Source organism: Microcoleus vaginatus FACHB-2002 (genome assembly GCF_040004035.1).
Lineage (GTDB): Bacteria > Cyanobacteriota > Cyanobacteriia > Cyanobacteriales > Microcoleaceae > Microcoleus > Microcoleus vaginatus_C.
On the sequence record NZ_JAMPLN010000025.1, the window covers coordinates 1 to 57,671 of the forward strand.

General features: G+C 46.3%; 51 protein-coding genes and 2 riboswitches (1 of these 53 running past the window's edge). Of the genes, 29 read left to right on the forward strand and 22 right to left on the reverse strand.

The genetic code is table 11. From position 1 onward, the window contains the following. A partial coding sequence (locus NDI35_RS20210; protein WP_445314292.1) for an IS66 family transposase occupies positions 1 to 401 on the forward strand: 401 nt, incomplete at its 5' end. Here NDI35_RS20210 and NDI35_RS20215 read toward each other — a convergent pair. From NDI35_RS20215 to NDI35_RS20230, 4 genes are all read right to left on the reverse strand, one after another. Then, positions 356 to 1,309 (reverse strand): AAA-like domain-containing protein, encoded by a 954-nt coding sequence (locus NDI35_RS20215; protein ID WP_445314293.1) that lies wholly within the window; start codon positions 1,307 to 1,309, stop codon positions 356 to 358. The two genes, NDI35_RS20210 and NDI35_RS20215, sit on opposite strands and share 46 nt — an antisense overlap. A 415-nt stretch (positions 1,310 to 1,724) precedes the next feature. Further along, on the reverse strand, positions 1,725 to 3,086 hold the full coding sequence (locus tag NDI35_RS20220; protein ID WP_445314294.1) for a serine/threonine protein kinase: 1,362 nt from the start codon (positions 3,084 to 3,086) through the stop codon (positions 1,725 to 1,727). Between the two features lie 29 nt (positions 3,087 to 3,115). Beyond that, on the reverse strand, positions 3,116 to 5,641 hold the full coding sequence (locus tag NDI35_RS20225) for an ankyrin repeat domain-containing protein (RefSeq protein ID WP_445314295.1): 2,526 nt from the start codon (positions 5,639 to 5,641) through the stop codon (positions 3,116 to 3,118). A 163-nt stretch (positions 5,642 to 5,804) separates the two neighbouring features. Beyond that, complete coding sequence (locus tag NDI35_RS20230; protein WP_445314296.1) at positions 5,805 to 5,981, reverse strand: DUF4058 family protein; 177 nt, start codon at positions 5,979 to 5,981, stop codon at positions 5,805 to 5,807. A gap of 323 nt (positions 5,982 to 6,304) precedes the next feature. Between NDI35_RS20230 and fbp the strand changes: the two genes are divergently transcribed. The 12 genes from fbp to NDI35_RS20290 all read left to right on the forward strand — a co-directional run bounded on the left by fbp (position 6,305) and on the right by NDI35_RS20290 (position 19,571). Continuing rightward, entirely contained in the window at positions 6,305 to 7,375 is a 1,071-nt protein-coding gene (gene fbp, locus NDI35_RS20235; protein ID WP_445314297.1) for a class 1 fructose-bisphosphatase, read from the forward strand. 191 nt (positions 7,376 to 7,566) lie between these two features. Next, complete coding sequence (gene tal / locus NDI35_RS20240) at positions 7,567 to 8,721, forward strand: transaldolase (RefSeq protein ID WP_445314298.1); 1,155 nt, start codon at positions 7,567 to 7,569, stop codon at positions 8,719 to 8,721. A gap of 261 nt (positions 8,722 to 8,982) precedes the next feature. Beyond that, a complete protein-coding gene (gene zwf / locus NDI35_RS20245; protein ID WP_445314299.1) occupies positions 8,983 to 10,512 on the forward strand; it encodes a glucose-6-phosphate dehydrogenase in 1,530 nt (509 codons plus the stop codon). Positions 10,513 to 10,669: 157 nt separating this feature from the next. Next, positions 10,670 to 12,034 carry a glucose-6-phosphate dehydrogenase assembly protein OpcA gene (gene opcA, locus NDI35_RS20250; RefSeq protein ID WP_445314300.1) on the forward strand — a complete coding sequence of 455 codons (1,365 nt, stop codon included), beginning with the start codon at positions 10,670 to 10,672 and terminating at the stop codon, positions 12,032 to 12,034. 263 nt (positions 12,035 to 12,297) lie between these two features. After that, on the forward strand, positions 12,298 to 13,893 hold the full coding sequence (locus NDI35_RS20255; RefSeq protein WP_445314301.1) for a cobyrinic acid a,c-diamide synthase CobB: 1,596 nt from the start codon (positions 12,298 to 12,300) through the stop codon (positions 13,891 to 13,893). Between the two features lie 203 nt (positions 13,894 to 14,096). Beyond that, complete coding sequence (locus tag NDI35_RS20260; RefSeq protein ID WP_445314302.1) at positions 14,097 to 14,588, forward strand: ureidoglycolate lyase; 492 nt, start codon at positions 14,097 to 14,099, stop codon at positions 14,586 to 14,588. Between the two features lie 211 nt (positions 14,589 to 14,799). Then, on the forward strand, positions 14,800 to 16,062 hold the full coding sequence (gene codA, locus NDI35_RS20265; RefSeq protein ID WP_445314303.1) for a cytosine deaminase: 1,263 nt from the start codon (positions 14,800 to 14,802) through the stop codon (positions 16,060 to 16,062). A 159-nt stretch (positions 16,063 to 16,221) separates the two neighbouring features. After that, positions 16,222 to 16,668: a KGK domain-containing protein gene (locus tag NDI35_RS20270; protein WP_445314304.1), complete on the forward strand. Its 447-nt coding sequence runs from the start codon at positions 16,222 to 16,224 to the stop codon at positions 16,666 to 16,668. A 105-nt stretch (positions 16,669 to 16,773) separates the two neighbouring features. Continuing rightward, entirely contained in the window at positions 16,774 to 17,226 is a 453-nt protein-coding gene (locus NDI35_RS20275) for a hypothetical protein (protein WP_445314305.1), read from the forward strand. Between the two features lie 99 nt (positions 17,227 to 17,325). Continuing rightward, positions 17,326 to 17,787, forward strand: coding sequence for a KGK domain-containing protein (locus NDI35_RS20280; protein WP_445314306.1), 462 nt, complete (start codon positions 17,326 to 17,328; stop codon positions 17,785 to 17,787). Positions 17,788 to 17,906: 119 nt separating this feature from the next. Beyond that, positions 17,907 to 18,083: a DUF4089 domain-containing protein gene (locus NDI35_RS20285; RefSeq protein ID WP_333313419.1), complete on the forward strand. Its 177-nt coding sequence runs from the start codon at positions 17,907 to 17,909 to the stop codon at positions 18,081 to 18,083. A gap of 24 nt (positions 18,084 to 18,107) precedes the next feature. Beyond that, a complete protein-coding gene (locus tag NDI35_RS20290; protein ID WP_445314307.1) occupies positions 18,108 to 19,571 on the forward strand; it encodes an AtzE family amidohydrolase in 1,464 nt (487 codons plus the stop codon). An 11-nt stretch (positions 19,572 to 19,582) separates the two neighbouring features. Here NDI35_RS20290 and rpsU read toward each other — a convergent pair whose 3' ends face one another. Together rpsU and prfB are read right to left on the reverse strand one after the other, a co-directional pair. Then, positions 19,583 to 19,777 (reverse strand): 30S ribosomal protein S21, encoded by a 195-nt coding sequence (gene rpsU, locus NDI35_RS20295; RefSeq protein WP_006632476.1) that lies wholly within the window; start codon positions 19,775 to 19,777, stop codon positions 19,583 to 19,585. Positions 19,778 to 19,950: 173 nt separating this feature from the next. After that, positions 19,951 to 21,085 (reverse strand): peptide chain release factor 2 gene (gene prfB / locus NDI35_RS20300; protein ID WP_445314308.1). Its coding sequence is split into 2 segments (ribosomal slippage): positions 19,951 to 21,012 and positions 21,014 to 21,085, totalling 1,134 coding nucleotides; the frame shifts between segments, so codons are not numbered across the junction. Positions 21,086 to 21,291: 206 nt separating this feature from the next. On the opposite strand from prfB, the gene NDI35_RS20305 reads away from it, so the two are divergent. Next, positions 21,292 to 22,017 (forward strand): Uma2 family endonuclease, encoded by a 726-nt coding sequence (locus tag NDI35_RS20305; protein WP_445314309.1) that lies wholly within the window; start codon positions 21,292 to 21,294, stop codon positions 22,015 to 22,017. 71 nt (positions 22,018 to 22,088) lie between these two features. Here NDI35_RS20305 and NDI35_RS20310 read toward each other — a convergent pair whose 3' ends face one another. Next, positions 22,089 to 23,672: a radical SAM protein gene (locus tag NDI35_RS20310; protein WP_445314310.1), complete on the reverse strand. Its 1,584-nt coding sequence runs from the start codon at positions 23,670 to 23,672 to the stop codon at positions 22,089 to 22,091. 243 nt (positions 23,673 to 23,915) lie between these two features. Beyond that, positions 23,916 to 24,644 (reverse strand): Bax inhibitor-1/YccA family protein, encoded by a 729-nt coding sequence (locus NDI35_RS20315; RefSeq protein WP_445314311.1) that lies wholly within the window; start codon positions 24,642 to 24,644, stop codon positions 23,916 to 23,918. Positions 24,645 to 25,203: 559 nt separating this feature from the next. On the opposite strand from NDI35_RS20315, the gene NDI35_RS20320 reads away from it, so the two are divergent. After that, the gene (locus NDI35_RS20320; protein WP_445314312.1) at positions 25,204 to 25,530 is read left to right on the forward strand and encodes a PEP-CTERM sorting domain-containing protein; all 327 of its coding nucleotides are present in this window, start codon (positions 25,204 to 25,206) and stop codon (positions 25,528 to 25,530) included. Between the two features lie 85 nt (positions 25,531 to 25,615). Here NDI35_RS20320 and bchD read toward each other — a convergent pair whose 3' ends face one another. After that, positions 25,616 to 27,730 carry a magnesium chelatase ATPase subunit D gene (gene bchD / locus NDI35_RS20325; protein WP_445314313.1) on the reverse strand — a complete coding sequence of 705 codons (2,115 nt, stop codon included), beginning with the start codon at positions 27,728 to 27,730 and terminating at the stop codon, positions 25,616 to 25,618. A 34-nt stretch (positions 27,731 to 27,764) separates the two neighbouring features. Then, a complete protein-coding gene (locus NDI35_RS20330) occupies positions 27,765 to 29,048 on the reverse strand; it encodes a sensor histidine kinase (RefSeq protein ID WP_445314314.1) in 1,284 nt (427 codons plus the stop codon). A gap of 207 nt (positions 29,049 to 29,255) precedes the next feature. On the opposite strand from NDI35_RS20330, the gene NDI35_RS20335 reads away from it, so the two are divergent. After that, positions 29,256 to 30,593 carry an ArsB/NhaD family transporter gene (locus NDI35_RS20335; protein WP_445314315.1) on the forward strand — a complete coding sequence of 446 codons (1,338 nt, stop codon included), beginning with the start codon at positions 29,256 to 29,258 and terminating at the stop codon, positions 30,591 to 30,593. Positions 30,594 to 30,730: 137 nt separating this feature from the next. Here the strand turns inward: NDI35_RS20335 and NDI35_RS20340 are convergent, their stop codons facing one another. Then, positions 30,731 to 31,915, reverse strand: a complete 1,185-nt coding sequence (locus NDI35_RS20340) for an ATP-binding protein (protein ID WP_445314316.1) — start codon at positions 31,913 to 31,915, stop codon at positions 30,731 to 30,733. Positions 31,916 to 32,085: 170 nt separating this feature from the next. Continuing rightward, positions 32,086 to 32,298: riboswitch (cyclic di-AMP (ydaO/yuaA leader) on the forward strand. Between the two features lie 99 nt (positions 32,299 to 32,397). Here NDI35_RS20340 and NDI35_RS20345 point away from each other — a divergent pair. Beyond that, positions 32,398 to 32,565 carry a hypothetical protein gene (locus tag NDI35_RS20345; RefSeq protein WP_445314317.1) on the forward strand — a complete coding sequence of 56 codons (168 nt, stop codon included), beginning with the start codon at positions 32,398 to 32,400 and terminating at the stop codon, positions 32,563 to 32,565. A 128-nt stretch (positions 32,566 to 32,693) separates the two neighbouring features. Here NDI35_RS20345 and NDI35_RS20350 read toward each other — a convergent pair whose 3' ends face one another. Next, a complete protein-coding gene (locus NDI35_RS20350) occupies positions 32,694 to 33,887 on the reverse strand; it encodes a sensor histidine kinase (protein ID WP_445314318.1) in 1,194 nt (397 codons plus the stop codon). Between the two features lie 172 nt (positions 33,888 to 34,059). Then, a riboswitch (cyclic di-AMP (ydaO/yuaA leader) is annotated at positions 34,060 to 34,272 on the forward strand. Between the two features lie 99 nt (positions 34,273 to 34,371). Between NDI35_RS20350 and ntrB the strand changes: the two genes are divergently transcribed. The 4 genes from ntrB (at position 34,372) to NDI35_RS20370 (ending at position 38,626) form a co-directional block, all read left to right on the forward strand. After that, positions 34,372 to 35,220: a nitrate ABC transporter permease gene (gene ntrB, locus NDI35_RS20355; protein WP_445314319.1), complete on the forward strand. Its 849-nt coding sequence runs from the start codon at positions 34,372 to 34,374 to the stop codon at positions 35,218 to 35,220. 110 nt (positions 35,221 to 35,330) lie between these two features. After that, the gene (locus tag NDI35_RS20360; protein WP_445314320.1) at positions 35,331 to 36,761 is read left to right on the forward strand and encodes an ABC transporter substrate-binding protein; all 1,431 of its coding nucleotides are present in this window, start codon (positions 35,331 to 35,333) and stop codon (positions 36,759 to 36,761) included. Between the two features lie 193 nt (positions 36,762 to 36,954). Then, positions 36,955 to 37,794: an ABC transporter ATP-binding protein gene (locus NDI35_RS20365; protein WP_445314321.1), complete on the forward strand. Its 840-nt coding sequence runs from the start codon at positions 36,955 to 36,957 to the stop codon at positions 37,792 to 37,794. Positions 37,795 to 37,840: 46 nt separating this feature from the next. After that, on the forward strand, positions 37,841 to 38,626 hold the full coding sequence (locus tag NDI35_RS20370; RefSeq protein WP_445314322.1) for a universal stress protein: 786 nt from the start codon (positions 37,841 to 37,843) through the stop codon (positions 38,624 to 38,626). A gap of 212 nt (positions 38,627 to 38,838) precedes the next feature. Here the strand turns inward: NDI35_RS20370 and NDI35_RS20375 are convergent, their stop codons facing one another. Both NDI35_RS20375 and NDI35_RS20380 read right to left on the reverse strand, forming a co-directional pair. Beyond that, positions 38,839 to 39,057 carry a hypothetical protein gene (locus NDI35_RS20375; protein WP_006632461.1) on the reverse strand — a complete coding sequence of 73 codons (219 nt, stop codon included), beginning with the start codon at positions 39,055 to 39,057 and terminating at the stop codon, positions 38,839 to 38,841. A 213-nt stretch (positions 39,058 to 39,270) separates the two neighbouring features. Continuing rightward, complete coding sequence (locus tag NDI35_RS20380; RefSeq protein ID WP_445314323.1) at positions 39,271 to 41,214, reverse strand: S9 family peptidase; 1,944 nt, start codon at positions 41,212 to 41,214, stop codon at positions 39,271 to 39,273. A 79-nt stretch (positions 41,215 to 41,293) separates the two neighbouring features. Here NDI35_RS20380 and NDI35_RS20385 point away from each other — a divergent pair, with 79 nt between their 5' ends. From NDI35_RS20385 to NDI35_RS20400, 4 genes are all read left to right on the forward strand, one after another. Then, positions 41,294 to 42,217 carry a nucleoside hydrolase gene (locus NDI35_RS20385; protein ID WP_445314324.1) on the forward strand — a complete coding sequence of 308 codons (924 nt, stop codon included), beginning with the start codon at positions 41,294 to 41,296 and terminating at the stop codon, positions 42,215 to 42,217. Positions 42,218 to 42,355: 138 nt separating this feature from the next. Then, positions 42,356 to 43,714, forward strand: a complete 1,359-nt coding sequence (locus NDI35_RS20390; protein WP_445314325.1) for a DUF3370 domain-containing protein — start codon at positions 42,356 to 42,358, stop codon at positions 43,712 to 43,714. Positions 43,715 to 43,903: 189 nt separating this feature from the next. Next, positions 43,904 to 44,221, forward strand: coding sequence for a VanZ family protein (locus tag NDI35_RS20395; RefSeq protein ID WP_445314373.1), 318 nt, complete (start codon positions 43,904 to 43,906; stop codon positions 44,219 to 44,221). Beyond that, positions 44,130 to 44,324 carry a hypothetical protein gene (locus NDI35_RS20400; RefSeq protein WP_445314375.1) on the forward strand — a complete coding sequence of 65 codons (195 nt, stop codon included), beginning with the start codon at positions 44,130 to 44,132 and terminating at the stop codon, positions 44,322 to 44,324. The genes NDI35_RS20395 and NDI35_RS20400 overlap by 92 nt, the downstream gene beginning before the upstream one ends. A gap of 248 nt (positions 44,325 to 44,572) precedes the next feature. Here NDI35_RS20400 and NDI35_RS20405 read toward each other — a convergent pair whose 3' ends face one another. Together NDI35_RS20405 and NDI35_RS20410 are read right to left on the reverse strand one after the other, a co-directional pair. Continuing rightward, positions 44,573 to 46,144, reverse strand: a complete 1,572-nt coding sequence (locus tag NDI35_RS20405; protein ID WP_445314326.1) for a DUF4335 domain-containing protein — start codon at positions 46,142 to 46,144, stop codon at positions 44,573 to 44,575. A gap of 178 nt (positions 46,145 to 46,322) precedes the next feature. After that, positions 46,323 to 46,928, reverse strand: coding sequence for a DUF3038 domain-containing protein (locus tag NDI35_RS20410; protein WP_445314327.1), 606 nt, complete (start codon positions 46,926 to 46,928; stop codon positions 46,323 to 46,325). 384 nt (positions 46,929 to 47,312) lie between these two features. On the opposite strand from NDI35_RS20410, the gene NDI35_RS20415 reads away from it, so the two are divergent. Beyond that, positions 47,313 to 47,525: a helix-turn-helix domain-containing protein gene (locus NDI35_RS20415; RefSeq protein WP_333044298.1), complete on the forward strand. Its 213-nt coding sequence runs from the start codon at positions 47,313 to 47,315 to the stop codon at positions 47,523 to 47,525. Further along, positions 47,518 to 48,066 (forward strand): hypothetical protein, encoded by a 549-nt coding sequence (locus NDI35_RS20420; RefSeq protein ID WP_445314328.1) that lies wholly within the window; start codon positions 47,518 to 47,520, stop codon positions 48,064 to 48,066. The genes NDI35_RS20415 and NDI35_RS20420 overlap by 8 nt, the downstream gene beginning before the upstream one ends. Here the strand turns inward: NDI35_RS20420 and NDI35_RS20425 are convergent. Both NDI35_RS20425 and NDI35_RS20430 read right to left on the reverse strand, forming a co-directional pair. Further along, complete coding sequence (locus tag NDI35_RS20425) at positions 48,029 to 48,970, reverse strand: DNA-methyltransferase (RefSeq protein WP_445314329.1); 942 nt, start codon at positions 48,968 to 48,970, stop codon at positions 48,029 to 48,031. The genes NDI35_RS20420 and NDI35_RS20425 overlap by 38 nt on opposite strands. 159 nt (positions 48,971 to 49,129) lie before the next feature. Continuing rightward, the gene (locus NDI35_RS20430; RefSeq protein ID WP_445314374.1) at positions 49,130 to 51,823 is read right to left on the reverse strand and encodes an endonuclease MutS2; all 2,694 of its coding nucleotides are present in this window, start codon (positions 51,821 to 51,823) and stop codon (positions 49,130 to 49,132) included. A gap of 466 nt (positions 51,824 to 52,289) precedes the next feature. On the opposite strand from NDI35_RS20430, the gene NDI35_RS20435 reads away from it, so the two are divergent. After that, entirely contained in the window at positions 52,290 to 53,561 is a 1,272-nt protein-coding gene (locus tag NDI35_RS20435) for a hybrid sensor histidine kinase/response regulator (protein ID WP_445314330.1), read from the forward strand. A 281-nt stretch (positions 53,562 to 53,842) separates the two neighbouring features. Here NDI35_RS20435 and thrB read toward each other — a convergent pair whose 3' ends face one another. The 4 genes from thrB to NDI35_RS20455 all read right to left on the reverse strand — a co-directional run bounded on the left by thrB (position 53,843) and on the right by NDI35_RS20455 (position 57,421). Beyond that, on the reverse strand, positions 53,843 to 54,808 hold the full coding sequence (thrB, locus tag NDI35_RS20440; RefSeq protein WP_445314331.1) for a homoserine kinase: 966 nt from the start codon (positions 54,806 to 54,808) through the stop codon (positions 53,843 to 53,845). A 90-nt stretch (positions 54,809 to 54,898) separates the two neighbouring features. After that, on the reverse strand, positions 54,899 to 55,393 hold the full coding sequence (locus NDI35_RS20445; protein ID WP_445314332.1) for a tetratricopeptide repeat protein: 495 nt from the start codon (positions 55,391 to 55,393) through the stop codon (positions 54,899 to 54,901). A 3-nt stretch (positions 55,394 to 55,396) separates the two neighbouring features. Continuing rightward, the gene (locus NDI35_RS20450) at positions 55,397 to 55,963 is read right to left on the reverse strand and encodes a Uma2 family endonuclease (protein WP_445314333.1); all 567 of its coding nucleotides are present in this window, start codon (positions 55,961 to 55,963) and stop codon (positions 55,397 to 55,399) included. Between the two features lie 222 nt (positions 55,964 to 56,185). Further along, a complete protein-coding gene (locus NDI35_RS20455) occupies positions 56,186 to 57,421 on the reverse strand; it encodes a vWA domain-containing protein (protein WP_445314334.1) in 1,236 nt (411 codons plus the stop codon). Positions 57,422 to 57,493: 72 nt separating this feature from the next. On the opposite strand from NDI35_RS20455, the gene NDI35_RS20460 reads away from it, so the two are divergent. After that, a protein-coding gene (locus tag NDI35_RS20460) for an ATP-dependent Clp protease proteolytic subunit (protein ID WP_333038231.1) crosses the window boundary here: on the forward strand, positions 57,494 to 57,671 show its 5' portion. It continues 482 nt past the right edge of the window; the window shows 178 of its 660 coding nt (coding positions 1-178); its start codon is at positions 57,494 to 57,496; its stop codon lies off the right edge, out of view.

Here is a 57,671-nt window from a genome sequence, read left to right on the forward strand (position 1 = left end):
TAAGAGCTTTTATCATCCATCGACGACGAGAAAAAAGCGACGATGCCAGACTCAAGCGATACCGAGAAAATTTACAGGAAAGATTAACCGGGATTTTAAATTTAGCGCCACATCATCCGGATGGTATCCGGCTACGAAAACGCTATGGTGGGCTAATTGACAATTTATTTCTATTTCTGGAAGATGCGGGGATTCCACCAACGAATAATAGTAGTGAACAGGCGATTAGGATGAGCGTGGTATTTCGCCGTGTGACTAATGGCTTCCGTTCTTCATGGGGTCGAGATTTGTTTGCTGCCGTTCGTTCAGTTGTCAATACTGGGAAGCGACAGGGTTTAACTGCTTATCAATCCATTCAAGAAGCTCTCTCTATTGATGGCTCCCTTTTTTCCCCTAGTTGAGCAATTACATAAGCCGTTTGATATCCCTCTTTCTTGGCGCGGTCTAAAATTCGCTGCACTAAGGAAGTTTTTCCCATTTGCCGGGGCGCTTTGATTCGGATTAAAGCTCCGGGCTTAACAATAGTTTGGTAGGAGTCCGATTCAATGGGAGGCCGATCGATATATAGGGGTGAATCTAAACTAACAGAACCTTCGGGGTTGTCTAAGTTGAGCAGAGAAAGGGGAGGTGCGGCGATCGATCGCGCATTTTCCACCACAGGCGACGACTCCTCAACGATATCGCTAACAGAAGCATCGCGCGATCGCTCTGCTGCATCCAACTCCGAAAAATCAGACTTTTTCTTTAATATCGGCGTAGGTTCTTCGGAAATTCCTGCCATGCTGATGCTAACGCAACCCAACTTATAGGCACGTTCGATCGACTCCCCCGCCACCAACGTATCGTAAAAACCTACAGCAAATTCTCGTGCGGCATTATCTCCCACCGTTTGCTTCATGCCGATCACATAGGGAATGTGACGTGCGATCGCCTCAGCTTGCACTTCTGAATAGCAAGCGTTGAGTATGACGCACTCCACGTACTCCTTAAACGCCTCAAACAAAGCTGCCAAAGCTTTGGCATTTACCAGCTTAATTTGTCCCGCCTCATCTTCCAAGGCTAAACCGCCTTCTCCTGCACCATGCCCGGAGAAATGCACAATCTCTGGTTTATAATCTAATATGGCTCGCTGCATTTCTCTGGGTGTCACCGCCCACTGTTGCTCAAGTTGGAACTTGTCGGCCTTTTGAGAACGTTGCAACCCCTCTGCAATTTCCTTCGCCTCTTTCTGTAAGTCCACAGGGGTGGTATTTTTGGGGTTGGCTGCTAAAAACAGGATAGTTTTTTTATTTCGAGTAGAAATACTCATCAATGGAACCTTCACGCTTAGGAGATACAGGCGCTTAACGACACTACCTCAGTCAGGGCGAGATATTTCTTGCCTTGACGGTATTTAAGCACAAACATCTTTATTTTTGTTGGTCAGTCAATTGGCAGAAACGATCGCCCTGACTCAAGCATAACCAATCGACAAGGCGATCGCGACTCTCAACTAATCTTTTTAGCTACGTATTCAACAAGTGCGATCGGCTTCCCCTTTTGCAGTCCTATTTCATAAATATCGAGATTCTTTATAGTTTTATTCTCATACCCGATCCAGGATTTTTTGATGATTATTATTGCCTAAATTAGTACATAAAATATTCTATACTTTCGCATTTATTTAATCCACGCACTCCGACAAAAACGGGTTTTTGATAAACTCTGTGGATATCAACAATGATTTATTTTAGTTTACTTAAACAATCATTCAATTCCCCTACCAACCATTCTTTCTCAGCTTGCGGCAAAAATAAGCCAAAACAATAGTTACGCGACTGGGCGCGAATCCGGCAAAAAGTTATCGATTTTTTGAGCAATGGCAGATGAATTCCGCTCAACTTTACCCGCTGGATATCTTGAGGAGTGATTTGAATTGGTCTAGTGAATCGACGAAAATCAGTCCTCCACAAGCACCTACACAACCACATCAAAGCATAAAATAGGGTAAATGTTGTTATAGCCAGGAATGATATAACTAAAAATCGCCCATATAATGTAAGTAGCCAATCGGTTGTAGTGTATTCACAAGACAAGCTAGATAGAATAAATCCCAGAATCAAAGAGAATGGAAGTAAAAATTTATAACTCAGATGAATGAACTGGAAAAACCATTTGAGCTTGCTAGGTGAACGATCGGGGTGTATCTTGATTAATAACCACCGTTTAGTGTCAATTAAAGTAATTCGGGATTGGGGCGATCGCTTAAACATTTTTTCGGGATTAATCCCGCTTGGCTGTTCCCCTCGCAGCGCTGATAAAGCATCTTTTGCTGAGTCAAATCGATCTTCAATTGCGGGTTCAACTATCTTCTCTAACCAGTCGGCAAACTCTGGAGAAATAGAGACGCGATCGCGGAATTTTATCTTCTGCTTTTGTCTGGGTAAATCGGATGGAAATTTCTGGGTTAACAGGAAAAGCAGCGTTGTTCCTAATCCATACAAATCTGTTGATAATACAGCTTTTCCTCTGAATTGTTCTGGTGCCATGTAACCGTAGGTTCCGACAACGGTACTGCCTCCTGTAACGGTATGATGGTAAGTATTTTGAACTGCACCAAAATCAACTAGGAAGACTCGCCCATTTTTTTGCAGAATTATATTTTGAGGTTTGATATCTCGGTGGATAGTAGCAGGTAACAGCGATTGCAGATAAACTATAATTTCTAGCACTTTAGAGGCGATATGACGAACTTGCGCTTCATTGGGTTTCCAGCCATTTTCTATCAATTGTGCGAGAGATTTTCCCGGTGCGAGTTGTTGGGCGATATAAAAACAACGATCTTGGGAAGTATCCACTTGAAAGTAGTCAATGTAGCGAGGAATTCCCGGATGATTCAATCCCGATAAAGTTTTGGCTTCTCGTTCAAATAACTCGACTTTCTTCCATTCAGTTGTCACACGCAGGGATAAAGCTTTGAGTGCAACTTTTTGATTGCTGTTTAAATCTACAGCAGCATAGGTGATTCCAACTCCGCCCTGTCCTAATTTGCCGAGAATGCGATATCTTTCAGCAAGGATTTTTTCCGATTGTTGTAGTGTTTTCATATTTTTGTGCCTGGGTTGATTTTGGATAATTAGTCTGTTGCGCCGCGATCTCTGAGTATTTTGGCTGCTGCTTCTCGGTCGGGGTTCCAGTTGGTTTCTGCTATCTTTAGCGGCGTCTCGCCATAGCAGTTGGTAGTGTTAATTTTTGCACCTTTAGCAAGTAGCAATTTTAAGATTTCTACCGTGCCATAATGTGCTGCTTTATGCAGTGGAGTTGTGTCACATATATCTCTGTTATTGACATCTGCACCGTTTTTAATTAGCAGTGCAGCAATATCATTGTGTCCGATCGCGATCGCTTGATACAATGGAGTTTGACCGTTCTCATTTCTAACGTTAACCCTTGCGCCATTAGCAATTAGCAGTTCAGCGATATCTTGAGATCCTTGAGCAACAGCAAGATGCAGGGGAGTTTGAAGCAAGTTATTTTTGGCATTAACGAATGCACCTTTGGCAATGAGTTGTTTGGCTACATCCTCAAGTTTGAAATCGACAGCGATATGCAGTAAAGTTCTGCCTTCTTTGTCTTCACTATTAACATCTGGGTTTTTACGAATTAGCAGCGCCACTGTATCCTGAAGTTTCAGGTATACGGCGATATCCAGTGGAGTTGTTCTTTGATTATCCTGGATATTAATTTCTGCACCTTTAGCAATCAGCAATTTTAAGATTTTTACAGTGCCATAATGTGCGGCTTTGTGCAGTGGAGTTGTGCCAGATCCATCTATATTATTGACATCTGTACCGTTGTTAATTAGCAGTGCAGCAATATCATTGTGTCCGATCGCGATCGCTCGATACAATGGAGTTTGACCGTACTCATTTCTAGCGTTAACCCTTGCACCATTAGCAATTAGCAGTTCAGCGATATCTTGAGATCCTCGATCGACAGCTAGGTGTAACGGAGTATTTCCAGATTCGTCTATAGCGTTGATATCCAGCATTAGCAAAGCAGCAACTTCTTTGGTGGCTGCATAGTGCAGTGGAGTTCTTTTTCTACCATCTCTGATAACAACATTTGCGCCGTCTTTAATTAGGTGTTGTACCAACTCCTTAAAGCCTATTTTTGCTGCGTTATGTAATAAAGTTGTACCCTTGCCATTTCGGGCATTGTCTTCTTTGATGTTAATTTTTGCGCCTGCGGCGAGTAGTATCTTTGCGATCGCCTTCGATCGCGCCGTATGTAGAGGAGTCAAGCCATTTTTGTTTTTGGCATTGACATCCGCACCTTTAGCAATCAGCAACTTAGCCATTTCAGGCGATCGGGCAAAGAACAGAGGAGTTGTACACATCATATTACACGGCTCAAATTGAGCTTCTCCCCAGGCGTTAATATCTGCACCTTTAGCAATTAGCGTCTGTGCCACTTTTATGCGATCGGACATCGCAGCGATGTGTAATGGGGTCCAGCCATATGCACCCTTAGCGTTGACATCTGCACCTTTGACAATTAACAATTCTGCCACCTCTTTTGAGCCAGCAAAGTGTAGTAAATTCTGATTATTTACCCTGCTATTAGCATTAATGCCAAGATCCAGATAATGCCTAACAGTTTGAGTATCTCCCCGTTCAACAGCCTCGACAACTGCATTGGGTGTAAATCCAATCCGGTTAAGGATCGGATATTTAAAGTGATTGAAAACAGCAACAGTAGCAATAGCAGCAATTCCTATTTTGAGGCGCTTTTTCCATTGCGTCGGATTGGATTTAACGTTAACTGTTCGAGGATTGCGAAGAGATTCAAGCGCTTCTTTTGCCGAGTTAAAGCGGTTTTCTAAATCTGGCGCAATCGCTTTTTTTAACCAATCGGCAAATGCTGAAGAAATCTGAATTTGAGAGCGAAAATCTCCCTCTAGTATATTTGTTGGTAATTCGGCCGGGGAACGGTGGGTTAGTAAATACAACAAGGTCGCTCCTAAACCATATAAATCTGTTGCAGGTACGGCTTGTCCGAGAAATTGTTCGGGAGCCATATAACCATAGGTTCCAACTACGGTACTTCCTCGCATTAAAGTATTGTAATAAGTGTTTTGCACTGCTCCAAAATCTACTAAGCAAACTTCCCAATCTTTTGGTTGGTGGGAATTAATGGGGGATTTAAAAACAATATTTTCTGGTTTAATATCCCGGTGGATAACAGGTGGTGTCTGTGAATGGAGATAAACTAAAATCTCCAAAATTTGTGTGGCAATGCGTTGAATTTCAGGTTCACTAGCGTGCCAGCCATTTTCGACTAAACTGGCTAGAGATTGCCCTTGGGCCAGTTCTTGTACTATATAAAAACAACGGTTATCGGGAGTATCGACATAAAAATAATCCAAATAACGCGGAATTCCCGGATGATTCAATGTTGATAAAACATTGGCTTCTCGTTCAAATAGTTCCAGGACTTTCCAGTCATTCATCTTCTGTAAAGACAAAGCTTTGAGTGCGACTCGCTGGTGTGTTTGGAGGTCAACGGCTTCATAAGTTGTGCTACTACCGCCTTCTCCGAGTAGCTTTTTAATTTGATAGTCTTTGACTAAGTTATGGGGAATTTGTTCAACAATATCCATAGCATTCTCCTGGGTTGATGAGTACCAAGAAACATTTTCTATTTAGGTTTTTACAACCCAAATATTGAGAAATTTATGCAATGTAATTTGAGTGTTTGAGTATGTTTCAAACAAGTCAATAGAAAAGTCAATCACTGACTCTTTATATTTGCTTAAATTTCAATTACCGTATTTCTATGGATAGCTTACCCAGAATTTTTGAGGGGCATATCACCTTTGGCGAAAATTTACGTACGGGATATCGATCGTAATCGAGCCGATAATCATAGCCGGCGCGATCGTAAATGCCTGCAAGCAATTCCGGCAAATTAACAATAGGTTCTACATCTTCTTCGCGCAAAGGAAGTTGTCGGTCTTTTTGAGATGCTAGCCAACGTTCGTAGGCTTCTCTATCGCCACTTTCTCTCTCAGCGGCCTCTGCGTCCTCTGTGGTTAATCAAAAAAATTAGTGATTTTTAATACAATTCCCGACTCAACAGCCGATCGAACTCCTCAATTTTCGATGGGGATCTAAAATTCACCTAAAGTTCGACGCCCTTTGGCAAAACCCTCCCTAAGATAGAAGTTAGGGGACGATCGGTCTTTTAGCCGATTCAGGAGCAAGTGTCAAGCACTCCATCGAACCCAAATCCAGAGCAGCAAGACAGGGAGGACATCAAAATCATGGTAAACGCGCCGACAGGGGAAGCCCGACTGGGCCCGATGGATCAGGTGCAAGCCCTAGACCGCGATTGCACAACCCTATCTCGTCACGTACTCCAGCAACTTCACAGCTTTTCAGCAGATGCTCAGGATCTCAGCGCGCTGATGAATCGCATCGGGCTGGCGGCAAAGCTGATCGCGAGGCGGCTCAGCAGAGCCGGATTAATGGCAGATGCCTTGGGGTTTACAGGGGCTACGAACGTGCAGGGAGAATCCGTCAAAAAGATGGATATCTATGCCAATGAAGTGTTTATCTCGGTATTCCAGCAAAGCGGACTTGTCTGCCGCTTGGCTTCGGAGGAAATGGAAAAACCCTACTACATTCCCGAAAACTGTCCGATCGGACGCTACAGTCTGCTCTACGACCCCATAGACGGTTCTTCCAATCTTGACATCAATCTCAATGTAGGCTCCATATTCAGCATCCGCAAGCAAGAGGGAGACGATGCAGATGGCTCTGCTTCCGACTTGCTGCAACATGGACACAAACAAATTGCCGCTGGTTATGTACTCTACGGCCCCAGTACCATGCTGGTTTATTCGATCGGTCAGGGTGTTCATTCCTTTACCCTCGATCCCAGCTTGGGCGAGTTTATTCTAGCTAACGAAAACATTAAGGTTCCCGATCGCGGCCCGATTTACAGCGTTAATGAAGGCAACTTCTGGCAGTGGGAGGAATCTTTGAGAGACTACATTCGCTACGTACACCGCAGCGAAGGCTACAGCGCCCGGTACGGCGGGGCTTTGGTGGGAGATTTCCACCGGATTTTATTCCAGGGAGGCGTGTTTTTGTACCCGGGAACGGTGAAAAACCCCGAGGGCAAATTGCGCTTGCTCTACGAATCGGCTCCCTTGGCGTTTTTGATGGAGCAAGCCGGCGGGCGGGCAAGTACAGGTATTCAAGACATCTTGGATGTAGTGCCGACTAAGCTGCACGAGCGATCGCCCTTGATTGTCGGCAGTAAAGAAAATGTAGCGATGGTGGAGTCTTTTATTCAAGATCGAGCGCGCAATCCTAGAACAGTCCAATAGTGAAGGAAGAAGGAAGAGGGAAGAAGGAAGAAGGAAGAAGGAAGAGGGAAGAAGGAAGAGGGTTTTAACTTATAACTTTCGACTCCCAATTACCAATTCCCCATTGCCAATTTTCAATTTTCAATTTTCAATTTTCAATTTCCAATTTCCAAGTCCCAATTAACAGCTATCAAATTGTAGGAGTTACAGTAATGACAGCAACACCAACCAATCACCTGTTAGAAATCAAAGAAATTGGCCAAAGTATCTGGATGGACAATTTGACTCGCGATCTCATCAAGTCCGGCGAACTCAAACAGATGATTGAAAGTCGGGGACTGCGCGGGATTACATCTAATCCGGCTATTTTTGAGAAAGCGATCGCGGGTAATGTGATTTACGACGCGGATATCGAAGCGGGCATCCGGGCGGGCAAATCTGTTATGGAGATTTACGAATCTCTGGTATTTGAAGATATCCGCAACGCTTGCGACATCTTCGCCCCAGTTTACGCAGAGTCGAAGGGTTTGGACGGCTACATTAGCATTGAAGTGCCACCGACGATCGCCAACGACACAGAAAGCACGATTAGCGAAGCCATACGCTATTACCAAGCCCTCGGCAAAGAAAACGTGATGATTAAGATTCCGGGAACCGCTCAAGGTTTGCCCGCAGTCGAGCGAGTCATCAGCGAAGGGATTAACGTTAACGTGACTTTACTGTTCTCGGTTGACAGCTACGTCGAAACCTTCTGGGCTTACATTCGCGGTTTGGAAGCGCGGGCGGCTAAAGGTTTGGATATTAGCAATATTGCTTCTGTTGCCAGTTTCTTCTTGAGCCGGATCGACATCAATGTCGATGGCAAGATTGACGAGAAACTCAAAAATGTCACAGATATTTCCACAAAAGCTAAACTGGAAGCAGTGAAGGGGAAAATTGCGATCGCCAATGCGAAGATAGCTTACCAGAAGTATAAAGAGATCGTAGCGAGCGATCGCTGGCAAGCTTTAGCGGCCAAGGGAGCGAAAGTACAGCGCTTGCTGTGGGCTTCCACCAGCACCAAAAACCCCAACTACAGCGATGTCATGTACGTCGATGAACTAATCGGCCCCGACACCGTTAACACTTTGCCGCCGAACACCGTTGAAGCTTGTTTCGACCACTGCGATGTCGCACCCCGGATTGAGAACAATGTCGAAGAAGCTTACACCCTGATCGAAAGTCTCAAAGATCCCGACATCGACATCAACTTGGACCAAGTGATGGCAGACTTGCTCTTGGACGGGATTGACAAATTCGTCACCCCGTTCCAATCCCTGATGGATTCCTTGCAAGAGAAAGTGCAGAAGTTGTCACCCGTCGCCTAGACAGATATCTGTATCCTGAAAGGCAGAAGCATTTAGGAATCGGAATAGATAATTATCTGGGTTCTTAAATGCTGAGTTTTAAATCCTCTCTAGGAATTTTGAGATTAATGCCTCTGAGAGTTCCTAGAGAGCAAAATCATCTGCCTCCTCTAGCAGTAGGAAGAACCGATTAACTCTCTCACCGAGAAACTAGCAGAAATGACCGCAAACTATCATGGTGTCTTGGCAGGGTTAACATCACTAGAACAAGGAAAATAAATAATGGTAACGCTACTTGAAAATCCACTGCGGGTCGGTTTGCGAAAAGAACGGGTGCCGGAACCACAAATTCTGGTAATCTTCGGAGCTTCTGGGGATCTCACCCAGCGCAAACTGGTACCTGCAATTTATCAGATGAAGCGCGATCGACGCTTGCCACCGGAAACTACCGTCGTGGGAGTAGCCCGCCGCCCTTGGAGTCACGATTACTTCCGAGAGCAAATGCGCGAAGGCATTGAAGAATTTGGCGGCGGCATTGGCAATGAAGAATTTTGGCAAGATTTCGCTAAAGGTTTGTACTACTGTCCCGGCGACATTGATAACCCCGAAAGCTATCAAAAACTCAAAGATTTCTTAGCGGAACTCGACGAAGAAAGGAGAACTCGCGGCAATCACATATTTTATCTCTCGGTTTCCCCGAACTTTTTCCCAGAAGCAATTAGGCAACTGGGCGCGGCTCAAATGCTGGTCGATCCAGCAAAACACCGCTTGGTAATTGAAAAACCTTTCGGCCGCGACTTGAGTTCGGCAAAAGCTCTCAACCGAGTCGTGCAGCAGGTTTGCCAAGAACAGCAAGTTTACCGGATCGACCACTATTTGGGTAAAGAAACTGTTCAGAATTTAATGGTATTCCGGTTTGCTAACGCGATTTTTGAACCGCTGTGGAATCGGCAATTTGTCGATCACGTACAAATTACAGTTGCAGAAACAGTAGGCGTAGAAGACCGGGCGGGTTACTACGAATCCTCTGGGGCGTTGCGGGATATGCTGCAAAACCACTTGATGCAGATTTTCTGTCTGACGGCGATGGAACCGCCGAATTCCTTGGACGCTGACAGCATCCGCACCGAAAAGATGAAAGTTCTGCAAGCAACTCGCTTGGCAGATTTGCATAACTTGGACTTCTCAGCGATTCGGGGTCAATATTCCGCAGGTTGGATGAAGGGCAAACCGGTGCCAGGATATCACGATGAACCGGGGGTTGCTCCCAATTCGACAACGCCGACTTTTGTGGCGATGAAGTTTATGATTGACAACTGGCGCTGGCAGGGAGTGCCTTTCTACCTGCGAACCGGCAAGCGGTTGCCGAAAAAAGTTAGCGAAATTGCGATTCAGTTCCGCGAAGTTCCGCTGCTAATCTTTCAGTCCGCGGCCCAACAAACTACTCCTAACGTTTTGACGATGCGGGTGCATCCGAACGAGGGGATTTCGCTGAGGTTTGAGGCGAAAATGCCGGGGCCGGATTTGCGGACGCGGACGGTGGATATGGATTTCAGTTACGGTTCTTCTTTTGGGGTGACATCTTCGGATGCTTACGATCGACTGTTAATTGACTGTATGCTGGGCGACCAAACTTTGTTTACCCGTTCTGATGAAGTGGAAGAAGCTTGGCGGGTGGTAACGCCGGCGCTGATGGAGTGGGAATCGTCCAACGAACAGGAGTTGGTTCCTAAATACGAAGCGGGTACTTGGGAACCGGCGGAAGCAGAACTGCTAATTAACAGAGACGGCCGCAAGTGGCGCAGACTTTAAGAGCCATTAGTCAGCAGTCATTAGTCATTAGTTATTGGTCAGCATTAGTAATTAGCTAAGAGCTGCTAACTCATAAGTACTAACTAATAACTTAATGACTAAGAACCAAGGACTAATGACTAATAACTAAGGACTAATAACAAAGGAGAAAAGATTTATGACGATGACACCGATGAAAGCTCCGCCTCTGGTTTCGCTGCAAAATCCTAAAGATGTGTCGATCGACCAGATAGAGGCCGAATTGAGTCAAATTTGGGAAAGTTACAGAGAATCGGGGTCAAAGGGCGATGTTCCGATCGCTAGTAGGGCAACAACTTTTACTTTTGTAGTCTACGAACCCGAAGAAACTCAGCGGTTATTAGCGGATCTGGGGTTTTACGACGGGCCGGTGGACGGTATTACTGGGCCGATGACGGCATCTAGCATCAGGGCGGCTCAAAAAGCTTACGGGCTGCCGAGAACGGGCAAAGCTAACGATGAATTGCTCGCCACTTTGCGGGAAGAAGTGGCTCGCAAAAATTCAAATGGCGAGGAGATGGGATCGAGTGGTTTGGGTTCCGGGGGTTCGGGGGTGGCTGACGCGATCGTGGCTGCCAATCCCTGTCGGATTATTGCTCTGTGCCCGACGGCGGGGGAAGATACGGGCGTACAGGCTCAAGTGGCTGCTTATTGTCCGGTTCACAAGCGCACCACTGGCAATCTGATCTGTTGCGAGTACATTACCCTCCGGGGTACGGAAGCTGCTTTGGAACGGGTGAGCGGCATCGTGACGGCGTTGACTATCGCTGATTTGCCGACGCTGCTGTGGTGGAAGGCGAATCCTGATGCCGATCGAGGTTTGTTCCAGCGGCTGGCGACAATTAGCAGTTCTGTGATTGTTGACTCTAGCAGCTTTGCCGAGTCTGAAGCTGAATTGCTGTTGATGCACAGTCTGATCGAGGAGGGAATTCCGATCGCGGATCTCAATTGGCGCCGGCTGGCCGCGTGGCAAGAGTTGGCTGCTGAGGCTTTTGACGCCCCGGAACGTCGCGCTGCGATTCGGGAAATCGATCGGGTGACGATCGATTACGAACAGGACAATTCTACTCAAGCGCTGATGTATTTGGGCTGGCTGGCGAGTCGGCTTCAGTGGCGTCCGGTTGCTTTCAAACAGGAAGAGGGCGATTACCAAATCAAGCGAATTAAATTCGCGGGGCCGGACGAACGGGTTGTCGAAGCGGAGTTGGCTGCTATTCCTACTGCGGATACGGGTGATGTCCCGGGCGATTTGATTGCTCTGCGTTTGAATTCTACGAACGAGAAGGCTGACTGCGGTACGGTTCTGTGTTCGGAAGTGGGTGGCTGTATGCGGATGGAAACGAAGGGTGGCGCTCAAACCGATCGGTTTAACCAGGTGAGTCCTCTGTTCGATCAGGTGACGGAACACTTGCTGGGCCAGCACTTGCAGAGTTGGGGCCGAGATGTGCTTTACGAAGAAAGCTTGGCAGTGACGGCTCAAATGCTGAAGTTAGCTAAGCGGTAAAAAGAGGGAAGAAGGAAGAAGGAAGAAGGAAGAAGGAAGAAGGATTGAGTTAATATTCAGTGGGGCAGGCAATGTCTGCCCTACTTTTTTAGGAGTTATGAATTTTAAGTTAGGAGTTTTGATTTAATCCTGTTATTTAACTCAAAACTCTAAATTACTTCCCAAAAGCCACTAAATTACCTCTCTTCTTCTCATTCTTCCTTCGCGCCCTTCGCGTCTTCGCGGTTCGTTAAATATGTATTTTTTGTAACTAATCTAGAACTATGGCCTTAGTAATTGCTGGCGAACGCAGCGGGGCGGGAAAGACTACTGTGACGATCGCCCTTTTAGCTTTTTTAATCCGTCGCGGCTTGAATGTTCAATCTTTTAAGGTTGGTCCGGATTACATCGATCCGATGTTTCATGCTTTTGTTACTGGTCGCCCCTGTCGGAATTTAGACCCGGTATTAACGTCTGAATCTTATGTAAAAAAGTGTTTTTCTCGTCATATTCAAGATGTCGATTATGCCTTAGTTGAAGGGGTAATGGGGCTATTTGATGGTGTTTCTCGGAAGAAAGAAGAAGAAAGTTCGGCAACGGATTTCGTAACGGATGTAACGGATAGAAGTTCGGCAACGGTTGTACGAGATGTAAAGGATTTAACGGATTTAACGGATTTAAGGAAGCCAGAAGGAAAACAACACTATTCTATTTCCTTTGCTTCTACGGCTCATGTTGCTCATTTGCTGAATTGGCCGGTATTGTTTGTGATAGATTGCAGCAGGCTCTCTGGTTCTGTTGCTGCGATCGCCCACGGTTTTCGTTCTTTTAACCCTGACCTTAAATTCGCTGGTTTGGTGCTGAATCGAGTGGCGAGCGATCGACATTTGGAACTGCTTCAAGATGCTCTCAAACCGCTCAATTTACCTATTTTGGGGGTTTTGCGTAGGGATGAGGCTGTTACTATTCCCGATCGACATTTGGGGCTGATTCCTGCTGAGGAGTTGCCGAATCTTCATGCTGCGATCGATAAACTGGCTGATTTGGCTGCTGTTAGTTTTGACTGGGAGCAACTTTTGCCTTTGTTGGCTGCAACTCGAAATGAGGGGTCTGAGCAACTTTCTGGTAGACACAATCTCCCTTCGGGAATTATAGTTAAAAAAGAGGTTGTTGTCAACAGTTTGGGAAAACAATTTGGAGTGAGGATTGCAGTTGCGCGCGATCGGGCTTTTAATTTTTACTATCAGGACAATCTTGATTTGTTAGAACAGTTGGGTGCGGAGTTGGTATTTTGGAGCCCGCTTGATGACTCGGTTTTTCCTGACAATGTGCAAGGGTTATATTTTGGCGGCGGTTTTCCCGAAGTGTTTGCTCAAAAATTGAGCGGTAATGTTTTAATTCGGGATGCGGTAAGAAGTGCTATTTTTTCGGGAATGCCGACTTATGCGGAGTGCGGCGGTTTGATGTATTTGTGCGATTCTATTGTAGACTTCGATGGCAATTCTTGGCCAGGGGTGGGGGTGTTGGAAACTGCTGCTGCGATGGGAAAGCGTTTGACGCTGGGATACCGAGAAGCTGTGGCGGTGAGGGATAGTTCGGTGTTAACTGCTCTCGATGAGGTTTGGGGACATGAGTTTCATCGATCGCATTTAACTGTGGAACCGAGTAATCCAGTTTATCACAGTTGGAGGTATGGCAAGCGAGGGGAAGTTGAGGGGGTTGCTGAAGGTTGGGGAGTTTGTCAGGTGCACGCTTCTTACTTGCATTTGCATTGGGGTGCTCGGCCTGATATTCCGGCTCGTTTTTTGCAGCAGTGTGCTGATTTTGATTGTAATGGTGTTTTGGGCGATCGAGAAAGCGAACTAGATTTTTTTATTTAATTAACCGCAGAGCACACAGATGGCACAGAGAAGAGAGCAGTGTGCTGAGTTTGATTGTAAAGGTAATTTGGGCGATCGAGAAAGCGAACTAGATTTTTTTATTTAATTAACCGCAGAGGAGACAGAGGGCACAGAGAAGAGAAGAGAGAGGATTTACTGTATTAGAATGTTCATGACGCATCAAGCTAGGGATGTTGGGATTTATGAGCGAATCAATTTCGACTAAGCAGTTGTCCGCACAATGGGTGACACCTGAGGATTTTCGGAGTTACGGTCAAGTTATCTTTGCGGCTGTTGATGGCAAGTCTTTCGATGCTGAGGATGCTCAGTTAAGTTTGCAAAATGGTATTCCTAGATTTTACATTATGCGGCTGCACAATAAAGGTCGCAAGTTTGGCAAAATTACACGGCACGTTCAATGTACTCAGTGTTTGGGTTCTTTGGAGGGGAAGGATTGGTTGATGGCGGTTGCGCCTCCTGGGGATAGCTATAAACCGAGTTTAGAGGGTATGGCTGCTTTTCGGATTCCGGGCAATTGTTTTATTAAGTTAGATGTGGGGACTTGGCACGCTGGGCCGTATTTTGATGCGGATTTTGTTGATTTTTACAATCTGGAATTGAGCAATACTAATGTGGTTGACCATTTTACCTTTGATTTGGTGAAAAATCACAATCTGGAGTTTGAGATTGTCTGATGTTGGCGATTTGTAGTTGCGCTTTCTTGGGGTTGATTATGGTTATAGGTGGGTTTTTTGAGTAAGATTTTTTAACCGCAGAGGGCGCAGAGGACGCAGAGGAGGAGAAGGAGGGGTTCGCAAGTGATTGGGGAATTATTTTGGTCTCACTAGGCTGAATCGCCACGCTTGAAGGATAAAGTTTACAAGTGTTAAATTAAGTGCAATTGTCATGTCTGAGCAAAAGTATAGCATTGTTCTGCGCGAATGTCGTTTGTTAGGTGCGGGCGACGCTCGCCCAACGGTAGATATTGCTATCGAGGATGACCAAATAGTCGCCGTTTCGCCTCGGATATCAGAACTTGGCGAACGCGAAATCGACATTCAAGGCAAATTAGTTAGTCCTCCTTTTGTGGAGTCGCACATTCATCTCGATTCGGCTTTGACTGCGGGGGAACCGCGATGGAATCAAAGCGGCACTTTGTTCGAGGGAATTCAAATCTGGGGGGAACGCAAGCAAAGTTTAACTCTGGATGATGTCAAAAAACGGGCTGTTGAAACTTTAAGGCTGCAAGCGTCTCAAGGGATTTTGTTTGTCAGGAGTCACGCTGATGTTAGCGAACCGACGCTGACAGCTTTGCAAGGACTTTTGGAAGTTCGAGAACAAGTCAAAGATTGGATGACTCTGCAAGTTGTGGCTTTTCCCCAAGACGGGATTTACGGAAGTCCAGAAAATGACAAACTTTTAGAGAAATCTCTGGATATGGGTGCGGATGCTGTGGGCGGGATTCCGCATTATGAGTTGACGCGAGAAGATGGGGTGAAGTCGGTTGAGCGCATTTTTGAACTTGCTGAAAAATACAATAAATTAATAGATGTTCACTGCGATGAAATCGATGATGAACAGTCGAGATTTTTGGAAGTTGTAGCAGCTTGTGCGATTAGAAGCGGGGCTGGTTCGCGGGTGACGGCTAGCCACACGACGGCCTTCGGTTCTTACAACAATGCTTATGCTTTTAAGCTGATGGGAAGTTTGACCAAATCGGGAATTAATTTCATCGCCAATCCTTTAATTAATATCACTCTGCAAGGCCGCGCTGATACTTATCCCAAACGCCGTGGGGTGACGCGAGTTAAGGAGTTGTGGCGGCAGGGATTGAATGTGAGTTTTGGTCACGACTGCGTGCAAGATCCTTGGTATAGTTTAGGTACGGGAAATATGTTGGATGTCGCTCATATGGCGGTTCATGTTTGTCAGATGACGGGAATGGCTGAGATTGCAGCTTGTTTTAATATGGTGACTGTCAACGGTGCTAAAACTCTCAATCTGGGAGATGATAATTATGGGATAGATGCGGGGAAACCTGCAAATTTGATTGTGTTGGACGCTGAGGATTGTTATGATGCAATTAGGAGGCGCGCTGCGGTTCGGTATGTGATTTCGCGGGGTAAGTTGCTGGCGGAAACTTCACCGGCAAAAACAAGTTTTTTCTGACTCTCAAGTCGCAGCAATTTTTCAACATGAGGTCGTACAGACAAACAAACTCATTTCCTATGTAAAATTCAAAAATACATCTCGCTTTGAAAGCGGTATTGACTACTACAAGGAATTATGATATTTTCTCAATAAAGTGTGTCCAATCAACGAACGACTATGAACGCTAAGTTTAAAGAATTAGACTGCAACACAGATATTTTACTGATTCAAAAAGATACTTTTACACTTAATAGATTTAAAGAATTAATGAGTAAGAAACTTGCTGAAAACCTTAACAAAAGACCCGAGGGAACAACGGGTAGGATTAATCCAATATTTTTTAGTTTGTTTTCGGATTTTTCAATTGGAGAAGTAAATATTAGAGCTTTTGAGAGTAAATGGATTTTTCCTTCTCAAGGAATAGATTGTCACCTTCTAAAGATTGGTTCTCAAGGCTGGCAAAAAGGCAAACTAAGAATAGAAGCATCTCTAAGTTTTACAACAAGCGATGGCTACTACAGAATCGAGGTAATTAAATTAGAATTTTGTCCTGATGAACCTGCCGAACCGGAATCTATTTTAGATGACATCCGCCAATCTGAGGAGTACAAAAAACCTCACTAATAACACCTGATAGCCCGACAAAGATACAGAGGCAGGCGATAAAATCACATAAATTATTGCTGAAAAGTAACCATAAATATCCAATAACAATAAATTGGAAAAATCATGAAAATTCGTTGTATTGCTAATACGGGTGAATCTCTCCCTGAAAAATATATAGATCCGCCACGCGGTTATACTAGAAAAGTTGAGTTACCACTAACTATAGGCAAGGAATATGTTGTTTATGCTATCCGAGAATGGCAAGGGACTATTTGGTACTACATCTCCAATGACAATTACAGCTATTATCCTATCCATGACCCGGCACCGCTGTTTGAAGTGGTTGACAGTAGGGTTTCTAAGTATTGGCGGTTTGAAATTTCGCCCAATGGCTTGTTAATGATAGCGTTTGAGCAGTGGTTTACTGACCCTTATTTTTATGATAAGCTAACGGATCAGGAAGAGGCGGAGATTGAGATTTTTGAGAAGGTTAAGGAATTGATGGATGCTGAGGATTTTACTTTGCCTCCGCTGGATGTGGCTGTTGAGAAGTTGCGGGAAACTGTCAGTGTTTGAGTGGCAAAAGTGCGATACTCAATTGATTTTGTTAACCAGCTTGACTCACATACCTCCAAATAGTATAAAATATCAAGTAGCAGAATCTTGTGAAATAAAATGGACGAAAAAGTTGAAATCAATAGAAGCTATGAGACACTAGACGGCGATGATGATGTTTTGTTATTGGGTCAAGCTACTTTTACGGTTCGCCGATTTAAAGAGCTAGCCTCCAGTAAGTTTAACAAGATAATGCTTCAGACTTATGTAGCAGAAACTAACCAACGTGAGAAATCGATAATTCAGTGGATACAATATCTGTCGATTAACGAAGAAACAAAAATTATGGGAGGGGATATAAACTGGAAATCGCCTCCAGAAGGAATTGATTGTCAAATTCTAAAAATTGGTTCCAAGGGTTGGCAAAAAGGAAAGCTTCAAATAGAACTTAATCAAACTTTGCATTCTTGGCAAACGCAGGTCTGTATAAAGTTTTGTCCTGATGAACCACCAGAGCAAAAATCGCCTCTAGATGATATCAGACAATCCGAGGAATACAAAAAGCTGAGCAATAATAACTGACAACCTGATCGCGATTACAATACAATAATCGATCGCACCTATATCTGAACCTTAGATTTTCAACCGCAGATGAGGGCAGATGTAGGCGGATGAACGCTGATGTTGTTTGGGATGGACTAATGATAAACATAGAAGAATATGTCGATCGCACGGCTGAACTGATAAACTTACCGTTAGACCCGGAACATCGTCCAGGCGTTGTGGTAAACTTCGAGAGAATAGCTGCGATCGCCCGACTCGTTACTGAATTCCCTTTACCTCAAGAAGTAGAAGTCGCGCCGGTGTTTGAACCTTAGATTTTTAACCGCAGATGAGGGCAGATGAGGGCAGATGAACGCAGATGTTTTTTAGAGAAGGCTGATGCGGTTGCTACGGCAGCGGCGGTTAAATGTGGTAAGGTTACGGCTACAGAGGCGGTAAGTGCTGCTTTGGAACGGATTGCTGTTAAGGATAAAGCTTTTAATTGCTTTACTGCAATCACTGCATCAAGCGCACTCGCAGCAGCCGAAAACATAGATAATTCGATCGCAAATAACCAAAACCCAGGCCCTTTAGCAGGCGTTCCCTTCGCAGTCAAAAACCTGTACGACATCGACGGAATTACCACCCTAGCAGGGTCAAAAATCAACGCTGACAATCCTCCGGCTACCCAGGACGCGGCGGCGGTCGCGCGACTAAAACAAGCCGGGGCTGTGCTCGTAGGTACTCTCAACATGGATGAGTACGCCTACGGTTTCGTCACGGAAAACAGCCACTACGGGCCGACTCGCAATCCCCACGATACTACGCGCATCGCCGGCGGTTCCAGCGGGGGTTCCGCAGCAGCAGTCGCCGCCGGTTTTGTACCCATCACTCTCGGTTCTGATACTAACGGTTCCATCCGCGTACCGGCTGCTTTGTGTGGTGTGTTTGGGTTTAAGCCTACTTACGGCCGTTTGTCCAGGGCTGGCGCTTATTTATTTTCGGGTAGTTTGGATTGTGTCGGGCCGTTTGGGCGATCGATCAGAGATATGGCGCTGCTGTACGATGTCCTGCAAGGCCCTGATTCTCGTGACCCTGTTTGCACTCAACGCCCGCCAGAACTTTGTTCGCCACAGTTAAATCAAAGCATCGAAGGATTGCGAATTGCTGTTGCTGACGGGTATTTCGCCACAGGCGCCGAACCGGAAGCAATGGATGCTGTAGAAATAGTGGCTAAAGCCTTGACAAATGTCTTGGATTGTGGTACACGCACAGAAAAAACAACAAACCCCCCAAAAATAGGGGGGCTTGCAACTGTCACCATACCGGAATCCGATCGCGCCAGGGCTGCGGCATTTATCATTACCGCTTGCGAGGGGGGAAACTTGCATTTGGACAATTTGCGATCGCGCCCTCAAGACTTCGATCCCGCCACGCGCGATCGCTTTTTAGCGGGAACCCTGATCCCTGCGACTTGGTACTTGCAAGCGCAGAGATTCAGACAGTGGTACCGCGATCGAATTCGCGAAATATTCCAACAAACAGACATCATCCTCGCACCCGCAACCCCGATAGCTGCCCCTGAAATTGGCGTCGAGAAAATGGTAATAGCCGGACAAGAAATCTTAGTGCGTCCCAATCTCGGACTGTTCACCCAACCCCTATCATTTATTGGCTTGCCCGTTCTTTGCGTGCCCGTACAGCGGCCCGGCGCTTTGCCCTTGGGGGTACAAATTATTGGTGCTCCCTACAGCGAAGCGGTGATTCTCCGAGTCGCTGCGGTACTAGAATCGCAAGGCATTATATCTGCCGAATCAATTTAGTGCTAATAATTCTAGGGTTTGTTGTTGCGGTGAAAGCGTCTCTTAGTCCTTCTGGCAATAGCTTTGCGCTTCTGCTTTTCCAGCGGGGTTTCAAAGTGGCGGTGCTTTCTCATGTCGGGGAAAATACCCGCTTTAGAAACTTGTCGCTTAAACCGTCGTAGGGCTGACTCAATCCCTTCATTTTCGCCTATTACAACTTGGGTCATTATTTCTCCTTTTGTTCGTTAGATCAAGTTTTATCATATCAAGGTTTTTGGCCGCGCGACCTGTTGAAGGTCGGGCGATCGGCCAAAACCTCAAAATTATAGCAAATCCGCTGCGATCACCGCTCTTGATTCTTTAAGTCCGCGCAGGCGGACTTTGTATGTGAAGGCGGAAATTATACTCCCGCGGTTCCATCGGTTTGGGCTACCAACTGATTTTCCTGCCGCAGGTAAGCTTGAATAAACGGGTCTAATTCGCCGTTCATCACATCTGCGATGGCGGTTGTTTCCACCCCAGTACGCAAATCCTTGACCATTTGGTATGGGTGAAAAACATAATTGCGAATTTGGTTGCCCCAAGCCGCCTCCACCATATCGCCGCGAATCTCGGCAATTTCCGAAGCCCGTTGTTCCTTGGCAACCACCAACAGCCTAGCCTTGAGTAATGCCAAAGCTTTTTCCTTATTTTGCAACTGACTGCGTTCTTCAGTGCAGCGGACGGCCAAGCCGCTAGGAATGTGAACGATGCGGACTGCGGTTTCTACCTTGTTAACGTTTTGCCCGCCCTTGCCACCAGCGCGCGAAGTCGTGATTTCCAAATCTTTTTCTGGAATGTCCAACTTGACGGATCGATCGAGAATTGGCATCACTTCGACGCCTGCAAAACTGGTTTGACGCTTGTCGTTAGCATTAAAAGGCGAAATTCTCACCAAGCGGTGAGTGCCTTTTTCCGATCGCATATAACCGTAAGCGTAGCGGCCGACAATTTCCAAAGAAGCCGATTTAACACCTGCTTCCTCTCCCTCGGAAATTTCCATTAAATGTACTTTGTAACCTTGACTTTCGCCCCAGCGGGTGTACATCCGCAGCAGCATTTCGGCCCAATCTTGAGCATCTGTGCCGCCGGCCCCGGCGTTAATCGTCAAAACGGCGCCGCCTTCATCGTAGGGCCCCGATAGTAATTGTTGCAGTTCCCACTGGTCGAGTTCGCGGGTTAACTGAGAAAGACTCGATGAGGCTTCTTGGAACAGCGACTCGTCGGCTTCTAACTCCAGCAGTTCTAAAATAGCTTTAGCATCTTCCAAGCTCGTTTGCCAGCCGCGATATTGGTCTAAATGAGATTTTAAGTCATTAAGTTCTTGGAGGGTTTCTTGAGCTCGATCTTGGTCGTCCCAAAATGCTGGTTGGGCGCAGATTTGCTCTAAGTCTTGAATTTTGGCTGTAAGTGCGGGGATGTCAAAGATAGTCCTGGGTTGTACCCAGTCGATCGGACAAAGTTTCGATATTGTGTTTGATGTCTAGAACTTCCACTGTTAGTTCTCCGGCGTTGTGGGGTGTATTTTTAATTTTAGCTGAAATTGGGATCTTTCAACAAAATGTTATTGCTTCTTCCTAATTAGATATAGTGCGAATGCGAACCCGTTGAATTAAAAACTTTACCGCATTCAAAATTCAAAATAAAAAAAAGTTGCTATAATCTAAAATCAGGTTAACGATCTCGATGGAAGTTAACTGCCATGATTTCCCCAGAACTAAAATTAAGCTTGCCGTCCACCGAAGACCTGCCCTGTTCGGACGATACCCCTGTGGATAACGAAGACCAGAATCTGCTACCCAACCTATTGTTGTTTGTCCTGACCAGCATTTGGTCGGCTCGCATGGATTGGTACTTTGGGGTGGATATGGCCGTGTATCACACGACGGGAATCAGTCCCAAAGTGCCTGTCGTCCCCGACGGGTTTCTCAGTTTGGGGGTGGAGCGCCGAAAAGGAGGTAAATCTCGCCGCAGCTATGCTGTCTGGGAAGAAAACGAGGTTGTGCCGATCTTAGCATTGGAAATGGTGTCTCACAAACCCGGTGGGGAGTACGACGATAAAATGTCGATTTATGCCGGGTTAGGGGTTTTGTACTACATTATTTACAACCCCGAATTTTGGCGGCGCGATCGGCATCAACCGTTTGAAGCCTACAAGCTGATTGACGGGCAGTACCGGCAACAGATTGGCGAACCCTATTGGATGCCAGAAGTGGGACTGGGCATGGGGCGATCTCAGCAAGTTATTGGGGGCATCGAGCAAGAAATTCTGGTTTGGTACGACGAGTCAGGAAATGTCTATCCCCTGCCCGATGCAGCGGCGGAGCAGATGCGCGAGGAGTTGAGGGTAGAACGACAGCGAGCCGATCGCCTAGCTGAGTATTTGCGATCGCAAGGGATCGATCCCGATAACCTGCCTGAATCGTGACATGAAATTCGATCGGCTTCACCGCATTCTTCCTTCTTTCTTGTGACAACAGTCAACAGTCAACTGACTTGTTATATATACTGCGAACCTGTTGAATTGAAAGTTTTACCGCATTCGTGAGCACATACGTCCAACCTTTTAGAACAGGAAAAACTTTTTGTGAGGTCTTCGCGAAACCAATCTCTGGCGATCGCCTCTTTCACCGATTGAGTTCTGAGAGAATTAAAACCATTTCCGTACTTTTCAATTAAAGCCAGCATTTGCGGTCTGTAAGTGTGGTTATAAACCGCGTATTTAGTATGGCTTACCCAACAGCAAGGCCAGAGTTCCGCTTCAAAACTGATGAAAATCTCTTGGGTTGCTTGAGTTTGGCAGCTAATTTCTACATTTCGGTAGTAATTGTTTAGGCTACCAAATTTTTCAACAGCTTGGAGAAATTGGTCTCCCTGGGGATTTTTATATTGTTCCAACGATGGGGGTTGAAGTTCTTCGCTTGCTGGCTTTGATGGGACAGAAGGAGTTGGTTCTGGTGCTTGAGACGTTTCGATAGCTATAGCTTGATACCAAGCATAATTTGCTTTTTCTGGTTGCCCCAACTGCGTCAACACTTTAGCTAAATTGCGATAAGCTCCTGCAAAATTGGGTTTAAGCTCGATCGCCTTTTGGTAATAAGCACTAGCGGGCTGCCACTGTTGCTGTTGAGCATAAAGACTGCCAACATTAGCATAAACTTCTGGAAAATTAGGCTGAATTTTGAGGGCTTTTGCGTAACAATCTGCTGCTGCTTGCATCTTCCCCAAACCTTGAACAGCATTGCCTAAAGTTTTCCAGGCTGCTGCAAAATTAGGTTGAATTTTTAGGGCTTGTTGGCTGGCTGCGATCGCCTCTGACAGTTGCCCCTTTTTCAAACATTCCTCAGCTTGTCGGTGGAACTGAAGCGCGGCCTGTTCTTGATGCTGAGGGGCTGACACATTAGCTGTTGCTGGTTGGTTTGGGCGATCGCTCTTAGCCTCTACCTGAGAGTTTTCTGCCTTCTGAGGCTGTTGATTGGCGGACTCTTTGTCATAAATCTCTTTTGCCACAAAACGAGAGGTAGCTTTCGGTACAAACTCGACAAATCCCAATAGTTGGGCTAAATCCCGCGCTGCTTCTACTTGGTGCTGGTTGTGTTCAAATATCAAGTAATGCCATACAGCTTTTCCGCCAGCTTGGATAAAGGCATTAACCGACTGCATTATCCTGTCCCAGTTGGTATTTTGGCGGTAGATGCTGTTAGTATCAGCCAACCCGTCGATACTAAAAATTACGCGATCGTGTTCTCCTGTCATCGCCTGTGCCAGCCTGTGCCACCACTCAGGGTTGCGTCCGCTACCGTTGGTGTACAGGCAGATATGAGGAACTCCCATGCGGTGCAAATACTCGATCGCCGGAATAGTGGTATTGCTAGTCATAGCATCGCCGTAGTTGCCGCACATATACACCAAATCCAACTGAGAGCAAAACTCTTGTGGGAAAATTCTCTCAATATCTTCCATCTTTAATTCTGCCCCCGGCAAAATCGGGTTGCCGGTGCGGGGACACTGCGGGCAAGCTGCATTGCACCTGGAGGTAATTTCTACGCTGACTCTTCTGATATCTTCATATTTTAAGTACATGAGTTTTCCCCAATTAATTTGTGATTGATATTGAAATCGCGATCGATCCAATTAGATAACAAGAGTTTTGATTGAGTTATTAAAAATTATGATTATACCTCATGTCTGCCGGCTGCGAACATGATATAAGTTTTTTGTATGAGGGACAGAGGACGCGATGAGGACTATCTGGGTGGTAAATCTTCATAAAAAACCGCGGCCCGATGTCGATCGAGCCGCGGTTTTTTTAAGCTAAAGTTTGAATTAATCCCGGCCGTTGAGAGCAATCAGCAGGCGCAGAATGAAAATGAACAAGTTGACGTAGGTCAAGTACATCGACAGAGCAGCGGGCAAATACTGATCGTCGCGGTAGCTGCGGGGTAATATGTAAAAATCGACGATCGCAGCGCCGGCAAATATAAACACGCCGATGCCAGAAATGCCAATTTCCAGCCAGGTTGGGGTGTAGACGCCAAATAGAGAGAGCAGAAACTGACCGCCAACGACGACTAACAAAGCAATCACACCTAAACTGAGAGTTTTGGTGAGGGCCATGCCGTCTTGTTCAGAAAGGTTGGAGCCAATTTGGCGGGCGGCGATAAAAGTAATGCCACATCCAAGTGCAGCAAAACCAATACCGGCGATGCCGACGCCTTCGCTTCTGAGGGCTATAGACACCAATCCGCTGAGGGTGTAGCCTGTAAGCAAGCTGTAGGTTGCCAGCAGAGGCAAAGCGGTATTTTTGTTGTTTTGTTCGGCAGCGCCGCGGGCGACAAAGAACAGAATTAATTGTAGGACGATCGCAGCGATGAATGTGGGAAAGAAGAGCCCGGGATAGTTACGAATCACTCCGAGGCCGCCGTAGGTGCCGACAGCAGTTAAGACAAGTCCGCCGCCCACGAAGGGGAGAGCGTTGGAGATGACGTTGGGGCCTACTAGCGCGTGGTTTTTGGCCTCGCGCACGGCTTCGCGGAAATTGCTAGTGTTACTCACGAGGATTTACCTAATTTTGGCTGAGAATTGCTATCTATCATTTTGACAGCTTTACACTGTGTTTGCAAAACTTGAAAGAGTTTAAAGATTTGATAAAGAACGGGGGTGAAATCACTCCAAAGCAGGGATCGATTGTTTATAATCGAGTGCGTACAGGTATGTGCCGTGTCGCTGTATCGCAGGGTTGCGCGTCGCGGCAAAGCTATAATTGAGGTTAAAGGGCCGGCGCTATATGTAGCCAGGGGCCAGCTTAAAGTCCATCAAATCGCAGATATAGCTGAAGTCAATCAATTTTGGAGGGGGGATTTACGATTGGGGATTAAGGAGTATATGCTAGAGGCATGGGCCACAGTTGATTTTAGGTTTTTGATTTGCGACTTAGTTGAAACTAGGGATCAGAAACTTAAATAATATAAAATATAAAATATAAAATCTAAAATCTAAAATCTAAAATCTAAAATCGGTTCCGTTAATTGCTAAGGTAGCTCAGAGAGAGAATACCCAGAAAATTAATGAATAGATCCAGTTCTACGACAAACTGCTAAATAGGTAATTTCCCATGCCCACCTTTTTTGAGCGAAAATTATTGCCCCCTACAGCCGGGATTTTATTGGCTGTCGCAGCCATTATTTCCGGCGGTCAAGCTGCCGTTGCAGCTAATGTCCAAGCCGTTTCTACCGCTGCTTTAGGGCAGGGTTCAGAAAATTTGCTGCTGGCTCAGACCGGTCAACTCCCCCCAAGTACAACTTCTTCAACCCCGAACCGGGGGACGGAAAACCGTGTACCTCTGCCCGTAAGAATTCCTGAGCCTTCGGCGGTGGTAGGGTTGGGTTTAGTTGCGGGTTCGCTGGCGCTGAGTCGCCGGAGAGTGAGAGTTAAAAATTAGACTTTTTGCCAAAAAAAGTCTAATTTTTGGATTTTTAACCGCAGATAAACGCGAATAAACGCAGATAAATGTGGCTATCAGGATTTTAGCCGATCGCGTCGCGCAGAGCATTTTTAGTCATAGCTGCGATCGACTGTTCGGTAGCTTTCGGCAAGTGATAGTATTTCCCTCCAGAAGTCTTGGCCAATTCCTTCGCAAAGCCAGTCGAAATAAACTTGCTCTCGGTATCAATCACCAGCAACTGCATTCCCAACCCGCGAATTTTGGCAGCAATTTCTAACAATTCCTTTTTAATATCAGGCTTTTCTCCATCTACAATCGGTTCGCCCAAAGAACGAGCCAAAGGAATATTACCGCGTCCGTCGGTAATGGCGACAATCGCAACTTGACCGATATCTCCAGACTGCCGCGCGTTGACTCCCACCCGCACGGCTTGAGTCAAACCGTGGGCCAGAGGGGAACCGCCGCCGCAGGGCAAACGTTCCAAACGCTTGCGGGCTAAGGCTATCGAGCGAGTCGGCGGTAGCAGCACTTCTGCTTGTTCTCCGCGAAAGGGAATCAGAGCAACTTGGTCGCGGCTTTGATAAGCTTCTGTGAGTAGCTGCATGACTGCACCTTTGGCCGACTGCATGCGGTTGAGCGCCATCGAACCGGAGGCATCGACGACAAATACGACTAAAGCTCCAGCTTTTCTGGCCAAGCGCTTCGCCCGAATGTCTCCCTGTTCCACAAATACACGGCGCTCAACCCCCTCTTGCCCCCCCTTGCTAAGGGGGGGTTGGGGGGCGTTAGAATTCCTGTCGCGGCGGGCTTTTTGGTAGGGTGCGGCGGCTCTGAGGGTGGCGTCAACGGCGATGCGGCGGACGGGGCCTTTGGGTAAGACTGGCTTGACGTAACGGCCTCTGTCTTCAGAGAAAATGGTGCTGCGACTGCCCGATTTGCCTTGGCGGTTGGCGGCTTGGGCGAAGAAAAGCACGCTGGGGTCGAGAATTACGCCTTCGGGGTCGAAGAGAAATTCTTCGGGAATGGTATCTTTTTCGGGTTCTTCTTCTGGTTCCGGGTTGTCTTCATCCTCTTGGTCTTCTTCGTCTTCTTGCTCGTTTTCTGGTTCGTCTTGTTCTTGTTCTGACTGCTTTTGGGGAGGCGGTGGGGGGGGAGGAGGAGGAGAGTTTTCGTCTGGGGGAGTTTGGATGATGGTGGCGCGGGGTACGATGACTAACTCTACGGCGCGGCGCAGGTCTTCGGCGTTAACTTCTGTGCGTCCTTCGATGGCGGCGGCGGCTTTGGCGACGCGGACTGCGAATATTTCGGCGCGGTGTCCTTGAACGCCACCCCGGATGGCTTCTTCTACTAGGTAGGCAATTTGTTCGCGTTTAATGCTGACATCTTTGAGCCATTCTCTGGCTAGGATGATTTGGGTTTTGAGGTTGTCGGTGTCTTCGGCGTATTGATTGAGAAAGTCTTGGGGGGAGGTGGAGTAGGATAAAGCTTGTTCTACTGCATAGACTCTTTCTTCTATTTCGAGTGCTGCGTCGGCTGAAAGTACGATCGCGATGCGATCGAGCAAATGTTCTCTGAGCGGCCCTTCTTCGGGGTTGTAGGTGGCGATAAATAGAGGTTTGCAGGGGTGTTGAAAGCTAATGCCTTCGCGCTCTATTTGGTTGCGCCCTTCGGTTAATACTGTTAGCAATTGGTTGGAAATATTGTCATCGAGGAGGTTAATTTCGTCTACATAAAGTACGCCTCGATTTGCTTGGGCCAAGAGTCCTGGTTGAAATACGGTTTCGCCGAATTTTACTGATTGTTCGACATCGACTGAACCTAAGAGTCTGTCTTCGGTGACACCCAAAGGAATTTGAATGAATGGTGCGGGAATTATTTCAGTAGTTAAGGAATTAGTATCGGTGGTGTGGGCATCTTGCCCGCCCTTTTCTGGTAACAAGCCTGATGCCTGTTCGGCAATAATTTCATTAGGTTCGGCGTTGCAAAAAGAATCTTTAACAATTTCAATGGGTGGCAGTAAGGAGTGCAAGGCGCGGGCCATTACTGATTTTGCTGTACCGCGGCGGCCTGCGATCGCAACTCCTCCCAATCCGGGATCGACTGCTGCTAACAGCAGGGCTAATTTGATTGCTTCTTGCCCGACTACGGCGGTGAGGGGAAAGGCTGTGGTGGAAGGGCTAAGGTTGGCGGCAGGCATAGGATTTTCGGATGTAAAAATTTGAACTTAATGTTTAGCTTACTTCTTGGAGGACTTTAACTTCTTGCGGCAGAATTACGGTAAAAGTTGAGCCGACTCCTATTTGTGATACTAACTCGATTTTGCCTTGCAGCAGCGAGACGAGCCGCGATACTATTGCTAGTCCCAGGCCCGTGCTTTCTGCAGGAAAGAGCTGTTTGCCGACTTCTCCTGCTTGAAAGAAGGGGTCAAAGATGCGGTTTGTATCTTCGGGGGCGATGCCAATGCCGGTATCTGTAATTGCGATCGCCCAATGTGCTTCTCCAGCACAGCGGCAACTTAATTCGATGCTACCAGATTCTGTATAGCGAATGGCATTGCTCAGCAGGTTGATCAGAATTTGTTGCAGCCGCCCAGAGTCGGAGATTACTTGTGTTGGGCCGCAGTCGCTGGTAACAGCGAGCTTTAGTCCTTTAGCATCAGCAATTGGCTGCATCATTTCTACTACGGTGTTAATTACCGATCGTACATTAGTTCGCTGCAGGTTAAGTTTAATTTTTCCGGCATCGGCGCGAGAAAGTTCTAGCGTGTCATTAATCATGCGGAGCAACTGTCTGCCGTTACGCAATACTCGCTCGATGTGTTCGATGCCGGGGAGGGTATCTTTGACTTCAGAGTGCCATTTTTCTTTTCGCAGGAATAGTTCGGAATAACCAATAATTGAGTTAAGAGGAGTTTTGAGTTCGTGAGCCAAATGGTAGACGTTTTCTTGATTGACGCTGACAAGGCGAGAGAGTTCTTGATTGGTGAGTTGTAACTGAGTTTGGATTTGTTGAAGTTCCCGCAGCCTCTGAGCGACGTAGCTGTTGAAACACTGGGCAATTGCTTCGTCTACTACGGCATCTATCAGCCTAAAAGCTCTGAATACGTCGGCGGTGGTTCCTGCTAGCAATTCTGATTCTAACTGCGAGAATATTACTTGACGCAATAAGTGGTATTCCCGCGCTACTTCTGCAGGATCGTAGCCTTGTTCGGCTCTGAGAAATCCGTGATCTAAACTGGCTTCAATTATTAGTTTTATTTCGCTGTTTTGATATTGGGAAAGCACTGTAGCCATCGCCTCCAGCAGATGAGGTATGTGATTTTCGATTGCTGAGTGCGGTAAGGCGTCAGCGGTTTCAATTTTCCGATCCTGACGAACTGCTTCAATCCAGTTCTTGACGATAATATCGGTTTTGTCGGCGAGCACTTGGCTGTAGTCCATGATGTCTGCGTGGGGGTTGAGTTTGGCAGAGATTGCCCATGCTTCATTGTAGTTGAGCGATCGCCAGATCGCCATATCAAACTTTGGGCGATCGCGACCCTGCCGAAAGAAGTAGTTTTGAGGTGATTTCTTCCCTGTGCCGGAGAGCTCTTGAGGAGTCGTTCCCAGCTTGTTGGTGCCAAAATCAGCACTTAAATTTATTGACAGAAGAGCCAGAAAGTAGTATAGTCACTCGAACCGAGACTTTTTAATTTTTAAGTTCTATTATTTTCAGGGGACTAAATGGAAAACGTGCAAGCTGTGATTGCTGCAACAACATTTATATGTGTAGTTTTCTTAATAATTACAGAATGGATACACCTCACAGTTGCAGCATTTCTGGGAGCGGTGATTTTAGTTTTTACCCACGTGATGACGTTAAACAACGCGATCGAATATATCGGTCGGAGTCACGCCACGCTGGGCTTATTTTTCGGAGTCATGGTAATGGTGAGAGCCTTTGAGCCTACCAAAGTATTTGAATATTTGGCAACTCAAATAGTTATTTTGGCTAAAGGTAAAGGCAAAAATCTCTTGCTGGGTATTGTCGCGATTACTACCCCAATTTGTGCTGTTTTGCCCAATGCCACGACAGTCATGCTGCTAGCACCATTAATTCCGCCAATGGCAGAAGAAGTCGGTGTAGATTTTGTGCCGTTACTGATTTTAATGGTATTTGTAGCTAACAGTTCGGGACTGCTGACAATCGTGGGCGATCCCGCGACATTCATTGTCGGCGATGCTATTAACATGAGCTTTGCAGATTACCTGGTAAAGTTAAGTTTGGGCGGGGCAATTGCCGTAGGAGTGATAGTAGTTATGTTGCCTTGGCTGTTCCGAGACATTTGGAACAAAAAATTAGACGATTTGGAACATTTGCCGCACCCAAAAATCAATCACCCACGAGTTTTAGCAGTGGGCGGCTTAATTATAGCTTTTGTGCTGACATTTTTTGTAATAGGAGAGTCTCTGCCCGTCCCTATTTCACCGGCAGCGGTTGCTTTGTTGGGGGCTGCTTTGGCAATGCTTTTAGCTCACCATTCCCAAATTGATTCTGTTAATAATATTTTGCGGGATTTAGATTGGAGTACACTGCTATTTTTTATGTCTATCTTTGTGCTGATTGGCGGTTTGGAAAAAACTGGAGTTATCGCCAATATATCTGGAATATTAGCAGTGATTTTAGGTAAGAATATTTTTCTGGGTTCTTTAGTTTTGTTATTTTTTGTGGGTTTGATGTCGAGCGTGGTGCCAAATATTCCGTTGGTAGTGGCTATGGTGCCACTGCTAAAACAGTATGTTGTCAATATCGGGCTCGCACCGCCAGAGGTGCTGGCTCCCGATTTTGCAGGGCAGTTTCCACCTGCTGTGCTGCCACTGTTTTATGCGATGATGTACGGAGCAACTTTAGGCGGAAATGGCACTTTGGTAGGAGCTTCTTCTAATATAGTGGCCGCGGGAATTTCTGAACTGCACGGGCGCCGGATTTCTTTTCAAACTTTTCTGCGTTACGGACTTCCTGTGATGGCGTTGCAATTGGTGGCTGCGGCTGTTTATGTAACTATTCGGTTTCTGATTTGAAGGAAGAAGTCAGAGGGAATTTCGGCAACGAGCACTGTACAAGATGTAACGGATTTCAGGAAGAAGTCAGAGGGAAGAAGTCAGAGGGAAGAGGGAAGAAAAATTGGTTGGTAATACTAAAGCATCTAAAATCCCTCCTATTCTAAGGGAAAAATTACAGTGAAGGAGGAGCCAACTCCTACTTCAGAAACTAATTCGATTTTACCTTGCAAGAGGTTGACTAATCGATCGACAATTGCTAGCCCTAAGCCGGTACTGTCAGGAATGCCAGAGCTCAGGGAGTTGTCGGCTCGAAAATAGGGTTGAAAAATCCGCTCGCAGTCTTCGGGAGCAATGCCAATTCCTGTATCTGAGACAGTTACTGTCCAATATTTATCTGCCAAAAGTTCGCTTTTTATTGTAACAGTACCGGCTGTGGTGTAGCGAATGGCGTTGCTGGTTAAGTTTGTGATAATTTGCTGCAGGCGCAAGCAATCTGTCACCACTTGATCGTCTGAGAGATGGCACTCAACAGCTATCTCTAAACCTTTGGCTTTCGCTAAAGGCTCGATTATTTCAACAACAGTGGCGAGTACATCTGCCAGTCTGATTGGCGCTAGCTGTAACTTTATTTGTCCGGCTTCGTACCGCGAAATTTCCAGAGTATCGTTGATCAATCTCAGCAACAGTCTGCCGCTGTTGAGGACTCTATCAATATGTCCTATATTGGGAACAGAACCTTTAATTTCGGAATAGTTTTGTTGCTGACGCAAAAACAAATCTGAGTAGCCGATAATAGATGTGAGGGGAGTTTTTAATTCGTGTGCTAAGTGAGATAAGTTCTCTTGATTGGCGCGAACTAAGCGAGTCAGTTCTTGATTTGTAAGTTGCAATTGGTTTTGCAAATCCTTTAGTTCTTGGAATCTTTCCTGGGTAAAGGTTTGGAAACATTTAGCAATTACTTCGTCGAGCGCCGTGTCAATTAAGCGGTAAGCTCTGCTGACTTCTGTGCCAGAGGCTTTGAACAATTCTGGCTCTAAAGCCTCGAAAATTACCCAGCGCAGCAAGCGGTATTCCCGCGCAATTTCTTCGGCGTCGTAGCCTTGTTTTGCCCTGAGAGTTCCGTGTTCTAAACTTTTTTCTACGAGTGTGCGAATGTCGCTCTCTTGGGATTGGGAAAGCATCGTTACGATCGCTTGCAGTACCATGGGAACGCTGTCGCGCACGCCGTTGTAGGTGAGTTCCTTAGCGGTTTCGAGTTGGTCGTCGGAGCGTACAGCTTCGATCCAGTTTTGTATAATTATGTCGATTCGATCTTGCAGCGCGAGGCTAAAGTCTCTCATGGCTCAAGTAGAGAAATAAGTGGGCGATCGCATTTTATCTCTCTAAGCTAGTTTAATAATTAACTTTTTGAATTGTTTGTCAACTTTTGGGCTTCGCCGATCGCCAATAGCTACTTCTAAAGACCTATTGACAAAATTAAATGCTGGTGCTACCTTAGGTTAAATTGGCTTAAAAAGTCAAGCCTAATCCAGCACTGCGCGATCAAACCAAGCGTGTGGCTGGAGCGGAGGAACCAATTTTCGGGGCGAATCTCTACAGAATTAAAAATCAAAGTTAAAAATTGCCAAATTTGAGTGTAATTTTTGATTTTGAAATCTAAGGAGAAGGACATCTCTCAGTCCTAGCCCGTCAGCTAACTTCGCAGGCATTGAGAAGAGACTGAAAAGCCAAATTTCTGAAAAAGATAGTTTGCCTTCGTCAGTGTCTCAGGTTGGTATTGTTCAAGATTCTTGTACCTACCCTGACTCTGAAGGAGATTGAAATGTTCATACAGCTTAATTTATCTGCGATCGCACTTGCAGGAGTTGCAACGTGGAAGCGGGTCAAACCCGTTGTCATCCGAGATGCAGTTTTGTTGCAGGCGGCTGGTTTTGACTGCACGGGCGTCGGATTTCTTTTCAAACTTTTCTGCGTTACGGGCGGCCTGTGATGGTGCTGCAATTAATAAGTGCGGCTGTTTATGTAACGATTCGGTTTCTGATTTGAAGAAGTCATTAGTCATTAGTTGGCAGTTGGCAGTTGGCAGTCATTAGTCAACAGTCAACAGTCAACATTAATCTAAACTCCATCCAATTCTAAGGGAAAAATTACAGTGAATGAGGAGCCAACTCCTACTTCAGAAACTAATTCGATTTTACCTTGCAAGAGGTTGACTAATCGAGCGACAATTGCTAGCCCTAAGCCGGTACTGTCCGGCATCCCAGAACTGAGGGAGCTGTCGGCTCGAAAATAGGGTTGAAAAATCCGATCGCAGTCTTCGGAAGCAATGCCAATTCCTGTATCGGTGATGCAGAGACTCCAACGTTTGTCTGACAATAATTCGGTTTTTATGGTAATAGTACCAGCTTGGGTGTAGCGAATGGCGTTGCTAACCAAGTTGGTGATAATTTGCTGCAAGCGCAAGTAATCTGTCCTAACTTGATCGAGAACCGGATCGCACTCAAGGGCGATCTCTAAATTTTTTGCTTTGGCCAAAGGCTCGATTATTTCGACAACAGTGCCGATCGCCGATCGCACATTTGTCACAGTTAGCTGCAATTGTATGCGTCCCGTGTCGTACCGCGAGATTTCGAGAGTATCGTTAATTAATCTAAGTAATAGTCTGCCGTTGTTGAGGACTTTATCAATATGTGCCAAATTGGGAGCCGAATCTTTAACTCTAGGATTGTTTATTTGGCGCAAAAGCAATTGTGAGTAGCCAATAATAGAGGTGAGGGGGGTTTTCAATTCGTGAGCTAAGTGAGATATATTCTCTTGACTGGTGCGAAGTAAGCGAGTCAGCTCTTGATTTGTAAGTTGCAATTGGTTTTGCAACTCCTGTAGTTCTTGGAATCTTGCCTGGGTATAGGTTTGGAAACAGTCAGCAATTGCTTCGTCAAGGGCAGTGTCAATTAAGCGATAAGCTCGGTTCACTTCAGCCGCTGAGCCTTTTAGCAATTCTGGCTCTAAAGCGTCGAAAATTACCCTCCGCAGCAAGCGGTATTCCCGCGCAATTTCTGCGGCATCGTAGCCTTGTTGTGCCCTGACAGTCCCGTGGTCTAAACTTTCTTGTATGACTGTCCGAAAGTCGCTGTCTTCTGATTCGGACAGCATAGTTACGATCGCATGCAGTACGATGGGAAGGCTGTCGCGCACGGAATCGTAGGTGAGTTGCTTGGCGGTGTCGATTTCCTCGTCGCCCCGAACAGCTTCGATCCAGTTTTCTATAATTAGGTCAATTTGATCTTGTAACGCTTGGCTAAAATCTATCATTGCTTTTATATAAATCAAGTAAGTTATGGCATTTTATAATATCTCTAGGTTAGTTTAATAGTTAACTTTTTGAATTTTTTCTCAACTTTTGAGTTTTGCCGAGCGCCAATAGCTACTTCTAAAGACCTATTGACAAAATTAAATGCTGGTGCTACCTTATGTTAAATTGGCTTAAAAAGTCAAGCCTAATCCAGCACTGCGCGATCAAACCAAGCGTGTGGCTGGAGCGGAGGAACCAATTTTCGGGGCGAATCTCTACAGAAATAAAAAGCAAAGTTAAAAATTGCCAAATTTGAGTGTAATTTTTGATTTTGAAATCTAAGGAGAAGGACATCTCTCAGTCCTAGCCCGTCAGCTAACTTCGCAGGCATTGAGAAGAGACTGAAAAGCCAACTTTCTGAAAAAGATAGTTTGGCTTCGTCAGTGTCTCAGGTTGGTATTGTTCAAGATTCTTGTACCTACCCTGACTCTGAAGGAGATTGAAATGTTCATACAGCTTAATTTATCTGCGATCGCACTTGCAGGAGTTGCAACGTGGAAGCGGGTCAAACCCGTTGTCATCCGAGATGCTGTTTTATTACCTGCTGCTGGTTTTTTGGGAATTCTTGGCTTGTGGTGGATTGTTGCCAGCTTCAAAAGCGATTTGATTCCCACTCCCTATCAGGCGTTAATCGCTAATTTAGATTACATATTCCATCCATTTTACCAGCGCGGGCCTGGAGATTTAGGCATTGGCTGGCTGCTGCTAGCGAGTTTGCGGCGGGTATTGGTGGGATTTTTGCTGGGTGCAGCAGTTGCGATTCCCGTGGGATTTCTGATCGGAATGTCAAAACCGGCAATGATGGCGCTCAATCCGCTGATTCAAATCTTCAAACCGGTGTCGCCGCTAGCTTGGCTGCCCATAGCTTTATCGATTTTTAATTTAGCAGAGCCGTCGGCAATTTTTGTCATATTCATCACGTCTTTGTGGCCGACAATTATCAATACAGCTTTGGGAGTTTCTAGCGTTTCCCAGGATTATCTGGATGTGGCGCAAGTGTTGGAAATGCCGCGCTGGAGGCGGATTACCAAGATAATTTGGCCGGCGAGTTTGCCATACATTTTTACAGGTTTGCGGATTAGTTTAGGGATTGCTTGGCTGGTGATTGTGGCGGTGGAAATGCTGACAGGCGGTGTGGGAATTGGCTTTTTTGTGTGGGATGAGTGGAGCCGCTTGAATCTGAGTTCGGTATTTTTAGCGGTGTTGGTAATTGGCATAACTGGATTGTTGCTCGACGCTGCTGTTGACAAAGTTCAGGAATTGGTAACGCATCGATCGGTCATTAATCATTAGTCAGTTTGCAGTTTGGAGTTGTTAGGAAAGCCGTTGTCAGTTGTCAACAGTTAACAGTTAACAGTCAACAGTCAACAGTCAACAGTTAACAGTCATTAGTCAAATTAAATATGAGTGACAAGTTTTCCAATGAATGGAAGCGCCGCGAGTTTTTGCAAGGAATGGGCGCGGCGGCGGCGGGAATGGCTTTATCTGGTTGTGCAATTAGCGCGGATCGATCGGCAAAAGGACTCACTGAAGAAGCCTCAGCCGTAAAGCCGGTTGTCGATTCCCGAACCTTAGAAAAACCCAATTTAACCGTAGGATACGTGCCGGTTAACGATTGTGCACCATTTGCGATCGCCTGGAAAAAAGGTTTTTTCCGCAAATACGGTTTAAACGTTCAACTCAACCGCGAAGCAAGCTGGGCAACCTCCCGCGACGGCCTAATCTTCGGCCGCCTCGACGCCTCCCCAGTCGTATCCGGCGCCGTCACCAACGCCCGAATTGGCGCAGAAGGAGCGCGCCACGCACCCCTGTGTGCAGCAATGACAATTCACCGCCACGGCAACGCCATGACGATGAACAAAGCTATGTGGGATTTCGGTTTACGCCCGTGGCACGAATACAACGGCAATTTAGAAGAATTTGGCAAACAATTTCGAGCTTTTTTTGACAGTCAGCCGTCGGAAAAAAGAGTCTGGGCAGTGGTTCTGAGTTCTGCGATTTACGAATACTTTGTCCGCTATATATCGGCGGCTGCGGGTATCGATCCGTTGAAAGAATTTCGGGTAATTATTGTACCGCCGCCGCAGATGGTAACTAATATCAGGATTGGCGCCATGCAGGCTTACATGGTGGCCGAACCTTGGAATACGCGGGCAATTCAAGGCAATTTGGGAGTGGGTTTTACCTTCGTGCAAGGCAAGGAAGTTTGGCTGGGACATCCCGATCGCCTTTTGGGAGTAATGCAATCTTTCATTGATGAAAATCCGAAGACTTATTACTCGCTGGTTAAGGCAATGGTGGAAGCTTGTCAGTATTCCAGCAAGCCGGAAAATCGCAGTGAAATATCGGCGCTGCTGACTGAGCGATCGTTTACGGGGGCGAGACCGAAAAAAGGGGCGATCGACAAATTTACGCGACCGGCAATAGTTGGCGACTACAACTATGGAGGGTTTGACGAAAAAGAGCGCACCATACAATCGGAAGATGCAACTATTTTCTATGACATTCCTAAGAATTTGCCTCAAATACCGGGAAATCATTCAACATTTATGTGGCAGTCTCAGAGTATTTGGTTGATGACTCAAGCCGCTCGCTGGGGACAGATTAAAGAAGTGCCAAAAAATGCTGAGGAATTAGCTAAAAAAGCTTGGAAAACCGACCTTTACCGCAAGATTGTTGCCGAAATGGCGATCGATTGTCCCCAGGATGATTACCAAGTGGAACCTGCGGAAGTTTTCATTGATAAAAAGGCATTTGATCCTAGCGATCCCGTGGGTTATTTGAATAGTTTTGAAATTCGAGCCAACCGCCCTCAGTCTTTTTTTCAGTCTTAATCTTTGAGATTTTGCGCTTTTCCTTCTACATTCCTCGCGTTCCCCCGTAGCTCCTCGATCCCCCCTAGCCCCCCTTAATAAGGGGGGAACCGGAGCGTTCAAAGTCCCCCTTATTAAGGGGGATTTAGGGGGATCGAGACTCAGCTACAAGCGAGATATACAATAACCAATAAACAATTACCAGGAACGTCAGATGACTCAATATACTGCTGCTTCAATCAACACCAATAGCCAATGTTCCAACTCCTATGAGTTTCTGGAAATAGACAATTTGTTCAAGTCTTACAAAAATGGTGACGGTACAGAATTTAGCGTTTTGGAAAATATCAATTTAAGTATTGGAGAAAACGAATTTATTTCGGTAATTGGTCACTCTGGGTGTGGCAAATCAACGCTGCTAAAAATAGTGGCGGGTTTGGAAAGACAGAGCGGGGGAATGGTGACACTGGAAGGAAAAGAAATTCGCAAACCAGGAGCCGATCGCATGATGGTATTCCAGCACTACGGATTGCTGCCTTGGCTGACGGTGCGGGAAAATATTCGGCTGGCAGTTGATGAAGTTTTGCAAAGTCTTAGCCGTGCCGAGAAGATTAGTCTTGTCAACGAACACCTCGCAATGGTAAACTTAACATCGGCAGCCGATAAATATCCAGACGAAATTTCAGGGGGCATGAAACAGCGGGTTGGGATTGCGCGAGCTTTGGCGATTCGACCGAAAATGTTATTAATGGACGAACCGTTTGGAGCGCTGGATGCTCTGACCCGCGGCAAGTTGCAGAAACAGGTGCTGGATATTTGGGAAAATCACAGACAAGCTGCAATGATGATTACTCACGATGTGGATGAAGCTATATATATGTCCGATCGCATTGTGCTGATGACAAACGGCCCGGCTGCGACGATAGGTGAAATTTTGTCAGTGCCGTTTGCGCGCCCGCGCGATCGCCACGAGTTGCGGGAATCCCAGGAGTATTACGAACTCCGCAACTATGCTTTGAATTTTCTCGATCGCTACTTTACCCAAGACGAATAACGCCCGACGGACAGACCAAACAATTCACTTAAGAGAGGTCAAGCCTGTGAAGCTCAAAACAATGTTAGCGCGTTTTGAAAGTGCCTTGGGATACCAAAATTTAGCAGAAGAAATGGTGTTGCTGCCGGAGCCAAAAGTACCGATTTCTAAGAAATCGAAATCTCCAAAACAGGCAAAAACAATCAATTTTATTGTCGGTTACAACAGTTCTCCCCAAAGTCAAATAGCTCTGGATATTACCCTTTGGATGGCGCATCAAACTCGTTTAGTAACAACTAAGGAAGTCACGGTTCAAGTCGTCTACGTGATCGACGAATCGTCAAAAAGTTACCGCGAAGATACTTGCCAAGTTGCTGTAGCAAATGCCTTGGCTGCACAGCAGAAAGTCTCTGATTTAGAGGAAACATTCGCCCTTAATTGTGCAGCACCTGCGCTCGCTTTACCAACCGAAATCCCATCGGTATCCCAGCAAAAAAATTGGATAGAGCCTCATTATTTACAAGCAATTTATGGTCAAAATAATGAGTACGAGGTAGCAGATAAATTGCTGTGGCAAGCGCGCTGTTTGGCTGAGGAGTGGCGCGGTTTGTTCAAAGCTCATTTACGCATCGGGCGGGTTGCTACAGAACTGAGAAAGGTGGTTGAATTAGAATCAGCAAATTTACTGTTCTTGGGCTGTGGTTCTGGCAACCATCGGCTGGTTAGGGAACTAGGCAATAATTTTCCCTGCTGCGTACTCGGAGTTCCTTCGGCACTCAGCTATCAGATGGATGTTCAGCCTGAAGAAAGTTTGAGCAAGTTACAGTTGGCGACAACTATACCTGCACGTTAAACTTGTTCACTCGTTGGGGCAGAATCTAATTATGTAAGGTGCAGCGCACCCTACGACTATAATTCGCGCGCCCAACCTTTTTTTGCATAAGTTCTATATCGATCAAAAAATAACAATAGTTTCCTCCCTAGAAGTCCCAATTACGATACAATTGGGACTTTTTTTTGATTATTGAGATGTTTAAAATTACTCTTAAGGGAAATAGTCGTCACTTATCTGATCATAGACAGTTCGTTAACTAATTTTATCCTTCCCCGGCACACAGAGCGCAGCAGCCGATCGATCGAGCGTTTGTCTTCCTCAGTCAAATTTTCGTCAAAAATAGCAGCCATCAAACCATACCTATCGGCTAGAGTAATGTAGCCATTTTGATTCACTTCGGCAAACAGCTCGCCCAAAGCAGATGGAATCAGGTGGACAGGAGTTTGCATAGTAATTGACTCTCTACTCGACGATCGCGCGATCGGGCGTTTCTGCATTAACAAAAGGCGATCGCACTATAAAATTTTAAGCTGTATTGCCTTTCAAGATGTGATAGTAAACAGCAAAATTTGTGAACAAAATCACAGTAAAAATTTGCGAATTATGATATAGATTGCAGGTGCGTTTTACGGAAGACCGAGCAACTGCAAACTTAATGTTTTCTAAAGATTGAAAATCACCACTTCCTCCACAGGTTCAGCTAACTCAAACTTAAACACCCGCGAATAGAAATAGAATTCGCCGTCAAGAGTTCTTTTGATATTTTCAGCACGGCGAAAACCGTGGTGTTCCCCTTCATAAGCAACATAAGCAACCGGCAAACCTTTAGCTTTCAATATCTCTACCATCATTTCCGCTTGATTGGGCGGAACCACTTTATCTTCTAATCCTTGAAAAAAGATAACGGGACAAGATAAACGTTCGGCGGAATGAATCGGCGAACGAGCTACATACAAATCTTTTCTTTCAGGATAAGGCCCAATCAATCCATCCAGATAGCGCGCTTCAAACTTGTGAGTATCCGTTGCCAAAGCTTCCAAATCGCTAACTCCATAATAGCTCGCACCGGCCTTAAACACATCGCGGAAAATAAGAGCGCACAGCGTAGTGTACCCCCCTGCGCTGCCTCCGGCGATCGCCATTCTTTCGCCATCAACTAAACCTTTTTGGGCTAAATATTTAGCACCGTTAGCGCAGTCGTCAACATCGACAATTCCCCAACTATCTTGCAGTCTTTTTCTGTATTCTCGGCCGTAACCAGTGCTGCCGCCGTAATTAACATCGAGCACCGCAAAACCGCGACTCGTCCAATATTGAATTTTCAAATTCATGCTGCTAGAAGTAGCAGCAGTTGGGCCACCGTGACTTTTCACAACTAACGGCGGTTTTTCACCCGCAGGTGCTGCGAAATCTTGATTTTTAGGGGGATAAAAGAAACCGAAAGCAGTCAAATTGTTTTGTGTGGGAAATTCGATCGGTTCCGGTACAGAAAGATAACCCGGATTGATGCTTAAATTGCTCGATTGACGCAATATTTCTAGTTGACTTGTTGCTAAATTTAGTTGTACAATAGCAGTAGATGCAGTCGGCGAACTTGCCAGAAAAACAACTGTTTCTCCCCGCGCTTTGACCGACGAAATATCAGTGTAAGGCGTTTCAATTGTTGTCAACTGCTTTGTCGTTAAATCAAGACTCGCTAAATACCACAGGCCTTGCTGAGTGTAGGTGCAAATAATTTTGCTTTCCGAGACAACAGCATAAGTAGACATTCCAAAAACCCACTGGGGAAGTCCGAATTCAGCCGCCATTTCGCACAGAGGTTCGACCTCTTGCTGTTCCCTCGGCAAGCGGGGATTGACGGTTCTATAGAAATTCCACCAGTTCGACTTGTCAGAAACAAAATACAAAACTCCATCGGGCGACCATTCCGGTTGAAAAATTGATTCTTCAACCCCGCCAGCAACTAAGTATTTTTCACCTAAAGAACCGTCAGCCTTAATTTCTGCTACCCACAATTCTGTGCCATCCCACGGCATATTTGGATGGTTCCAACAAATCCAGGAAAGTAGAGAACCGTCTGGACTTAAACGAGGGGAAGCATAAAAATCATTGCCCTGAGTTAAGATTTGAATATCTTCGCCGTTTTCTAAATTAATACTAACAATAGTATTGACAGGTTCGCCCTCACCTGCATTATCTTCGCGCACGCAAATCAGGCGATTTCTCTGCTTGTCAATTATCACATCTGCATAGCGACAATTAGCAGCAGGAGTCAGAGGTTCTGCTTGAGAATCTAATGTTTGAGAATAAATACGTTGGTCGGCAAAATGAGAAAAATAGACAACACCGCCAGCAACTGCAAAAGCAGCGCCGCCGTATTCGTGAACGCGAGTGCGAACATTAAAAGGATGCGGTGTCACGTCGCTGATTTTACCATCAGGAGTGCGCCGCACGAGGACGCTTCTTCCCGCTTCCGAAGGCCTTCCCTCAACCCAATAAATATCATCGCCGTCAATAGCAATTTGTCCGAGCCCGACAGTTCCAGAAACAATTAAATCGGAAGAAATAGGTGATTTCCAAGAGCCGTAAGGTGATACTGTATTCATATAGTTGAGGCAGTTGTGTTTCTCGCACAAAAAAATTAATATTTGTACTTTACACTAATTCAGTCACCGGGGAAGCAAAATGTCCAAAAAACTCGTACTAATGGATCACGACGGTGCAGTTGACGACTATCTCTCAGTCGTTTTGCTGATGACAATGGAGGAGGTCGAAACTCTGGGAGTAATTGTAACTCCTGCGGACTGCTACATTCAACCGGCGGTGAGTGCTACGCGCAAAATCCTGAATTTGATGGGGCGTTCAGAAGTTCCGGTGGCGGCGAGTACGGTGCGGGGACTCAACCCATTTCCGGTGTTATTTCGGCGAGATTCCTTTGCAGTCGATCGACTTCCCATTCTAAATGAAAAAGCAACCATTGACACGCCGTTAATATCAGAACCCGGACAAAACTTTATGGTGCGAGTTTTGCAAGACGCAGCCACACCAGTCACATTAATGGTAACGGGGCCGTTAACAACAGTAGCGCAAGCTTTAGATATCGCGCCAGAAATTGAAAGCAAAATTCAAGAAATTGTCTGGATGGGAGGCGCCCTCAATGTTATCGGCAATGTTAGCAAAGATATGGAACCCGGACAAGATATGTCGGCGGAATGGAATGCTTACTGGGACCCGATAGCAATCGATAGAATTTGGCAAACGCAAATTCCCGTTGTCATGTGTCCTTTAGATATCACGAATAATGTACCGCTAACTGTAGAATTTTCCAATCTCTTAGCAAAACAGCGCAAATATCCAATTTCCGACTTAGCAGGACAGTGTTATGCCCTCGCAATATCTCAAGATTACTATTTTTGGGACATTTTGGCCACTGCTTATTTAGCGCATCCCGAATTTTACCAACTGCGAGAATGGGAAACAGAAATTATTACCGAAGGCATCAGCCAAGGACGCACAAAAGTTAAAACCGGAGGGCGAAAAATTCAAGCTATGGATAAAGTAGACACAGCCAAATTTTACAATTACATATTACAACAGTGGGCGAGGTGAAAATTACAATATCTGCTAGAAGTGAGCAAAATCTCCATACAAAACCCGCCCTGGCGCGAATATTTACCTCCTCTTCTCTTCCCTCTCTTCCTCTGCGCCCTCTGCGCCCTCTGCGGTAAAAAAAACTCCTCTCAAAAAATGCTGCCAATTATATCAATCATCCCCTTAGCCCAAACCCCTCCCGCACCTCAAGAAATCCTCCAAATCCAAGAAGTGCGACCACTCCCCGGACAATTAGACAACATACCAGTATTTAACAGCAACAGTCCCGAATTAGTGCTGCAAGAAGGAATTTTGCTTTCGACATTTCCCCCAGATAGTAAAAGATTTCCGGCGGCACATTTAAACTTTCCGTTTCAAGGACGTTTCGACATATTTGCCCACCACATAGCCCGCGCACCTTCGCCCGAAGATTTGCGAACATTGTATCAAGGAGTAATTGTTTATAATCCGGGCAATAAACCTGTAACATTAGATATATTGCAAGCTGCGAGTTATCTCAGTCAACCCGATGCACCTTTTATTGAATTGCCGCCGCAAGTCGATAATTCAAACAGTAATATTTACGCCGGGCCGGGAAGCCGCGCTGTGAATGATATTCTGAGAGGAAGGAGACAGTCTGACTTTGAGCCGCAGTTAATTATTCCACCGGGAAAAAGCCAACTGTTGATGAATCATCCGATACCGGTGCGGGAATTGGTACCGCCGCTAAACGGTCGATCGACCTTGATGCGGTTGCGGAGCGATGGTATAGTCTATGTTGCCAGTCTGGCGATGTTTGCCCGACTTGACCCAGAGGGAAACGGACAGGGAAACGAGCGATCGCCCAATTTAGCAGAATGGCACAACTTATTAGACAATGGTAATATAGCCGGGCCGCGCGATCGAGTTCCCACACCGCCCGAAATCACCGAAGGTCAAATAATTTACGGTCGAGTTGCAGGTGTAGCATTAGGTTCACAATGGCGAGCACTTCTCTCAGACAACCCCGCCACCTCAAACCTAGCAATTCCCCAACCCGGAACAGCATTTTCCTACCCATTAAGCAGCCTCCCGCGCGGAATGCTGGGAACAAATCAAGTGCAAAGTGCGAGAATGCTAGTCCGCTACCCAGATACAGCATACCGCGCCCACGGCAATTACGGAATTCAATACAGTCTCAGCTTGCCGCTGTACAATTCTACCCGCAAAAATCAAACTGTAACTGTCGCGATTCAAACTCCAATTAAGACAGACAAATTAACTTCAGGAGGACTTAATTTTTTAGAACCTCCGGCACCTCAAACTTTTTTTAGGGGGACGGTTCGAGTGCGCTATACTGATGACAATAAAGTGCCTCAAACTCGCTACGTGCATTTAGTGCAGCGGCGGGGACAGCAGGGGGAACCTTTAGTAAAATTAGAGATGAAATCGGGAGAAAAGCGACTTGTAGAAGTGGATTTTATTTATCCACCCGATGCGTCGCCACCGCAAGTTCTGACAGTGAAAACAAATTAAATTTTAGCGGCTGCTACGGGTAGGCAGACGGCTACAAAGACAATGCGTAATTAACCAGATTTGATATTAGTTTCGCGTGGCCCGAACTTGGTTGGTGTCTAGTCGGTATTGGCAAAAAACAAGATGAACTTCTCAAAAAGATTCTGGGTAATTGCTTGCTTTGTGTACGTTTTAATTCTTCTCAGTATCATGCTTTTAGCAGGTACGGGGAAATTAGTCAACTTTCCTCTCGCTCATCCGCCTTATGACAAACTAGGTCACTTTATTTTGTACGGAATAGCATCTTTTTTGTGCCATAGAGCAACTGGCAAAAAAAAGATGAATTTGTTTAATTATTCAATTCCTTTCGGGCCCGCAATTTTTACTATGTTCACTGCTGCGGAAGAAATGCTGCAAGCAATGTTACCAAATCGCAGTGCTAGTATTGAAGATTTTTTATATAGTTTTTGCGGGATTGCAGTTTTTTATTGGATTGGAGAAGTTTGGGATAGAAAAAAAGGGCATTGATGATAGAGAAGGAAGTTCGGCAACGGATTTTGTAACGGATGTAACGGATGTAACGGATGTAACGGATGTCAGGAAGAAGGAAGTTCGGCAACAGATTATGTAACGGATGTAACGGATGTCAGGAAGAAGGAAGTTTGTAGGGTGCAGAATGCGAACAGGTTGACGAGTGTCAGCAACTTTTTTTACTGATGACTCTGCCCGCACGGGTTAAGAGATATTGATACCACAAACGGGAGCAACTGTCAATACGCTGGCTGCTGCTGCCGCAGTGAAAATTGAATTTTTTTTGAAATTGTTTAACATTAGCAATTTACCGGGATTTGCCCATCTCGACAATGTGTTTGAGAGCGTTTAATCACTCTCTTCCAAAAAGGTTTGTACTCGACCGTTTGGTCGCAAAACAACTCGAATTTTCGGGTTTTTCCCATTAGAAACGGCAGACACAAACGGCTCGCCGGCTAATGGCATATTAGCTTGCTCGATATAATCGGCTGCTGCTTTTCCCATCGGCACAATACTTTGAACTGACCCATTTTCATCGATCAGCACGCTGTATTCCAAAGTTTGTTCCATTCCTTCTGGAGGCTTCCAGCGTTCCTCAAAGTAAGTTCTAGCTTCTGAAACTTGAGGAATTGTATCAAATAAAGTGCGGTTTTTTTGGCTTGCCGCAGCCTGGTTGTTGTCCTCGGACTCGGCGGTTGGTTGAGCGTCCTCAAGGGGTGGGAGTTCGGTACTGGCGGGGGGGACAATCGGCTCGATGGGGCTGGGGAAGGGTTGCGGCGGGGGAACGGGAAATCGGGAAGCAGACAGGGATGGCGGCAGGGGGGGCGGTACGGCGGGAGCTAGTCTCGGCGGTAGGGGGGGCAGCACGTAGGGTACTGGTGCGGGTGCTTGGGGGGCGGAAATGGATGGTTCTTCGGGGGCGGGAATTGTGATTGTTTGCCCTTGAGGGAATGCTGGGGCGCTCTGTGGGGCGCTGGCTGTGCTGCCGTTGGCGGGAAATAGCAGGGGTGGCTGCTGGATAGGGCTGGGTCTGTTGGTGGCTGGAGTTGGCGCGAGGGCGAGGGGGGGCAAGCTGGGGCTGGGGGAGGCAGCGGTGTTGATAGGCGGGGGCGGCAGCGGTGGTAAAGCGGGTGTGGCTGCGGGTGTTGGTGCTGGGGGTGTCGGTAGGGCGGGAACTGGACTGGGGGAGACGCCTGCAGCTAACTGGGGGTTTCCTGGATCGGGGGCTGTGGCGGTTTGCGGGGAGGTGGCGGTTCGATCGAGCATTTTGATAGTTCCTGTCGTCAGGCCCGCGCCGGCGACCAGCAATGCTGCCACCTTGAGCCAAGGTGAGGACAGCGGCCGTCGGGGTTCGCGGTTGAGGTTGGGAAGCGCCATCACTTCGGCGGCGCAGTCATCTAGTGCTGTCGCCAAGTCAAACAGTTGCAGGGTACTCAAGGGAACTACTGGCCCGGATTCTGCGACGCTCAAAGAGCCTAAAAACAAGTTGTGGGCGAGCAAGCCGCGGGGCTCTAAGCGGGGGGGAACCGGAAGGTAGGCAGTTGGGAGAGAGTAGGGGTTGGAGGTTGCTAGTTCGGAAGTGTTGACGGCTCGATCGAATTTAACGGCATTACGCGCGACTTCTGGCGAGTCTGAACCCGCAGCGGTACGATCCATTTGAGAGTTGAGGTTGTTTTCCCAATCGCGGGATGCGCCGAGCAAGTTTTGGACGTAGGTGCTAACAGCTTCGTGGAGGGTTTCGAGTTGAATTCGATCGCCCCTGAGGGTAACGTGTTCGGTATCTGGCAGCCTGGGGTCGTCGAGTCGCAGCTCAAAACTTAAAGATTTAAACACTGGTTGGCCCGCCCACCGAGATAGAGGCGAACTTTTGGCTGTAATTTCCAGCGTGCAAGTGGGGGGCGTGTACCGTTTGAGAACCATAGCAGAAAGTCTGTTGGCTGTTGACTGTTGACTGTTGACTGTTGACTGTTGACTGTTGGCTGTTGGCTGTTAACTGTTGGCTGTTGACTGTTGACTGTTGACTGTTGACTAATGACTAATGACTAATGACTAATGACTAATGACTAATGACTGCTAACTAATGACTACTGACTGTTGTTTAATTCTTAGCGCGGTCTAGAAGAGCCAGCCAGAGGCGGCGGTGGCCGCCGGGACTGCTGTAAAACAGCAAATCGATCAGGAGTTTGAGGGCTAAATCAGTCAACTCTCGGGCCGATAAATTTTCTCCATCTTCCATGCGCGAGCCATAAGTGTTGCTGAACCTGTCAATATAATCTCCCAGCAAAGCGATGGTGTGAGGTTCGCGGTTTTGCTCTGCCATTTGTTCGAGCAAAGCAACAGCGCGGCGGATTAAAGCTTGGTGCTGTTTTGCCAAATGACAGCTTATCAAAACGAGCGATCGAGCTTCCTCCACATCGAGTTTTTTGCGCCCTCCGTGACCTTTCCGCAGCGGGTTAGATTGGCGTAGCCGCCACAAAGCTACCCGATCGGCTACCATTGGCTCTAAATTCAGTTCGGCTGCTACCTTGAGCATCGCCTCTGAGCCAATTTCTGCCAGTGCTTCTAGGGCTAACAACACTAAATCCAGTTGGGCTTTAATGTTGTCCAACTGGGTAGGTTCTGGTGCTTTTTGAGTCAATTCTTCCCAGTTGGGAGATTGGCCCGTTTCGTTTGTGGGAGCGGAGGACTTTACGGTCGAGCGCATGGCTTCAGCACGGGAAATTAAGACTGGTTGAGGCAGGATATCAAACAGTATGCACTGATTAAAGCTTTTGGGCCTGTGGGCAACAGCACATCTGTTAAGTTGTCTCCATAGCTCGTTGCTTTGATTCCGGCAATCCTAACTGCTGGACGGAGTTGCGGGTTAAAAGTTGCGGTTTCAAGTTCGATCGATCGCAATCCGCAAAACCCAGATATTTTTACCCCTAACCATCCTACGCCGCAGAGTGACCGAAATCAAATCAGTGCTTTGAAACTATCGGGCCTTATATCAATCCAAAGATCCTAGCGCTCTCGAATGCTACTTATAGTCTGTCGCTACTTATAGTCTGTCAGATTATAGTTGTCATTGCTTCATCTGGCGCGCTCTATGGATATTACGGAGCAATTTGGTAAAAAAGTTAGACATTTCCGAAAGCTCAGAAATCTTTCCCAAGATCAGCTTGCAGAACTATCTGAATTACATCGCACCTATATTGGTTCAGTTGAACGAGGTGAAAGGAATATAACGCTGCTTAATGCCAGCAAAATAGCCAAGGCATTATCCGTTAGTCTAGCTGAGCTGGTAACTGCTGATGACTGAAAGAAGACTAGAGCAAATTTTAGCAAGATACCAAAACTCATTTACCGAAAAAATTTATGCAGAAGAGAATGAAGAACACGATATTTTAATGGATGTGTTTGGTATTTCTCCAATAATAAAAAAAGAAAATAGGCAATATTGGGGACGTGAGTTAGGTATGTGTTGGCAATTGTTAGTTACTGAAACGTGTAAAACATATTGCAGTAGCTTTCAGCCAGCATTTAAAGTTGGAAGCGATGAGCCGTGCGATCTGATTGTTGATGGGTACGCAATAGATACAAAATATCGTATTGGCTCAGGAGATTCGGGAACCCTGAAAAAGTTCAAATCTTATGGCCCACTACTTCGTACTTATAATTACGAACCCGTTTTTTTAATCCTTAGACAAGATAATTTGCCCGCAGCTATTACAGCGTGCCAAGTAGGGACTTGGAAAGTTTACACTGGGGAGGATTCGTTTGAGTTCATAAAAACAATAAGCGGGTTTAATTTAAAGTCATTTCTTATTGAAAAAGTGGGAGAATTCCCTGTATACCGCTGAAACTATCAAGGCGCTTGTTGATAATCTCTATGTAGTCAGGTACTATTTCAATGCCAACATACCTAATGCCAAATTCTTTCGCCGCCAGCAATGTGGTTCCAGATCCTGCGAAAGGATCGATTAGAATAGAATTTTCCAAGCGCGGTACAAATATTTCGACCAGCTTTCTCATTAGAGCGATTGGTTTAACTGTGCAATGGACGTTAAACTCCTCGGTTTTCTCACGCTGTATACCTTCTAAAATATTTGACTGAAAACCACCGAACTGATCTTTAGTATAAAATAGACCTGTACCATACTCCTGTAGAGTTTCCAAGTAATTATTGACCAGTGGTTTTTGAAGTACGCAGATTGCTTCCCATTCGTTCCTCAGACAACTGTGCCAACCATCCCATTTTTCAGAATTTTCATATCCTTTCTTCTCTAACTGTTGTTTGATATTGACACCTTTAGGGATACCACTCGATCTTTTATAAACAAGAATATCTCTCGCATAGAAACCAGCACTTTCAAGTGCTACTTGTACGTGAGCAACAGTCCGTGTGCTGTTGAAAACTAAAACTGTCGCACCCGGTTTGCAGATCCGAAAAAGCTGCTCACCCCACTCAAAGCACCACTTTTCATAATCCAGAGTGTTGTTACGATTCCTTTGATACCATTTTTCGTTTCTGACTCCACCTGCTAAACCACTGCCATAGGGAATGTTTTTAACAAGGGTTTTATTTCCCTTGTCATTGACTCTTTCAATCCGCCTTTGAATTTCTGAGTCATCCCATTTATGACCAATAAATTCATAATTATAAGGTGGGTCAGTGATACAGGCAGAAATATAATTTTCTGGCAATGTCTTCATCACTTCACGACAGTCGCCCACCAAAACTTCATTTGAGGGAGTTTTTTTCATTAGTCAGGCAGTTACTAAAGTGGGAAATTAACTTTTAATTATGCCACATTTGCAGTATAGTATCCATTCCGGTTGCATCAGTATGATATGTTCGTTGCGACTTGTTTTGCTGCAGACAACTATATAATTACGAGTCAACCGGAAATGCGTAAATTTTGATTATTTCAAATAAACCACGGTAACACCTGCACCTCCTTCTTTTTGACTGGCGAGCTCAAAGCGGGAAACCTGCGGGTGAGAAGCAAGGAACTCGTGAACCCCGCGCCGCAACTGTCCCGTACCTTTGCCGTGAATTATCCACAAAACTCCGTATTCCACGGCTTTGGAAAGAGCTCTGTCTATTTCGATTTCTGCGTCTGAGACTCTCGCACCCCGTAAGTCGATCGAATTATTAGCAGTGCGAATGGCAATTTCGGGATTGGGTTTTGCAGGTTCCGACGCTGCTTGCTTAGCTTTAGCCGTAGCGAGTGCTTGTGCTTGGGCGGCAGCCTTGGCTAATTGAGCTTTAGTTTCCGGTTTTTGACCGTCGAGGGATTCAATTTCTCCTAGTTTGACAGTCATTTTCATAATCCCAAACCGGACGCTCAACTCTTCGTTAGCGTCGGGGCCGCTGAGGACTTCGGCGGTTTGGCCCAAGCTGGGAATGCGGATGCGATCGCCCACTTTCGGCATAAAACTCGGTTTGGGTTTAGCCGGTTGTTGCCGAGAGGGCAGGTGTTTTTCAGAAATTTGATTTAAAGTATCTGTCGCTTGTTGGGCATTTTGAGCCGTCTGGTTGCCCGACTGCAAGCGACGAATGATTTGAGCAATTTCTGATTTTGCCGACCCTATCGCCTCATTTACTGCCACTTCCTGAGCTATTTTTAGTTCTCGCTCCCGCTCTTGCAAAGCGGCTGCTTTTTGAGAAACTTCTCTGTGCAGTTTTTCGGTTTGGTGTAGCAGTTGAGTTGCTTCTCTGGCCTTGGTTTCCTGTTTCCGGCGCTGTGCTTCGAGTCCAGCAATTACTTGATTAACATCTTGAGAGGCACCCCCGACATAGGTTTGAGCTTCTTCGACTATGGATGCCAGTAAACCGAGTCTTTTGGCAATGGTGAGGGCGTTGGAACGTCCGGGAATTCCCCACAGCAAGCGATAGGTTGGCTGCATGGAATTGTCGTCAAATTCTACTGAGGCATTTTCAAAGCGGGAGTCTTGATATTTGAGGGCTTTGAGTTCGCCAAAGTGGGTAGTTGCAACTGTTAATAGGGAATGTTGGGCGAGGTATTTCAACAGGGCGATCGCCAATGCACTGCCTTCTGAGGGGTCTGTACCCGCTCCTACTTCGTCTAACAAAACTAAAGATTTGGGAATTGGTAATTGGGAATTAGTATTTGGGATTTGGGGTTGGGGAATTTGTAATTTAGGTTTGAGAATGGGGAGAGCAGAAACAGTGTTCTGTGTATCTGTAACTTCTTGGTCTTGCTGTTGGGAATTAGTAATTGTCAGGTTTAAATTTTCTTCCCCTTCAGCCTGCGATTTATTGTCTAAAACTTCTAAAATGCGGCTGATGCGGCGGATATGGCCGGAGAAAGTAGACAAACTTTGCTGCAAAGATTGTTCGTCACCAATATCGGCCAAAATATTGTCAAACCAAGGCAATTCTACGGGTTCGCGGGCGGCAACAAACATTCCTGCTTTCGCCATTAAAGCTGCCAAGCCCAAGGTTTTGAGGGTGACAGTTTTGCCGCCCGTGTTGGGGCCAGTGATGGCGACGACGCGGATGTGCGGCCCGATCGTTAAATCGACCGGCACGACTGGAAAGCCGTGCTCGTGCTGTTGCTGCCAAACTAATAAAGGATGGCGCAACTGGCGCAGGGTAATTTGCGATCGCAGGTTGCGAATTAATAATTGACTGTGTTCTGAGTTTTCCTCATCTTCTTGTTCCTCTTCTTCTCTTTCGGGATTTTTTGGTGCTAATTCTGGCTCTCCCAATTCGATAAATTTCGGCGGATTTGCTTGCAACCAAAAACTATAACGCGCTTTAGCGGCCGCTAAATCTAAAGTTGTAACTACCACCACCAATCTGTCTAAATCGGGTTTTACTGCTGCGACTTGCTCCGTGAGGGCGCGGCGGACTGCTTCTTCTTCGGCTTGTTCTTGCCTGAGCAACTGCCGCATTTGGTTGTTAAGATTGACTGTGCTGTGGGGTTCTACGTACAGTGTCGCGCCGCTGGCCGAAGAGTCGTGAACGATGCCCGGTATGGCATCTTTTTGGGGAGCTTTGACGGGAATGACAAAGCGTCCGCTTCTTTGGGTAATTAGCTGTTCTTGTACGGCGTTGGATTGGCGCTGCAAAATCCCCTGCAATATTTGATAAATGCGATCGCGCAACTGTCGCATTTGAACTCTAATTCCTGCTAATTTAGGAGTGGCTCTGTCTGCTACTTGAGCGCGATCGTCTATACAGCGGTGGATTTCTTGCTCTAGTTCGGGATAAGTCCGCAATTGGGCTGCCAGTTCTTTGAGCGTCGGCACATCTGCCTGAGAGTCAATTATCCGGCGCAATTGCCTTGCTCCGGCGAGAGTAGTAGCAATTGCCAGCAATTCTTCGCCGCTGAGCAAACCTTGCAGTTCGGCTCGCTGCAGGGAAGTGCCGATGTCTTGGATTCCTTCAAAACTCAAAGCACCGCCAGCGCGGCTCTCTAACTGATAAGTTTCCTGAGTTTGGGCTAGGAGTTCGGCTGTTTGAGCTTGAGTTGCCGGGATTTCGAGGTCTAGGGCGGCGGCGACGCCAAGTTTGGTGGCCGCGAAGGTAGCCAAGTGCTGACACAGGCGCGGCCATTCTAATAGTTCTAGTGTTTCGGCTTGAATCAAAGTTGAGGTGGTGTTGGTAATTGGCATTCTCAGGCGCTGACCGAGAAGGTGAATTTAACGATACTATTAATTGATTTTAAAGTTTTTTATTGTTTCCTGGCGCAATTTGAGAAACTATCTGCGATCGCCCTCAGCAGTCTTTCGGTCGAAAGCTCTGATGTAACATTAATTACGAAGGAGAAAATTTGCATTTTTGCATTGCCCGTCTAAAATTATACCTTCTAGTGATACCAGTCTCCAAAAAATATGCAACTCTAGGCAAGCTCCCGACTATTATTATACAGTAAGTCATTCCCAATTTTTTACTCTAAAATATAAAATCTAAAATGGTATGGGCTATTTGGGGTTTTGAGGGAGCGGGCATCGGTTGTTTTTTGATGTAATTGAACTATTTTGGAATTTTAAATCTGTCAGCGCAATTCTGGCGGTTGTATCCTAAAAAGTAATTTGTGGAGATTATAGAAGTATGGCAAAGATTCTGGCGATCGTCGCGGATACTGTGACTTTTCAAGTGGTGCAAGAGTTACTCGGCCAAGAGGGACATCAGGTGAGAGTCGTTTCCGACGACAAAGAGGGTTTAGACTTGGCGAGGGAAGTGTCCCCCGATGCGATAATTTGCGACGGGACTTCGCCTCAAATCAACTTTTTGGAGGTGTGCCGGCTGGTAAAAGCCGATTCCCTACGGGATAGCTTCGCTTCACGAGAATTGGCGGCAGCCTATTTTATTCTGCTGACAACACCGGAGCAATTTGATGAAATTCAAGAATTGGATGCGCCCTTTGACGATTTTCTGTTTAAACCGATTGTTAAGCAGGAATTATTGGCGCGGGTGCGCGCTTCTAAGAAATCGCGCGAGTTGAGGGCGCAGTTGGCTCTCACCCAGCAAGAATTGCAACTGTCGCGCGATCGAATGCTACAAACAGAAAAAATGTCTAGTTTGGGCGAATTGGTATCAGGTATCGCTCACGAAATTAACAACCCAATTACTTTTATTTACAGCAATCTAACTCACGTTCAAAGCTACGCTACCGATTTAATAGAACTGCTGCGATTGTATCAAAAAGAGCTAGTCGAGCCCGGAGCGGCAATTCTGCAAAAACAACAAGATATGGATGTGGAATTCGTACTCGACGATTTATTAAAAATTGTGAGTTCCATGCGTACCGGAAGCGATCGCATCCGCCAAATAATTTTGTCGTTACAGGATTTTTCCCGCAGCGATCGATCGGGCTGGCAGTTATTTGATGTTTCCGACGGTTTAGAAAATACTCTGTTGTTGTTGCAGCACCGCTTGCCGGCTCGCGAGGGAAGGCGAGACATCAAGGTGATGAAACAATTCGGCAATTTGCCACAGATTGAGTGTTATGCAGGTCTGCTAAATCAAGCTTTTCTTAATATCATCAATCACGCGATCGATGCTTTGGAAGAGTCGGCTCAAGACTTAGAGGAGTTGGAATCCGTCAAATTTAAGCCTGTGATTTTGATTACCACTCAGGTGGTCGATGCTCAACGAATTTCTATTGAGATTGCTGATAACGACATCGCACATAGCAAAGATACCACAGCCGAAATTTCTGAGCCATTTTTGGGAGCAAAACCTGCGGAACCACCCATATCATCGGGACTTGCTCTCAGCTATCGGATAATTGTAGAGCAGCACAAAGGAGAGTTCAAGTGTTTTTCCGAACCGGGTAAAGGCACTAAAATTCAGATAGAGATTCCGCTGCGTCACAGTTAATTAACAGTATTTATCGTTGGTGGGGCGGGTTTTTGAAATTGTGGGTTTTCGCCTGAAATTGTTGTGAATCCGCCCCTACAATGACTGCACTTTTTTAAGGTAAAATTTTGTATAGGGAATGGCAGAAGTTATCGAAAAGAGACTTGAGTTGATATTCAAGAGATTTGAAGGAGAGAGGAAGAGAATAGAAATATGAATGATTCCATCGAGAGGGGCAACCACGGGAGATTGCCCCTACAAAACACGGTTATGTAGATGTTGTGTCTCTAGGATTGGAATAACTAAAGGGAGACTTGCGCGCCTTGAGTATCGAGGCCGATCGCCCTTACATCTGCCTTTACCTCAAATTCCCTCCAAGCAGCCGCCATTTCCCTCACAACCGCATCAGCATTAGTAGCATCCGTTAAAGCCAAAAGCGTTGGGCCGGCACCGCTAATTACCATTCCATAGGCCCCTGCATTCACGGCGGCTTGTTGCACCGCTTCATATCCCTTAATCAGAGATTGCCGGTAAGGTTGGTGAATTTTGTCTTGGAGGGCGCAGCGCAGCCAGTTTTCATTCCCAGTTTCCAAAGCCCGCACTAGCAAACCGAGGTGTGCGGCATTGAAAATCGCGTCAGCCTTACTGTAATCTGCTGGTAAAACTTGGCGCGCTTCGGCTGTAGAAAGTTCAAAATCGGGAATGGCTACCACGGGCACAATATTGTGATGCCAGGGAATATCGCAAATCTCCCAGGAACCCCCCCCCTGCCCCCCCTTACTAAGGGGGGGTTGGGGGGGTGGATTGCTAGCAGCGAGGCGACAACCTCCGAGTAAAGCGGGGACAACGTTGTCGGGATGGCCTTCAAGTTCGATGGCCAATTGCATCACTTCCACTTGACTCAAAGGCGCACCGGCTAATTCATTTGCACCGACTAACCCACCGACAATAGCTGTGGCGGAACTCCCCAAACCTCTAGCCAGCGGAACTTGCATATCTATATGTATCGCTACAGGGGGCGGCGATTGGTTGAGGCGATCGTATAACTTGAGAAAAGCTTGATAAGCGAGATTGCTGTCATCTGTCTTGACTTTGGCGGCTTCTTGGCCCGTAACGGTAATTTTTACTTTCTCTGTTGCTGAGGGTTCGAGTCGGGAGAATTGGAAGCGGTTGTAGAGGCTTAAAGCGGCGCCGATGCAGTCGAATCCGGGGCCGAGGTTGGCGGTTGTGGCGGGTACGGTGACGGTGACGGTGGAAGTTTCGGGCATTTTTTGAATAGTTAATTTGGAGTGTTTAACCGCATATGAATGCGGATGAACGCCGATCGCAGGATATTATACTATGTTTTCAAAAGCCATTTATTCTTGCAGCATTTCAAGATGCTTGATGGCATCTTGATAATCGTTGGTATTGCCGTCTTTTTGATAGAGTTCGGCTGCTTTATGATAATCGGCGATCGCCCCCGGTTTGTCTTCTAAGAACTCGCGGACTCTGGCGCGGTTGTAGTAGGCGTCGCCGTAGTTGGGGTTAATTTCAATTGCGCGATCGAAATCTGCTTTAGCTGCTGGATAGTCTTTGAGGTTGCGGCCGTGGATGATGCCGCGTTTGTTGTGGGCTTTGGCGTAGTTGGGGTTGAGGCGAATAGCTTCGGTGTAATCGGCGATCGCACCTTGAATGTCTCCAGCCTCTGACTTGGCTAAAGCACTATTGAATAAATCTTCAGCAGGATTTTGAACAATCGTTTTTTGAGCTGTTAATCTTGCTGAATATTCAGCAGAGACAGCAGGGGATATATTACCAAAGATAGTAAAGATTACTAGAGTAGCAATTAAATTGTAAAATGATGATTTCATAATTTAGGCAAAAATTTGAGCGACAGAACAACTAAAACCAGGTAACAAAGGCGAAGTTAGTTCATCATTGCTCAACAGCGTAGCAATGAGCCTTAAACTTGCTTGTTCCCTGCGATAAACTTCTATTTGCTGCAACCGCCAATTCACAATCCAGTATTCCTGTACTCCTCGTACCGAATAGAGTCTGAGTTTCAAATCTCTATCCCGTCTTTCATTGTCTGCACCGAGGGACAATACTTCAACAACTAACTCAGGTGCGGCGGTTAAATGGCCGGCTTCGTCTAGCAAGATAGCCAAGCGTTCATTGCTGGCCCAAACTAAATCAGGAATAACGTTATCAGCATCCGTGAAAATGATACCTGGATTGATTCCTGCTCGTCCTAAATTAGTCTCTCGCGACCAAGTATTAAGTTCTTGGTAGAGGTTGCCTATAGCTTGTTGATGACCCCAATGCGGTGCTCTAGTCACAAATAACTCTCCATCAATAATTTCGTAGCGATCGCCGTTATCGGGCAATAGCTCTAAATCGGCGGTAGTCCACCGTACTTTATCAGATATTGTCTGGTTCATACAAGCACTCTTGATAGGTGATACAAACATTCTAAACGATCGAGCTTCTACATGATCCACAGCTTGAAACAATCGGGCTACACTGAATTTCGCTTTTTGCAGGCGAGACTCAGAATATTGAAACCCGCGCCTAGGCGGGTTTCGTTTTTGTAGACGCGATTTCGCATCGCCGAATTGTCCGATCGCCCAATTTAAAATTATTTAAAATTTCAAATCGCCCGATTACTTCAAAATAGTTTTAGAAGCAATCCGAGTTTTCTTGCGATCGGCTTCACTCAATTGTTCGCCAGACTGCAAACGAGTAGCAGAAGTTTGCAGCACAGTGGCGGCACTTTTATCGCCCATTTGCAGAGCAGTTTTAGCAGCAGTTTGCAGCATTGTCGCCGCGCCGGCTCGATCGCCCTGTTGCAATCTAGTTTCTGCCAGTTGAGTTTGGCGGTATTTAGCCAAAGCTAAAATGTGCTGCTGTACCATCGGGTTAAGTGCCGGCTGATAAACTTTCAGGACATTAGTGGAAATTGCAACGGGATCGGAAAGCAAACTTTGACCGATAGTCGGATCGTCGTAGCGAATTTGCAATTGCCCGATCGCCTGTGTACCTTCGGGCAACTGTCCAATATAAATATTAGCCAAAACTACTCGCTCTATATCCTTCATTAAATCTCCCAGGCGCACCATAAAACGATCGCCCTCTTGCTGTACCGGTAATTCGATCGTATCCGGGGAAACTTGGGCGATCGGTTTTAGTTCGGCTAACCGTACTTTTGGCATTAGGGAAAATAGCAAATAAGCATTAGTCAAACCTACACCTTGGATGCGAGTAAATAGTTTGCCAAACTCGTCAACCGCATCTTCGGGACGCTGAATGTGAGCCAGAGCACCGCCGCCCGCGTCAGCAATCTTTTCCAAAATATCCTGGTTCCAGTTATCGCCAAATCCCAGAGAATTTAAAGTCATGTTGTAGTCGGCAGCCAATTTAGCCAACTTCAAACAGCGGCTGTCGTCGCCGTGTTCGTTTTCGCCGTCAGTCAGCAAAAATGCTTGAGATATAGCTTCTTTTTTGCCTTTGCCCAACTCTTCAATACCTAACTTAATGCCCTCATCAATTGCTGTGCCACCGGCCGAGCGCAATTGCTCAATTTGCCGTTTAATGCTGCTGGGATCTCCCACAATTTGATTGGGAACGAGGACTTTGGCTTTGTGGTCGAAAGCCACCGCGCAAAAGCGATCCCCGGGCTTCAACCTGTCGAGCAAACGTCCGGCGGCTTGTTTGACGGTTTCCAAGGGGCGTCCGCCCATCGAACCGCTGTGGTCGAGAATCAGACACAGGTTTAAGGGTACGCTGGAGTCGATCGAGCTTGCCGTCGCAGACACCGAAATCGCTAGCTGGCGCTGCGTTGAGGGCGCGGCAGCGTCAAGGTTAGGGTCGTTTAAAACCGGGAGCAAACTAACTTTCATGCGGGATACCTAAAGATTGCGTTAGTATTTCTTTAAGAATAGCTCCATCAGTTCAGGCAACATTTCGGTTATATGAACACACCAATTAAAGCTGTGCAATCGCCATACTACGGGGAAGGGAACTCTCGGACGCCACCTCCCGATTTGCCATCCCTGTTGCTGAAGGAGCGGATCGTTTATCTGGGGATGCCTCTGGTGCCTGCGGTAACAGAACTAATTATCGCTGAACTGTTGTTTTTGCAGTACGAAG

What these genes read in the sequence shown, in the direction of transcription:
- NDI35_RS20450 (WP_445314333.1), bottom strand. Translation starts at nt 55,963, where the DNA reads ATGAACCAGACAATATCTGATAAAGTACGGTGGACTACCGCCGATTTA.
- NDI35_RS20285 (WP_333313419.1), top strand. Translation starts at nt 17,907, where the DNA reads ATGATAAACATAGAAGAATATGTCGATCGCACGGCTGAACTGATAAAC.
- NDI35_RS20330 (WP_445314314.1), bottom strand. Translation starts at nt 29,048, where the DNA reads ATGGCGATCTGGCGATCGCTCAACTACAATGAAGCATGGGCAATCTCT.
- codA (WP_445314303.1), top strand. Translation starts at nt 14,800, where the DNA reads ATGTCTGAGCAAAAGTATAGCATTGTTCTGCGCGAATGTCGTTTGTTA.
- NDI35_RS20390 (WP_445314325.1), top strand. Translation starts at nt 42,356, where the DNA reads ATGCTGCCAATTATATCAATCATCCCCTTAGCCCAAACCCCTCCCGCA.
- NDI35_RS20310 (WP_445314310.1), bottom strand. Translation starts at nt 23,672, where the DNA reads ATGTACTTAAAATATGAAGATATCAGAAGAGTCAGCGTAGAAATTACC.
- NDI35_RS20410 (WP_445314327.1), bottom strand. Translation starts at nt 46,928, where the DNA reads ATGCGCTCGACCGTAAAGTCCTCCGCTCCCACAAACGAAACGGGCCAA.
- NDI35_RS20415 (WP_333044298.1), top strand. Translation starts at nt 47,313, where the DNA reads ATGGATATTACGGAGCAATTTGGTAAAAAAGTTAGACATTTCCGAAAG.
- NDI35_RS20275 (WP_445314305.1), top strand. Translation starts at nt 16,774, where the DNA reads ATGAAAATTCGTTGTATTGCTAATACGGGTGAATCTCTCCCTGAAAAA.
- NDI35_RS20435 (WP_445314330.1), top strand. Translation starts at nt 52,290, where the DNA reads ATGGCAAAGATTCTGGCGATCGTCGCGGATACTGTGACTTTTCAAGTG.
- NDI35_RS20320 (WP_445314312.1), top strand. Translation starts at nt 25,204, where the DNA reads ATGCCCACCTTTTTTGAGCGAAAATTATTGCCCCCTACAGCCGGGATT.
- NDI35_RS20350 (WP_445314318.1), bottom strand. Translation starts at nt 33,887, where the DNA reads ATGATAGATTTTAGCCAAGCGTTACAAGATCAAATTGACCTAATTATA.
- NDI35_RS20335 (WP_445314315.1), top strand. Translation starts at nt 29,256, where the DNA reads ATGGAAAACGTGCAAGCTGTGATTGCTGCAACAACATTTATATGTGTA.
- NDI35_RS20345 (WP_445314317.1), top strand. Translation starts at nt 32,398, where the DNA reads ATGTTCATACAGCTTAATTTATCTGCGATCGCACTTGCAGGAGTTGCA.
- NDI35_RS20280 (WP_445314306.1), top strand. Translation starts at nt 17,326, where the DNA reads ATGGACGAAAAAGTTGAAATCAATAGAAGCTATGAGACACTAGACGGC.
- NDI35_RS20270 (WP_445314304.1), top strand. Translation starts at nt 16,222, where the DNA reads ATGAACGCTAAGTTTAAAGAATTAGACTGCAACACAGATATTTTACTG.
- thrB (WP_445314331.1), bottom strand. Translation starts at nt 54,808, where the DNA reads ATGCCCGAAACTTCCACCGTCACCGTCACCGTACCCGCCACAACCGCC.
- NDI35_RS20290 (WP_445314307.1), top strand. Translation starts at nt 18,108, where the DNA reads ATGAGGGCAGATGAACGCAGATGTTTTTTAGAGAAGGCTGATGCGGTT.
- tal (WP_445314298.1), top strand. Translation starts at nt 7,567, where the DNA reads ATGACAGCAACACCAACCAATCACCTGTTAGAAATCAAAGAAATTGGC.
- NDI35_RS20395 (WP_445314373.1), top strand. Translation starts at nt 43,904, where the DNA reads ATGCTTTTAGCAGGTACGGGGAAATTAGTCAACTTTCCTCTCGCTCAT.
- NDI35_RS20375 (WP_006632461.1), bottom strand. Translation starts at nt 39,057, where the DNA reads ATGCAAACTCCTGTCCACCTGATTCCATCTGCTTTGGGCGAGCTGTTT.
- NDI35_RS20305 (WP_445314309.1), top strand. Translation starts at nt 21,292, where the DNA reads ATGATTTCCCCAGAACTAAAATTAAGCTTGCCGTCCACCGAAGACCTG.
- NDI35_RS20215 (WP_445314293.1), bottom strand. Translation starts at nt 1,309, where the DNA reads ATGAGTATTTCTACTCGAAATAAAAAAACTATCCTGTTTTTAGCAGCC.
- NDI35_RS20260 (WP_445314302.1), top strand. Translation starts at nt 14,097, where the DNA reads ATGAGCGAATCAATTTCGACTAAGCAGTTGTCCGCACAATGGGTGACA.
- zwf (WP_445314299.1), top strand. Translation starts at nt 8,983, where the DNA reads ATGGTAACGCTACTTGAAAATCCACTGCGGGTCGGTTTGCGAAAAGAA.
- NDI35_RS20385 (WP_445314324.1), top strand. Translation starts at nt 41,294, where the DNA reads ATGTCCAAAAAACTCGTACTAATGGATCACGACGGTGCAGTTGACGAC.
- fbp (WP_445314297.1), top strand. Translation starts at nt 6,305, where the DNA reads ATGGTAAACGCGCCGACAGGGGAAGCCCGACTGGGCCCGATGGATCAG.
- NDI35_RS20425 (WP_445314329.1), bottom strand. Translation starts at nt 48,970, where the DNA reads ATGAAAAAAACTCCCTCAAATGAAGTTTTGGTGGGCGACTGTCGTGAA.
- NDI35_RS20445 (WP_445314332.1), bottom strand. Translation starts at nt 55,393, where the DNA reads ATGAAATCATCATTTTACAATTTAATTGCTACTCTAGTAATCTTTACT.
- rpsU (WP_006632476.1), bottom strand. Translation starts at nt 19,777, where the DNA reads ATGACCCAAGTTGTAATAGGCGAAAATGAAGGGATTGAGTCAGCCCTA.
- NDI35_RS20380 (WP_445314323.1), bottom strand. Translation starts at nt 41,214, where the DNA reads ATGAATACAGTATCACCTTACGGCTCTTGGAAATCACCTATTTCTTCC.
- ntrB (WP_445314319.1), top strand. Translation starts at nt 34,372, where the DNA reads ATGTTCATACAGCTTAATTTATCTGCGATCGCACTTGCAGGAGTTGCA.
- NDI35_RS20365 (WP_445314321.1), top strand. Translation starts at nt 36,955, where the DNA reads ATGACTCAATATACTGCTGCTTCAATCAACACCAATAGCCAATGTTCC.
- NDI35_RS20360 (WP_445314320.1), top strand. Translation starts at nt 35,331, where the DNA reads ATGAGTGACAAGTTTTCCAATGAATGGAAGCGCCGCGAGTTTTTGCAA.
- bchD (WP_445314313.1), bottom strand. Translation starts at nt 27,730, where the DNA reads ATGCCTGCCGCCAACCTTAGCCCTTCCACCACAGCCTTTCCCCTCACC.
- NDI35_RS20340 (WP_445314316.1), bottom strand. Translation starts at nt 31,915, where the DNA reads ATGAGAGACTTTAGCCTCGCGCTGCAAGATCGAATCGACATAATTATA.
- opcA (WP_445314300.1), top strand. Translation starts at nt 10,670, where the DNA reads ATGACGATGACACCGATGAAAGCTCCGCCTCTGGTTTCGCTGCAAAAT.
- NDI35_RS20405 (WP_445314326.1), bottom strand. Translation starts at nt 46,144, where the DNA reads ATGGTTCTCAAACGGTACACGCCCCCCACTTGCACGCTGGAAATTACA.
- NDI35_RS20220 (WP_445314294.1), bottom strand. Translation starts at nt 3,086, where the DNA reads ATGAAAACACTACAACAATCGGAAAAAATCCTTGCTGAAAGATATCGC.
- NDI35_RS20455 (WP_445314334.1), bottom strand. Translation starts at nt 57,421, where the DNA reads ATGAAAGTTAGTTTGCTCCCGGTTTTAAACGACCCTAACCTTGACGCT.
- NDI35_RS20225 (WP_445314295.1), bottom strand. Translation starts at nt 5,641, where the DNA reads ATGGATATTGTTGAACAAATTCCCCATAACTTAGTCAAAGACTATCAA.
- NDI35_RS20255 (WP_445314301.1), top strand. Translation starts at nt 12,298, where the DNA reads ATGGCCTTAGTAATTGCTGGCGAACGCAGCGGGGCGGGAAAGACTACT.
- NDI35_RS20420 (WP_445314328.1), top strand. Translation starts at nt 47,518, where the DNA reads ATGACTGAAAGAAGACTAGAGCAAATTTTAGCAAGATACCAAAACTCA.